Annotated in this window: 57 protein-coding genes and 1 riboswitch (1 of these 58 only partly in view); of the genes, 8 read left to right on the top strand and 49 right to left on the bottom strand. The window is 64.0% G+C overall.

Annotation, left to right across the window (positions count from 1 at the left end; genetic code table 11):
* The 3 genes from HMPREF3172_RS01685 to dxr all read right to left on the bottom strand — a co-directional run.
* Window positions 1–312 carry the start of a TAXI family TRAP transporter solute-binding subunit gene (locus HMPREF3172_RS01685; RefSeq protein WP_070514929.1) on the bottom strand. It extends 693 nt beyond the left edge of the window, so only the first 312 of its 1,005 coding nucleotides appear in the window; it begins with the start codon at window positions 310–312; the stop codon falls past the left edge of the window.
* A 195-nt stretch (window positions 313–507) separates the two neighbouring features.
* Complete coding sequence (locus tag HMPREF3172_RS01680) at window positions 508–1,941, bottom strand: M50 family metallopeptidase (RefSeq protein ID WP_070514927.1); 1,434 nt, start codon at window positions 1,939–1,941, stop codon at window positions 508–510.
* Entirely contained in the window at window positions 1,938–3,143 is a 1,206-nt protein-coding gene (gene dxr, locus HMPREF3172_RS01675; protein ID WP_070514925.1) for a 1-deoxy-D-xylulose-5-phosphate reductoisomerase, read from the bottom strand. The genes HMPREF3172_RS01680 and dxr overlap by 4 nt, the downstream gene beginning before the upstream one ends.
* Before the next feature lie 129 nt (window positions 3,144–3,272).
* Between dxr and HMPREF3172_RS01670 the strand changes: the two genes are divergently transcribed.
* Window positions 3,273–4,469 carry an acyl-CoA dehydrogenase family protein gene (locus tag HMPREF3172_RS01670; RefSeq protein WP_019174847.1) on the top strand — a complete coding sequence of 399 codons (1,197 nt, stop codon included), beginning with the start codon at window positions 3,273–3,275 and terminating at the stop codon, window positions 4,467–4,469.
* A gap of 141 nt (window positions 4,470–4,610) precedes the next feature.
* Here the strand turns inward: HMPREF3172_RS01670 and HMPREF3172_RS01665 are convergent, their stop codons facing one another.
* The 6 genes from HMPREF3172_RS01665 to pyrH all read right to left on the bottom strand — a co-directional run bounded on the left by HMPREF3172_RS01665 (window position 4,611) and on the right by pyrH (window position 9,518).
* The gene (locus HMPREF3172_RS01665) at window positions 4,611–5,261 is read right to left on the bottom strand and encodes a hypothetical protein (RefSeq protein WP_070514924.1); all 651 of its coding nucleotides are present in this window, start codon (window positions 5,259–5,261) and stop codon (window positions 4,611–4,613) included.
* A 10-nt stretch (window positions 5,262–5,271) separates the two neighbouring features.
* Window positions 5,272–5,829 carry a DivIVA domain-containing protein gene (locus HMPREF3172_RS01660; RefSeq protein WP_070514922.1) on the bottom strand — a complete coding sequence of 186 codons (558 nt, stop codon included), beginning with the start codon at window positions 5,827–5,829 and terminating at the stop codon, window positions 5,272–5,274.
* Between the two features lie 51 nt (window positions 5,830–5,880).
* Window positions 5,881–7,206: a 23S rRNA (adenine(2503)-C(2))-methyltransferase RlmN gene (gene rlmN, locus HMPREF3172_RS01655; RefSeq protein ID WP_070514920.1), complete on the bottom strand. Its 1,326-nt coding sequence runs from the start codon at window positions 7,204–7,206 to the stop codon at window positions 5,881–5,883.
* A 67-nt stretch (window positions 7,207–7,273) separates the two neighbouring features.
* Window positions 7,274–8,188 carry a phosphatidate cytidylyltransferase gene (locus HMPREF3172_RS01650; protein ID WP_070514918.1) on the bottom strand — a complete coding sequence of 305 codons (915 nt, stop codon included), beginning with the start codon at window positions 8,186–8,188 and terminating at the stop codon, window positions 7,274–7,276.
* 1 nt (window position 8,189) lies between these two features.
* Complete coding sequence (frr, locus tag HMPREF3172_RS01645; RefSeq protein WP_070514917.1) at window positions 8,190–8,747, bottom strand: ribosome recycling factor; 558 nt, start codon at window positions 8,745–8,747, stop codon at window positions 8,190–8,192.
* 27 nt (window positions 8,748–8,774) lie between these two features.
* Entirely contained in the window at window positions 8,775–9,518 is a 744-nt protein-coding gene (pyrH, locus tag HMPREF3172_RS01640) for a UMP kinase (protein ID WP_070514915.1), read from the bottom strand.
* A gap of 122 nt (window positions 9,519–9,640) precedes the next feature.
* Here pyrH and HMPREF3172_RS01635 point away from each other — a divergent pair, with 122 nt between their 5' ends.
* On the top strand, window positions 9,641–10,657 hold the full coding sequence (locus tag HMPREF3172_RS01635; RefSeq protein ID WP_070514913.1) for a YeiH family protein: 1,017 nt from the start codon (window positions 9,641–9,643) through the stop codon (window positions 10,655–10,657).
* Between the two features lie 162 nt (window positions 10,658–10,819).
* Here the strand turns inward: HMPREF3172_RS01635 and tsf are convergent, their stop codons facing one another.
* Window positions 10,820–11,647, bottom strand: a complete 828-nt coding sequence (tsf, locus tag HMPREF3172_RS01630; RefSeq protein WP_019174839.1) for a translation elongation factor Ts — start codon at window positions 11,645–11,647, stop codon at window positions 10,820–10,822.
* A gap of 41 nt (window positions 11,648–11,688) precedes the next feature.
* Window positions 11,689–12,546, bottom strand: a complete 858-nt coding sequence (gene rpsB / locus HMPREF3172_RS01625; protein ID WP_061943801.1) for a 30S ribosomal protein S2 — start codon at window positions 12,544–12,546, stop codon at window positions 11,689–11,691.
* Between the two features lie 395 nt (window positions 12,547–12,941).
* On the opposite strand from rpsB, the gene HMPREF3172_RS01620 reads away from it, so the two are divergent.
* Complete coding sequence (locus tag HMPREF3172_RS01620; protein ID WP_070514911.1) at window positions 12,942–13,958, top strand: peptidoglycan DD-metalloendopeptidase family protein; 1,017 nt, start codon at window positions 12,942–12,944, stop codon at window positions 13,956–13,958.
* Window positions 13,959–14,003: 45 nt separating this feature from the next.
* The gene (locus HMPREF3172_RS01615) at window positions 14,004–14,705 is read left to right on the top strand and encodes an NAD(P)H-binding protein (RefSeq protein WP_082784780.1); all 702 of its coding nucleotides are present in this window, start codon (window positions 14,004–14,006) and stop codon (window positions 14,703–14,705) included.
* Between the two features lie 46 nt (window positions 14,706–14,751).
* Here HMPREF3172_RS01615 and HMPREF3172_RS01610 read toward each other — a convergent pair whose 3' ends face one another.
* The 25 genes from HMPREF3172_RS01610 to HMPREF3172_RS01490 form a co-directional block, all read right to left on the bottom strand.
* Window positions 14,752–15,714, bottom strand: coding sequence for a tyrosine recombinase XerC (locus HMPREF3172_RS01610; protein WP_070423891.1), 963 nt, complete (start codon window positions 15,712–15,714; stop codon window positions 14,752–14,754).
* Between the two features lie 23 nt (window positions 15,715–15,737).
* On the bottom strand, window positions 15,738–16,946 hold the full coding sequence (gene dprA / locus HMPREF3172_RS01605) for a DNA-processing protein DprA (RefSeq protein WP_070514909.1): 1,209 nt from the start codon (window positions 16,944–16,946) through the stop codon (window positions 15,738–15,740).
* A complete protein-coding gene (locus HMPREF3172_RS01600) occupies window positions 16,943–18,532 on the bottom strand; it encodes a YifB family Mg chelatase-like AAA ATPase (protein WP_083281359.1) in 1,590 nt (529 codons plus the stop codon). The genes dprA and HMPREF3172_RS01600 overlap by 4 nt, the downstream gene beginning before the upstream one ends.
* A complete protein-coding gene (locus HMPREF3172_RS01595) occupies window positions 18,522–18,905 on the bottom strand; it encodes a YraN family protein (RefSeq protein WP_019174832.1) in 384 nt (127 codons plus the stop codon). The genes HMPREF3172_RS01600 and HMPREF3172_RS01595 overlap by 11 nt, the downstream gene beginning before the upstream one ends.
* Window positions 18,906–19,061: 156 nt before the next feature.
* Window positions 19,062–19,379 carry a DUF2469 domain-containing protein gene (locus tag HMPREF3172_RS01590; protein ID WP_061943787.1) on the bottom strand — a complete coding sequence of 106 codons (318 nt, stop codon included), beginning with the start codon at window positions 19,377–19,379 and terminating at the stop codon, window positions 19,062–19,064.
* 24 nt (window positions 19,380–19,403) lie between these two features.
* Entirely contained in the window at window positions 19,404–20,069 is a 666-nt protein-coding gene (locus HMPREF3172_RS01585; RefSeq protein ID WP_070514907.1) for a ribonuclease HII, read from the bottom strand.
* On the bottom strand, window positions 20,066–20,737 hold the full coding sequence (gene lepB / locus HMPREF3172_RS01580) for a signal peptidase I (protein ID WP_019174829.1): 672 nt from the start codon (window positions 20,735–20,737) through the stop codon (window positions 20,066–20,068). The genes HMPREF3172_RS01585 and lepB (HMPREF3172_RS01580) overlap by 4 nt, the downstream gene beginning before the upstream one ends.
* Before the next feature lie 9 nt (window positions 20,738–20,746).
* Window positions 20,747–21,346, bottom strand: coding sequence for a signal peptidase I (gene lepB, locus HMPREF3172_RS01575; RefSeq protein WP_070514905.1), 600 nt, complete (start codon window positions 21,344–21,346; stop codon window positions 20,747–20,749).
* Between the two features lie 57 nt (window positions 21,347–21,403).
* Window positions 21,404–21,745, bottom strand: a complete 342-nt coding sequence (gene rplS / locus HMPREF3172_RS01570; protein ID WP_019174827.1) for a 50S ribosomal protein L19 — start codon at window positions 21,743–21,745, stop codon at window positions 21,404–21,406.
* 293 nt (window positions 21,746–22,038) lie between these two features.
* On the bottom strand, window positions 22,039–22,803 hold the full coding sequence (gene trmD, locus HMPREF3172_RS01565) for a tRNA (guanosine(37)-N1)-methyltransferase TrmD (RefSeq protein ID WP_061943773.1): 765 nt from the start codon (window positions 22,801–22,803) through the stop codon (window positions 22,039–22,041).
* Window positions 22,800–23,306: a ribosome maturation factor RimM gene (gene rimM, locus HMPREF3172_RS01560; protein WP_062019485.1), complete on the bottom strand. Its 507-nt coding sequence runs from the start codon at window positions 23,304–23,306 to the stop codon at window positions 22,800–22,802. Before rimM ends, trmD begins: the two co-directional genes overlap by 4 nt.
* Before the next feature lie 338 nt (window positions 23,307–23,644).
* Window positions 23,645–23,872: an RNA-binding protein gene (locus tag HMPREF3172_RS01555; protein WP_019174823.1), complete on the bottom strand. Its 228-nt coding sequence runs from the start codon at window positions 23,870–23,872 to the stop codon at window positions 23,645–23,647.
* 2 nt (window positions 23,873–23,874) lie between these two features.
* On the bottom strand, window positions 23,875–24,306 hold the full coding sequence (rpsP, locus tag HMPREF3172_RS01550) for a 30S ribosomal protein S16 (protein ID WP_061943767.1): 432 nt from the start codon (window positions 24,304–24,306) through the stop codon (window positions 23,875–23,877).
* A 193-nt stretch (window positions 24,307–24,499) separates the two neighbouring features.
* On the bottom strand, window positions 24,500–26,089 hold the full coding sequence (gene ffh / locus HMPREF3172_RS01545; protein ID WP_070514903.1) for a signal recognition particle protein: 1,590 nt from the start codon (window positions 26,087–26,089) through the stop codon (window positions 24,500–24,502).
* A gap of 140 nt (window positions 26,090–26,229) precedes the next feature.
* Window positions 26,230–27,354, bottom strand: coding sequence for a signal recognition particle-docking protein FtsY (ftsY, locus tag HMPREF3172_RS01540; protein ID WP_061943761.1), 1,125 nt, complete (start codon window positions 27,352–27,354; stop codon window positions 26,230–26,232).
* Window positions 27,355–27,364: 10 nt separating this feature from the next.
* Window positions 27,365–27,754 carry a hypothetical protein gene (locus HMPREF3172_RS01535; RefSeq protein WP_040377204.1) on the bottom strand — a complete coding sequence of 130 codons (390 nt, stop codon included), beginning with the start codon at window positions 27,752–27,754 and terminating at the stop codon, window positions 27,365–27,367.
* A 119-nt stretch (window positions 27,755–27,873) separates the two neighbouring features.
* On the bottom strand, window positions 27,874–31,410 hold the full coding sequence (gene smc / locus HMPREF3172_RS01530) for a chromosome segregation protein SMC (protein WP_070514902.1): 3,537 nt from the start codon (window positions 31,408–31,410) through the stop codon (window positions 27,874–27,876).
* A 28-nt stretch (window positions 31,411–31,438) separates the two neighbouring features.
* Window positions 31,439–32,503, bottom strand: coding sequence for a ThiF family adenylyltransferase (locus HMPREF3172_RS01525; protein WP_070514900.1), 1,065 nt, complete (start codon window positions 32,501–32,503; stop codon window positions 31,439–31,441).
* A complete protein-coding gene (locus HMPREF3172_RS01520; protein ID WP_370919336.1) occupies window positions 32,500–33,366 on the bottom strand; it encodes a thiazole synthase in 867 nt (288 codons plus the stop codon). The genes HMPREF3172_RS01525 and HMPREF3172_RS01520 overlap by 4 nt, the downstream gene beginning before the upstream one ends.
* Entirely contained in the window at window positions 33,314–33,550 is a 237-nt protein-coding gene (gene thiS / locus HMPREF3172_RS01515; protein ID WP_019174815.1) for a sulfur carrier protein ThiS, read from the bottom strand. Before thiS ends, HMPREF3172_RS01520 begins: the two co-directional genes overlap by 53 nt.
* Window positions 33,547–34,632, bottom strand: a complete 1,086-nt coding sequence (gene thiO, locus HMPREF3172_RS01510; protein WP_070514898.1) for a glycine oxidase ThiO — start codon at window positions 34,630–34,632, stop codon at window positions 33,547–33,549. The genes thiS and thiO overlap by 4 nt, the downstream gene beginning before the upstream one ends.
* Window positions 34,618–34,724, bottom strand: a riboswitch (TPP riboswitch). (Overlaps the previous gene by 15 nt.)
* A 62-nt stretch (window positions 34,725–34,786) precedes the next feature.
* A complete protein-coding gene (gene mutM, locus HMPREF3172_RS01505) occupies window positions 34,787–35,719 on the bottom strand; it encodes a bifunctional DNA-formamidopyrimidine glycosylase/DNA-(apurinic or apyrimidinic site) lyase (RefSeq protein ID WP_070514897.1) in 933 nt (310 codons plus the stop codon).
* A complete protein-coding gene (gene rnc / locus HMPREF3172_RS01500; RefSeq protein WP_070514895.1) occupies window positions 35,719–36,429 on the bottom strand; it encodes a ribonuclease III in 711 nt (236 codons plus the stop codon). The genes mutM and rnc overlap by 1 nt, the downstream gene beginning before the upstream one ends.
* Before the next feature lie 4 nt (window positions 36,430–36,433).
* The gene (gene rpmF / locus HMPREF3172_RS01495) at window positions 36,434–36,637 is read right to left on the bottom strand and encodes a 50S ribosomal protein L32 (RefSeq protein WP_019174811.1); all 204 of its coding nucleotides are present in this window, start codon (window positions 36,635–36,637) and stop codon (window positions 36,434–36,436) included.
* A 2-nt stretch (window positions 36,638–36,639) separates the two neighbouring features.
* Entirely contained in the window at window positions 36,640–37,155 is a 516-nt protein-coding gene (locus tag HMPREF3172_RS01490; RefSeq protein ID WP_062019470.1) for a YceD family protein, read from the bottom strand.
* Window positions 37,156–37,333: 178 nt separating this feature from the next.
* Here HMPREF3172_RS01490 and HMPREF3172_RS01485 point away from each other — a divergent pair, with 178 nt between their 5' ends.
* Together HMPREF3172_RS01485 and HMPREF3172_RS01480 are read left to right on the top strand one after the other, a co-directional pair.
* The gene (locus HMPREF3172_RS01485; RefSeq protein WP_070514894.1) at window positions 37,334–38,323 is read left to right on the top strand and encodes a DUF808 domain-containing protein; all 990 of its coding nucleotides are present in this window, start codon (window positions 37,334–37,336) and stop codon (window positions 38,321–38,323) included.
* Complete coding sequence (locus HMPREF3172_RS01480; RefSeq protein WP_141741550.1) at window positions 38,320–39,135, top strand: aspartate dehydrogenase domain-containing protein; 816 nt, start codon at window positions 38,320–38,322, stop codon at window positions 39,133–39,135. Before HMPREF3172_RS01485 ends, HMPREF3172_RS01480 begins: the two co-directional genes overlap by 4 nt.
* Window positions 39,136–39,153: 18 nt before the next feature.
* Here HMPREF3172_RS01480 and HMPREF3172_RS01475 read toward each other — a convergent pair whose 3' ends face one another.
* From HMPREF3172_RS01475 to thiL, 6 genes are read right to left on the bottom strand one after another with little or no spacing between them, the layout of a single operon-like run.
* Complete coding sequence (locus tag HMPREF3172_RS01475; RefSeq protein WP_070514892.1) at window positions 39,154–40,347, bottom strand: MFS transporter; 1,194 nt, start codon at window positions 40,345–40,347, stop codon at window positions 39,154–39,156.
* Window positions 40,347–40,832: a pantetheine-phosphate adenylyltransferase gene (coaD, locus tag HMPREF3172_RS01470; RefSeq protein WP_070427764.1), complete on the bottom strand. Its 486-nt coding sequence runs from the start codon at window positions 40,830–40,832 to the stop codon at window positions 40,347–40,349. The genes HMPREF3172_RS01475 and coaD overlap by 1 nt, the downstream gene beginning before the upstream one ends.
* Entirely contained in the window at window positions 40,829–41,398 is a 570-nt protein-coding gene (gene rsmD / locus HMPREF3172_RS01465; RefSeq protein ID WP_070514889.1) for a 16S rRNA (guanine(966)-N(2))-methyltransferase RsmD, read from the bottom strand. Before rsmD ends, coaD begins: the two co-directional genes overlap by 4 nt.
* Window positions 41,395–43,488 carry an ATP-dependent DNA helicase RecG gene (locus HMPREF3172_RS01460; RefSeq protein WP_070514887.1) on the bottom strand — a complete coding sequence of 698 codons (2,094 nt, stop codon included), beginning with the start codon at window positions 43,486–43,488 and terminating at the stop codon, window positions 41,395–41,397. The genes rsmD and HMPREF3172_RS01460 overlap by 4 nt, the downstream gene beginning before the upstream one ends.
* Window positions 43,485–45,161, bottom strand: a complete 1,677-nt coding sequence (locus tag HMPREF3172_RS01455) for a DAK2 domain-containing protein (protein WP_070514885.1) — start codon at window positions 45,159–45,161, stop codon at window positions 43,485–43,487. The genes HMPREF3172_RS01460 and HMPREF3172_RS01455 overlap by 4 nt, the downstream gene beginning before the upstream one ends.
* Before the next feature lie 39 nt (window positions 45,162–45,200).
* Window positions 45,201–46,310: a thiamine-phosphate kinase gene (gene thiL / locus HMPREF3172_RS01450; RefSeq protein WP_256173098.1), complete on the bottom strand. Its 1,110-nt coding sequence runs from the start codon at window positions 46,308–46,310 to the stop codon at window positions 45,201–45,203.
* Window positions 46,311–46,354: 44 nt separating this feature from the next.
* Here thiL and HMPREF3172_RS01445 point away from each other — a divergent pair, with 44 nt between their 5' ends.
* Entirely contained in the window at window positions 46,355–46,846 is a 492-nt protein-coding gene (locus tag HMPREF3172_RS01445; protein ID WP_070514883.1) for a DUF3515 family protein, read from the top strand.
* A gap of 565 nt (window positions 46,847–47,411) precedes the next feature.
* On the opposite strand, the gene HMPREF3172_RS01440 is transcribed toward HMPREF3172_RS01445, so the two are convergent.
* From HMPREF3172_RS01440 to leuC, 7 genes are all read right to left on the bottom strand, one after another.
* The gene (locus HMPREF3172_RS01440) at window positions 47,412–48,518 is read right to left on the bottom strand and encodes a D-alanine--D-alanine ligase family protein (RefSeq protein WP_070514882.1); all 1,107 of its coding nucleotides are present in this window, start codon (window positions 48,516–48,518) and stop codon (window positions 47,412–47,414) included.
* Window positions 48,519–48,526: 8 nt separating this feature from the next.
* Window positions 48,527–49,054 carry a YbhB/YbcL family Raf kinase inhibitor-like protein gene (locus HMPREF3172_RS01435; protein ID WP_070514880.1) on the bottom strand — a complete coding sequence of 176 codons (528 nt, stop codon included), beginning with the start codon at window positions 49,052–49,054 and terminating at the stop codon, window positions 48,527–48,529.
* 104 nt (window positions 49,055–49,158) lie between these two features.
* A complete protein-coding gene (locus HMPREF3172_RS01430; protein WP_083281356.1) occupies window positions 49,159–50,163 on the bottom strand; it encodes an NAD(P)H-dependent glycerol-3-phosphate dehydrogenase in 1,005 nt (334 codons plus the stop codon).
* The gene (locus tag HMPREF3172_RS01425) at window positions 50,160–51,011 is read right to left on the bottom strand and encodes a lysophospholipid acyltransferase family protein (protein ID WP_083281354.1); all 852 of its coding nucleotides are present in this window, start codon (window positions 51,009–51,011) and stop codon (window positions 50,160–50,162) included. Before HMPREF3172_RS01425 ends, HMPREF3172_RS01430 begins: the two co-directional genes overlap by 4 nt.
* Window positions 51,008–52,327 (bottom strand): UDP-N-acetylglucosamine 1-carboxyvinyltransferase, encoded by a 1,320-nt coding sequence (gene murA, locus HMPREF3172_RS01420; RefSeq protein ID WP_070514876.1) that lies wholly within the window; start codon window positions 52,325–52,327, stop codon window positions 51,008–51,010. Before murA ends, HMPREF3172_RS01425 begins: the two co-directional genes overlap by 4 nt.
* 167 nt (window positions 52,328–52,494) lie before the next feature.
* Window positions 52,495–53,100 carry a 3-isopropylmalate dehydratase small subunit gene (gene leuD, locus HMPREF3172_RS01415; RefSeq protein WP_070514874.1) on the bottom strand — a complete coding sequence of 202 codons (606 nt, stop codon included), beginning with the start codon at window positions 53,098–53,100 and terminating at the stop codon, window positions 52,495–52,497.
* A gap of 12 nt (window positions 53,101–53,112) precedes the next feature.
* The gene (gene leuC / locus HMPREF3172_RS01410; protein WP_070514873.1) at window positions 53,113–54,516 is read right to left on the bottom strand and encodes a 3-isopropylmalate dehydratase large subunit; all 1,404 of its coding nucleotides are present in this window, start codon (window positions 54,514–54,516) and stop codon (window positions 53,113–53,115) included.
* Between the two features lie 107 nt (window positions 54,517–54,623).
* On the opposite strand from leuC, the gene HMPREF3172_RS01405 reads away from it, so the two are divergent.
* The gene (locus HMPREF3172_RS01405) at window positions 54,624–55,343 is read left to right on the top strand and encodes an IclR family transcriptional regulator (protein ID WP_019174793.1); all 720 of its coding nucleotides are present in this window, start codon (window positions 54,624–54,626) and stop codon (window positions 55,341–55,343) included.
* Window positions 55,344–55,632: the final 289 nt, after the last annotated feature.

The raw sequence follows: 55,632 nt of genomic DNA, 5'->3' as shown, positions 1-55,632 counted from the left end.
GGCGGTGTTCGACTGGGTGAAGCCCAGCTGAGCATCGCCCTTGGCGATGCGGCCGAGGTTGTCGACGGAGCCATCGGTTTCAACGGCGTTGACCTTCAGGTCAGCGTCGGTGTCCTGCAGGATGCGGGCGTACTCGTTGCCCAGCGGGTAGTAGACACCCGCGGTGCCACCGGTGGCGAAGGTCAGGTCCTTGGTGAAGTTCTCTTCGGGTGCTGCCGAACCGCCTTCGGCTCCGCCGCGCTCACATCCGGTGAGGACGAGGGCGGCTGCGCTTGCGGCGGCCGCGATCTTGAGAAGAACGCTCTTCTTCATGGGGCTCCTTGTCTGAGGCCTGCCGACGGAAAAACGTGCGGCAGGTCATATTTCCAAATTGCTGTGAGCAGGATAGCGCATCCTCTGTGCGCACTGCCAGACAGTGCACAGTCAGAGCTCAGAAATACATCGGGAACCGGGTACGGCGAGGAGGCCTCGCTCAGACTGAAGGAATCCCCGCCGAGGCAGTCTGCCTCAGCCGAAGAGCCGCACGGGTTTGACGATGTCGACGTAGACGAGCAGCACCGTCATACACAGGAGGACGCCGACGACCCCGTATGTCAGCGGCAGCAGCTTTGCGGTGTCGAAGGGGCCGATGAGCCCTCTTCTGCGGGAGAGGTTGATTCTGCGGCGTGCCCCTTCGTAAAGGGCGACCGCTATGTGGCCACCGTCCAGGGGAAGCAGCGGAACCATGTTGAACGCAAAGAGGAACAGGTTGAGCGAGGCTGCCAGGCTCAGGCCGAGCTGCACTTTGTCGACGACTTCGAAAGCTTCGGCAGAAACGATTTCGCCGGCAACGCGCCCCACACCGACCATGCCCATCGGGCCGTTGGGGTCGCGCTCTGCTCCCCCGACGGCAACCTTCCCGATGTCGACGAGTTTCACCGGCAGGGTCGCCAGTGCCTTAAAGGTCTGTCCGATGGCTTTTCCGGCCTCAGCGGGAAACTCCGATGGCGACAGCGGATAGTGCTTCTTCTGCGGGGAGACCCCAAGGAAGCCGACGGTGGTGGTTTCGGGCTTGCCGTCAGCAGTGAATTTCTGCTTGCCTTCATCGTCATAGACCGCTCGCGTGGTTTCGATGATGGGCACGCGCACCAAGTGTTCAGAGCCGTCCCGCTCATAGGCCACGGTGACGGTTCTGCCCGCACTGGCCGCAATGAGCTCCTGCACCTGTTCCCACGTGTCGACCGGTGTGTCGTCAACAGCAGTGATGGTGTCGCCCGGTTTGAGTCCCGCGGCCTTGGCCGGTGCGGGAGTATCACCCGGCTGGCATTCGGCGTTTGGTCCGCGCTTCTGCGCGGTTTCGGCGTCAACGGCACATTCGACAACACCGGACAGCTGCGTGGACAGGCCCGGAACGCCGATGCCCATCAGCACGAGCCCTAAGAAGACGATGCCGAGGACGAGGTTGACCGCCGGTCCGCCGAACATGACGGCCAGGCGCTTGGGAACCGACAGGGCGTAGAAGGTGCGCCCCTCTTCACCCGGCCCAATGCCCTGATTGGAGAATTCGCGGGCATCCTCCATGCTCTGTGCGAACAGGCGTTTGCGCCCGGCCTGTTCCCGCGGATCTTCGCCCTCGACGGCCCGCCGCTTGGCGTCGGCCTCAACGATGTCGTGGGCTGATTCGACTCCGTGAAGGTCGTCGGCGCGAGCGTGGACCGCTGACTTCGGCGGGTACATGCCCGGCATGGCGATGAAGCCGCCCAGCGGCAGCAGTTTGACGCCGTAGCGTGTTTCGCCGCGCTTAAAGGAGAACAGGGTCGGCCCGAACCCGATCATGTAGTGGGTGACCTTCACCCCGAAGCGCTTGGCGGGAATCAGGTGACCAAGTTCGTGCAGCCCGATGGAAAGCCCGACAACCGCGAGCATGAAGACGATTCCGAGGGTGTACAGCAGGGCCGTCATGCCCGGTCTCCCCCGCCTGATGCCTGTTCTGCCACCCAGCGCTTCGCAAACTCCCGGGCTTCGCGGTCAGCAGCCAAGACGAGTTCCGCCGTGAGCTTCCCATCCTGTGGAGCGTGGGCATCGAGTGCGGCGCTGATTCCCCGGCTGATGCCGGGAAAGGAGATCTGTCCGGCGTGAAAAGCATCCACCAGAACTTCGTTCGCCGCGTTGTAGACAGCGGGTGCTGTTCCTCCCAGGCGACCGGCCCGCACCGCCAAGCGCAAGGCGGGGAACGCCTCGTGGTCGACAGGTTCAAAAGTCCACTGGGTCGGCTCGTCCCAGCGGTTGGGTGTAGTAATGCCCGGCAGCCGCTCCTCATAGCCCAGGGCGTAGGCGATCGGCAGCTTCATATCCGGTGGACTGACCTGTGCAATTGTCGACCCGTCGACGTATTCGACCATCGAGTGGACCTGCGACTGCGGGTGCACCACGACGCTGATCTGGTCGTAGGGAATATCGAAGAGCAGGTGCGCCTCAATGACCTCGAGACCCTTGTTGACAAGGGTTGCCGAGTTCGTGGTGATGACCTTCCCCATATCCCACGTGGGGTGCTTGAGCGCCTGCGCGGGCGTAACGGCTTCAAGATCAGACTGCGTCATACCGCGGAAAGGACCGCCGCTTGCCGTGATCACCAGCCGGCTGACTTCCTCGCGGCGGCCGGAACGCAGAGCCTGCCACACGGCCGAATGCTCAGAGTCGACCGGAAGCAGGCGGGCTCCCGTACGAGCGGCAGCTTCCATCACGACATCGCCGCCGATGATGAGCGACTCTTTGTTTGCCAGAGCCACATCCGTGCCGCTTTCCAGGGCGGTAAGAGTGGCCGTCAGCCCCGCAGCCCCCGTAATGGCGTTGAGAACAGTGTCCGCCTCGAGCCGTGCAACCTCGTCAGCCGCACGCGGTCCGACGAAAACCTGTTCCACGGGGTTCTCGACCCCAGCGGCAGCGGCGGCAGAAGCAACAGCCCGCTCCACCTCGTCAGGTGATGATGCGCCGACGGCGCCCAGGGCGCGGGCGCGAAAGCGGACCGCCTGTTCGGCGGCATCCGCAATGTTCGTGTGGCAGACGAGACCGACAATCTGAAAGCGGTCCGGGTGGGAGCTGACCACGTCGAGGGTCTGGGTTCCAACGGAACCGGTCGAACCGAGAACTGAGATGTGAAGCACCCGGCCATCTTGGCAGATAAGGCTGAATCTGCGCTCAGAAGGCCTAAAGGGACATTGGTCACACAAAATACATATCTCGGCTATACTCTTTTTGGAAGTCCTCACTGAGCCCTCTGAAAAAGGAGTGAAATGGCCAAGACCTCGCACCCGGACGAAATCCTCGGACTCGATCACCTCTTCTCGAAGGAAGAGCGCGAATGGGCCGGCATCGTCCGCAGCTGGCTGGATGAAAACGTACGCGAAAAGATCGGCGACTGGTACCTCGAAGGCACCATCCCGGCACGCGAACTCGCTGAAGGCCTCGGCGAACTCGGCCTGCTCGGCATGCACCTGGACGGCTACACGCTGCCCGGTGCTTCCGCCCGCATGTACGGCATCGCCTGCCGTGAACTCGAAGCCGTCGACTCCGGCCTGCGGTCGCTCGTCTCGGTGCAGGGCTCGCTGGCCATGTTCGCCATCCACCACTGGGGTTCGGAAGAGCAGAAGGAAGAATGGCTGCCCCGCATGGGCGAAGGCAAGGCCATCGGCTGCTTCGGCCTGACGGAACCGGACGTCGGTTCGGACCCGTCGAACATGCGCACCACCGCCAAGCGCGACGGTGACGACTGGATCCTCAACGGCGCCAAGATGTGGATCACCAACTCCCCTGTTGCCGACGTCGCAGTCGTGTGGGCCAAGACGGAAGAGACCGACGCCAAGGGCCGCCCCATGATCCGCGGCTTCGTCGTTCCCACCGACACCCCCGGCGTGGAAACCCCCACCGTCCAGCGCAAGCTGTCGTTGCGGGCATCCATCACCGGCGAAATCGTCCTGGACAACGTCCGCCTGCCCGGTTCGGCCGTCATGCCGAAGGCAGAAGGCCTCAAGGGACCCCTGTCCTGCCTGTCGGAAGCCCGCTACGGAATCGTCTGGGGTGTCACCGGTGCTGCTCGCGACTCGCTGGAGCAGGCTCTCATGTACACCGGCAGCCGCATCCAGTTCGACAAGCCGCTGGCCGCTTTCCAGATTTCCCAGCAGAAGCTCGCGAAGGCCTTCGGCCAGTACTCGAACATCACTCTGCTGGCTTCGCACCTGGGCGACCTCAAGGACTCCAAGGACGGCGTGCGCCCCGAGCAGATTTCGCTGGGCAAGATGAACAACGTCGACACCGCTATGAACATCGCCCGCGACCTGCGCGCCCTGTTCGGCGGTTCCGGCATCACCAGCGAATACTCGCCGCTGCGCCACGCCATCAACCTCGAAACCGTGCTGACCTACGAAGGCACGCACGAAGTTCACCAGCTCACGCTGGGCCGTGCGCTCACCGGCATCAACGCTTTCGCCTGATGCTCACCTGACGCACTGAAGGCACAGAAAGGCCCCGCTTCCGAGGTGGAGCGGGGCTTTTCGTGTTTGTCAGGGTTTTTGCGGGCTGTGGTTGGGTGCAGCTGCGGGCTCGGGTGTGTGCTGGCTCAGTCGTGTGCTGGCTCAGCGCAGCAGAGTGTGGACCGCTTCGAGGCTCTCCAGTGCGGTGACCTCAATGCCGTCTAGGCGCATGAGCGTACGCCCCGGCCCCAGAGGTTCGGCTGCCGCGTGCTTGAACACGGCCTGCTTCATGAGCATGTCGACCGGTTTCGGTGAGCTGTCCGGTCCGTCTGCAAGAAGTTCGGCACCTTCAAAGTGGGTGTCGATGGTCCGTGTGGCCGTGTGCATTCCGGCGCGCGCTTTGGTTTCGCCCGCTGGCTGCGGCTGTTCAGAGGAAGCCTCAGCTGCAGCCGGCCGCAGGATCGGTGCGTTGGCCTTCTGCTGCGGGGTGAGTCCCTTGGCGCCGATGACAGCGCATGTGCCCACCCGCATCGCACCGAGGACGGCCAACAGCAGAGTGGCGGGTTTCAGCCCGTCTTCCAGAATGAGCATCTGCGGAGCCGGTTCAGCCACAGCGCGCAGAATCCCGGCGAACTTAGCCGCCCGATCAAGAGCGTCTTCAAAGCTCAGTTCGATCTGGCCGGAGGCGAACTCGTCTGCACCGCGGCCCATCACAATCGGGTGGTCGAGCAGTTCGAAGACCGGGTTGAACGTGCCCTTGTCCTTCGGCCCGTTGGTCTCAGGCTTGCGGAACCAGTGCAGATCGGTGTTCACGGGCGTCCCTTCAGTCGACGGAGGCCATGACTTCAACGACGCGGTCAATGAACGCATCGACTTCGTCTTCATCATAGGCACGCTCACCGCGACGAGTGCGGAACAGAACGCGGCGGACCTCATCAACGCTCATAGCACGGCCCTGTGTGAAGTAGCCGCTGATCTTGTCACACAGTTCATCGAGTTCGGCGATGTCATAGCCGATGGTGCGGCTGGCAGCGTGCGCGAAGCGCTCACCGTGGGGGCGCTCCAAACGGGCCTGCAGGGATCCGGCGGCAGACGACAGCCTGTCCATCCACGCCTTTTCGCCCTGTTCGGCGATCAGCCGTTCGCGGGAGGCCTTCGCGAAGGCGTCTTCCAGACGGTCAAGGGCCGCGTCGACCACTCCGACGTGATAGCCGCGGCGCACCAGGTCAAAGCCGACAGTGCGCACAGCGCGCGCGTCGAGGTCACCCGGGCGGGGGTGTTCGCGCTCATAGGATTCGCGGGCGCGCTTGAAGAAGCTGTCGACCTGTCCGGGGTCATAGCCGGACTTCCACCCCGACATTCTGGGGAAGTTCTCCTCCATGTGGCCTCCTCTTAGCTGATGCGTGCTGTTGCTTGTGGTGTTCGGTGCCGGTCAGTCCTCGCCGGTTGCGGCCAGCTGGCCGCAGGCTCCGTCGATGTCCTGTCCGCGGGTATCGCGAATGGTGGTGGGAACTCCCGCTGCAACCAGGCGGTCGACGAATTCCTGTGCCACCTGCGGTTCTGATGCGGTCCACACTGATCCCGGAGTGGGGTTGAGGGGAATCGGGTTGACGTGCACCCACCCCCTGCCTCGGGCATTGAGCTTTTTGGCCAGCAGGTCCGCGCGCCACGCGTGGTCGTTCATGTCCTTGATGAGCGCGTATTCGATTGACACTCGGCGGCCCGTGGTGCGGTAGTAGTCGTAGGCTGCGTCAATCGCCTCGTCGGCGTTCCAGCGGGTGTTGACTGGGATCATCTCATTGCGCAGCCCGTCATCCGGCGCGTGCAGGCTGAGGGCAAACGTGACTGGAATGTCTTCGTTCATGAGTTTGCGGATGCCCGGCACGAGGCCCACGGTTGACACTGTGATGCGGCGCGGGGACATTCCCAGTCCGTGCGGGGCTGCGTCGGTGAAGCGGCGGATGGCGTTCATGACCCGCTTGTAGTTGGCCAGGGGTTCGCCCATGCCCATGAACACGATGTTTGTGACGCGCTCTTCGCCGGCGGGTGTTTGGGTGCCGGAAGGCTTCGCCCCAGTCCTGTCGTTCCCAGTGTCAGCGCCCGCATCGGATTCACCGGATTCGTCGCCGACCGCGGCTGCCTGTTCGCCGAGCATGTTGATGTCCGGCTCCGCGGTCGGGGCGAGTTCTCCTGCCGCAATGACCTGGTTGGCTCGGACGACCTGTTCGACGATTTCGGCTGTCGACATGTTGCGGGTGAGCCCCTGCTGGCCTGTGGCGCAGAACGGGCAGTTCATACCGCAGCCGCACTGGGATGACACGCACAGTGTGATGCGGTTGCGGTAGCGCATGAGGACTGATTCGACGAGTGCTCCGTCGAAAAGTCGCCACAGGAATTTGATGGTGTCGCCGTTTTTGGTCTTCAGCCGGTGGACTTCTGTCAGCAGCGGTGGGAAGAAGGCTTCGGCAAGGGCATCGCGCTTGTCAGCGGGGATGTCCGTCATGAGCGCGGGGTCGGTGATGTTGCGCTGGAAGTAGTGGTTGGACAGCTGTTTGGCGCGGAAGGCGGGCAGTCCGAGTTCGCGGACGGCTTCCTGCCGTTCATCCATCGACATGTCTGCGAAGTGCCGTGGCGGCTGGGTGACGCGCGGGGCGCGAAAGTTCAGCAGCGGGCGGCCATCGCGGGTGGGCGTCTTGGATGTTGTGCCGTCTTCGTGTTCGACGACGGGGCGGACCTGTTTGCGACGCGTAGTGCTCATGACTCCCCTATTATTCCAAAGCTCCCCTGGGCTTCGGGCCACGGGGAGCGTGTAACAGCCGCATGTGTCAGGCGGTGGTGATGAATCCCGGCAGGATCGTGTAGAGCACGAGCACGACGGGTGCGCTGGGCAGAATCGAGTCGAGTCGGTCCATGACACCGCCGTGGCCGGGCAGCAGGTTGCCCATGTCTTTGAGGTCGAGGTCGCGTTTGATCATGGATTCCGAAAAGTCGCCGAGCGTGGCGAAGGCCGGAATCACCAGGCCGAGCACGGCGCCTTCCCACCACTGCACGTCGAAGGCGAAGACGGCCATGCAGATTCCGACGGTCACGGAGAAGACGGTTGAACCGGCGTAGCCCTCCCAGGATTTCTTCGGTGAGATCTTCGGGGCGATGGGGTGCTTGCCCCACAGGACTCCGAACCCGTACCCGCCGGTGTCAGAGGACACGGCAAGTGCCAAGAACGTGATGAGCAGAAGATCGCCCTGCGGCTGGTGCAGGATGTGTATGATGAACGCCGCCATAAGACCGACGTAGGTCAGGGCGAACAGCGACAGCGATACTTCTTTCACCGGGTTGGGCCGCCCGGTCATCAGCGACACGAGCATGATGATGCCCGCTGACAGGGTGAACGCCACCCACACGGCTTCGCGTCCGCCGAACCAGCTCGACAGCACGAGCCCTGCCGCAGCCATCATGGTCAGCGGTCGGTAGACGTCCGCTCCGGAGCGTGACAGCGCGGTGGACAGTTCCCAGGTGGCGGCGAGAACGCCGATGATTGCGACGACGAGGAAGGCCGGAGGGTAGATGAGAATGCTGGCCAGTACGGCCCCGCCGATTCCAACACCGACCCCGATTGCGGCCGGCAGGTTGCGCCCGGCCCGTCCGTAGTCCTTTTCCGCCGGAGGGGTGACTTCCTCAGGCGACGGCGCTTGCTCTGCTGCGCTGTCGCCCGAGGAAGTCGAAGGTGATTGAGCAGTCAATTCAGACTTCCATCAGGTCTTTTTCTTTTGCTGCGAGAAGCGTGTCGATTTCGTCGGTCTTCTTCTTCGTCAGCTCGTCGAGTTCCGCAAGACCCGCGCGGACTTCGTCTTCACCGAGGTCGCCGTCTTTCTGGAACTTCTCGAGGGTGTCCTTGGCGCGGCGGCGGACATTGCGGATGGAGACCTTGCCGTCTTCCGCGTAGCCGCGGACGATCTTGACGTAGTCACGGCGACGCTCTTCGGTCAGCTCCGGCAGAACCACGCGGATGACGTTGCCGTCGTTGGCGGGGTTGGCACCGATGTCGGAATTGCGCAGCGCGGTTTCGATGTTGCCGAGAGCCGACTGGTCGAACGGCGAAATCAGGAGGGTGCGCGCTTCGGGAACCTGGAAGGATGCCAGCTGCTGCAGCGGGGTGGGCACTCCGTAGTACTCGACCATGATGTTGGCGAAAAGCTGCGGGTTGGCGCGACCGGTGCGCACCGATCCGAAGTTCTCCTGGGTGGCCTCGACGGCACCGTCCATACGGCCGCGTGCGTCCTTAAGCTCAGAATCGATCATTGTGTCTCCTATGAATAGTGCTGGCTCTCAGGCAGAGAGCACGGTGCCGATGTTCTCGCCCATGATGGCCGAGCGCAGGTTTCCTTCGCCTTCCATACCGAAGACGCGCATTGCGACGTTGTTGTCCATACACAGGCTGAAAGCGGTCGCGTCGACCACTTTGAGCCCGCGCTGCAGAGCGTCCTGGTAGGAGATGCTGTCGAGCTTCTTTGCGGTCGGATCGGTTTTGGGGTCTGCCGTGTAGACGCCGTCGACGCCGTTCTTTGCCACGAGGACTTCGTCAGCGTGGATTTCGAGTGCGCGCTGGGCGGCGACGGTGTCGGTTGAGAAGAACGGCAGGCCTGCACCTGCGCCGAAGATGACCACGCGGTCTTTCTGCATGTGGCGCATGGCGCGGCGCGGAATGTAGCTTTCGGCCACCTGCGGCATGGGGATCGCGGTCTGCACGCGCGTGTCGACGTCGAGCTGTTCGAGGAAGTCCTGAAGTGCAAGGCAGTTCATGACGGTGCCGAGCATGCCCATGTAGTCAGCGCGGGTGCGGTCCATGCCGCGGTTCTGCAGTTCAGCCCCGCGGAAGAAGTTGCCGCCGCCGACGACGATCGACATTTCGAATTCGCCGACAGTGGGGGCGATTTCACGAGCGACAGATGCGACGACATCGGGGTTCACGCCGACCGAGCCGCCGCCGAACACTTCGCCGGAGAGTTTGAGGAGTACCCTGCGCCGGTGTGTGGCTTCGGGTTTCGGACTCTCGCTCACAGTGTGCGGCATCTGCTTCCTTCCTTCGGTTGGATCGTTCCCAGTCTACCCATCCGGGCCTGCTGTTTCTGTATTCCGCCGTGTGCGGCGGGGGCGGCTTCAGCACCCACATCGACCAGGAGCATAGTAGAGGGGTGAATACGTCCGCCCGTTCCCTCCCGTCCGCACTGCTGAACCTGTTGCCGGGCCTGCTGCTGTGCGGTGCTGCCGCTGCGGCGGCCTTTGGTCTTGCGGCCTTTGTTCCCCATACCGGCTCTGTTCTCATGGCCATTGTGCTGGGGATGCTTGTGCGCAATCTGCTGCCTGAGCTTCCTGCACGCTTTGATCCCGGTGTTGCCTTTGCGTCGAAACCGCTGCTGCGTGCTGCGATCATCGCCTTGGGTTTTCAGCTGTCTTTGACGGATATTGCTGCGATGGGTCCGCTCGTGATTGTGCTCGTCGTGGTTCTTGTGGCGGGAGGCTTCTTCCTCAGCGTGGGCCTTGGCCGCCTGCTGGGAGTGGGCCGTGATCTTTCGATGCTGATCGGCTGCGGTTTTTCCATCTGCGGCGCCGCTGCTGTTGCCGGGGCGCAGAGCACTCTGCGTTCCCGCAAAGAGGACACTGCTGCCGCGGTTGCTCTCGTGGTGCTGTTCGGCACCATCATGATCGGTGTGGTGCCCCCGCTTGCCGGTCTGTGGCACCTCGATCCGCGCACCGCGGGCATTTGGACGGGTGCGGGTGTGCACGAGGTCGCGCAGGTTGCCGCCATCGGCGGGATCCTGGGCTCCGCGGCTTTGGAGCCGGCTGTCATCGTCAAACTCGCCCGGGTGCTCATGCTCGCCCCGGTCGTGTTCTTCCTGGGCCGCTGGATGGCACGAGGCGGAGCATCAGAGGGCACAGAATCTTCGGCTCGTGTGCCCCTTGTGCCGCTGTGGGTTGCGCTGTTCATCGCGGCAGCCGTCGCAACCACCTTCCTGCCCCTTCCCGGTTGGTTCCTCACGGGAGCAGACTGGGTGCAGAAGATCTTCTTGACCGCCGCGATGTTCGGGCTGGGTCTCGGCGTGCACTTCCGATCGCTCATCGGCATGGGTGTGCGACCGCTCATTCTTGCTGCCCTCGTAACCGTCGGCGTTGCTGCAACAGCACTGGGCGGGGCGTTGCTCGTCGCCTGAGCCGAACTCCCCGGCAGGAACAGGGGCAGCCGAGCGGCGCCTCGTGAGTCTTGCGTGCTGACCCTGCCGACCAGCCCGCCCAAACAGCTCGGCGGAGGAAACCCAGACACAGAAATGCCCCCTCGGCAGTGAGCCGAGGAGGCATTTCAGCAGTTCAGACGATCAGACGCCCACGCGGAAGCGCAGGAAGCCCTTCGCGTCGATGCCGGCTTCCTTCAGAACAGCCGAAACCGGGGTCTTGGGCTCCTTGGCGAAGCCCTGGTCCAGCAGGCAGTTGTCCTTGAAGAATGCGTTGACGCGGCCCTCCACGATGTTCGGGATGGCGCGCTCCGGCTTGCCTTCGTTCTTAGCGGTCTCAAGGGCGACCTCGCGCTCCTTTTCGACGACCTCAGCGGGAACGTCTTCGCGCGAGAAGAACTTGGGCGACATGGCTGCGATGTGCACTGCGACATCGTGTGCAACCTGGTCGTCGCCGCCTTCGTAGGCGAAGAGAACGCCGACCTGCGGGGGCAGGTCCTTGTTGGTGCGGTGCATGTACTGCGCGATCGAAGGAGCTTCGATGCGGCCCACGCGGCGCAGGTCAACCTTTTCGCCGAGCGATGCTCCGCCTTCGGTGATGATCTGCGAAACCGGCTTGCCGTCGATTTCGGTGTTCAGCAGGGTTTCAGCGTTGTCGGCGTTGTTCGCAACGGCCAGGTCGAGGACCTCTTCAGCGAGCTTGCTGAAGGTGTCGGACTTGGCAACGAAGTCGGTTTCCGAGTTGAACTCGATCATGGTGCCGACACCGTTTTCGACGCGTGCCAGAACAACGCCGTCCGAGGTGGAACGGCCTTCGCGCTTGGCAGCGCCCTGCAGGCCCTTGACGCGGAGGATCTCAACGGCCTTGGTCTTGTCGCCAGCGGCTTCGTCGAGTGCCTTCTTGACGTCCATCATGCCTGCGCCGGTCTTTTCGCGCAGCTCCTTGATGTCAGCTGTGGTGTAGTTCGCCATGGAATCTCCTTTGGAAGATACGGGGTCGAAGGGACGTGTGGTCAGGCTTCGGGCTTGTCAGCGGCCTTGTCTTCGGCCTTTTCGGCGTCAGCCTTGTCAGCTTCGGCCTTGTCTTCGGCGCCTTCGGACTTGCCTTCGAGGAGTTCGCGCTCCCATTCGGGCATCGGTTCGACGGCGGAAACGTTCTTTTCGCCCTCTTCGCTGCCGCCGTGGCGCTTGATGAGGCCTTCGGCGACTGCGTCTGCAACCACGCGGGTCAGCAGCTTGACGGAGCGGATCGAGTCGTCGTTGCCCGGGATCGGGTAGTCGACAACGTCGGGGTCGCAGTTGGTGTCGAGGATAGCGATGACCGGGATGCCGAGCTTGCGGGCTTCGTCAACGGCCAGCTGTTCCTTCTTGGTGTCGACAACCCACACGGCCGACGGGGTGCGCTGCATGTCGCGGATACCGCCGAGGGTGCGCTCGAGCTTGTCCTTTTCGCGGGACAGGATGAGCAGTTCCTTCTTGGTGCGGCCTTCGCCAGCTGCGTCCTCGAAGTCGATTTCTTCGAGTTCCTTCAGGCGGCGCAGACGACCGGCGATCGTCTGGAAGTTGGTGAGCATACCGCCGAGCCAGCGCTGGTTGACGTAGGGCTGGCCCACGCGGGTGGCCTGTTCTGCGATTGCTTCCTGAGCCTGCTTCTTCGTGCCGACGAAGAGGATCGAACCGCCGTGTGCGACGGTTTCCTTCACGAAGTCGTAGGCGGTGTCGATGTAACCCAGCGACTTCTGCAGGTCGATGATGTAGATGCCGTTGCGCTCGGTGAAGATGAAGCGCTTCATCTTCGGGTTCCAACGGCGGGTCTGGTGACCAAAGTGAACGCCGGATTCGAGCAGCTGGCGAACGGTGACGACGGCCATGCCGAGGTCTCCTTTCTCTGCGCTTGCGCGCCTAGGGTTCCTGCGGTGAGCCCGTGGGCATAGACCGCGGAACGGTTTTCGGTTGATCCTGGCACCCGTGGATCTGTCGACGCGCTTTCCACCGGACTTGGGATCCGTTGGCTGTGGACAGCGCGCACCTTCGGCAGATCGGTTGAATCGGATGCGCGAAGTCAGAAGCGGACACGCTTCTGCTGGTTTCATTCTACGCTGTCGGGCAACCCAGACAAAACGGGGCTGCCGCAGGCCAGGGCCGCCGAGGTGGAACTCCCGGGTGGAAGTGACTTCAGTTCTCGCGGCTGGGGATTTCGCCGGACTTTCCCACAGGTGTTTTCCGGGCCTCGCGGCAAGGTGAGGGGACGGGCTGAACTGAGTGCATGAAAGTCATCACCTCTGCTCTATCTTCTGCTGTTGCTGTTATCGCAGCTTCTGTTTTTGCCGCGCTGACCATGGTGGGCGGGCCGCCCTCTGCCTACGCACAGAACGCCGACGGCGCCGGTGCTGAAGCTGCGCCCCGTTGGCTGACTCCCGTTCCGGGCCTGCAGATTGTGCGCGCTTTCGACAAGCCCGAACAGAACTGGAAGGCGGGCCACCGTGGGATCGATGTCGCCGCCGCCGTCGGCGAACCGATCCGCTCCCCTGCCACAGGCACCGTGCGCTTTGCCGGGAAGGTCGCCGGAAAACCGGTTGTCAGTCTCGAAGTGGGCGGCTACGCGGTGTCGTTCGAACCCGTTGCGAGCACTGTGCGCAAGGGCGATCAGGTTGCTGCCGGGCAGGTGATCGGCACCGTTGCGGACGCTTCGCACTGTTCTGAGGGCTGTGTCCACGTCGGCGTGTGGAGGCTGGACCGGGCTAAGGACTATCTGAATCCGGCTGATTTCTTTGTTTCCGACGCCTCGATCCTGCTGCCCGAAGGGCAGGCACCGGACCGCTTGCCGGCCGCGGCACAGGGAGGCTCTGTTGCAAAGTCAGGCGCTGGCGCATGGGGCGGCTACAGCAACGGACAGATCCCGGCGGTTGCCCTGTGCCCGCTGCGGTCGGCTCCAGGCCACAGGCTGCGATGCGATGCTGCGAAATCATTTGATGCGCTGTCAGCTGCTTTTGCCCAGAGGTTTGGCCATCCGATCTCAGTGACCGACTCCTACCGCGACTACCAAACGCAGGTGGCACTCAAACGCCGCAAAGGCAAATGGGCAGCAACTCCTGGACGCTCAAACCACGGGTGGGCGCTGGCCGTGGACCTGGGCTCTGGCATCAACAGGTTCGGCACACCGCAGCATCAGTGGATGAAGTCGAACGCCGCCCGCTTCGGCTGGGTGCACCCGCCATGGGCAGAGCCATCGGGCTCTCTGCCTGAGCCGTGGCACTGGGAATACCGAGATACGGGACAGTAATGTGCCCGGTTTGGCCCCCGCGCGGTCTTCAGGCATTCTGAAGCTGTGAATCCCCAGAACCCCCGTTTGGCAATCATCGGCGGCGCTGGCCGCCTCGGCAAAGCTATTACCGACAGGTACCCGGACGAGGTCGTTTCAATTGTGCGCCGCCCGGAACAGATGTACGAGCAGATGGAGCTTTCTGACCTCGGCGTATCCCCCGTCCTGGCCGATGTTTCCCGCTCAGCAATCGAGGAACTCGCCGAAACCCTCAGCGGGGTCCACTCCGTCGTATACGCGGCGGGATCGCGGTTGGACAACAGCTTCGACGTGTTCTCCAACAACCTTGTGGGGTCACTGCGCGCGCAGCAGGCGTCCAAGCTTGCCGGTGTTGAGCGCTTTGTGCAGGTTACGCCGTGCGCAGAACTCGCTGCGGCCGTGGGCTGTGCCCACCCGGAATCAGTGACCATGGCGGACGAAGCACTGCGGATTTCCGGTTTGAACTACACAATCATCAGGCCTTCGGCAATGATGATCGATGCGGCGCCCGGTCTGCAGCTTGCTTCATCGGACATCGACTTCCAGCCTGTGCGCCTGGACGATATCGCCGACCTCGTCTGCGAAGTCCTCGATGCAGACCTCGCGCCAGGCAGTGAAATCAACGTTACGGCTGGTTCGCAGACACCCAGTTCAACCCTCAGGGACTTCCTTCGCCAGCCGAACTCTGTAAGCGCAGGCCAGCAGCCGGTCAATCTTTCTCGCAGCTGACAGCAGACGGCCTGTTCATCGGCAGGCCAAACTCGTATATCCCGTTTTATGCGCGAGGGTGGGCTTGCCGGTAGGTGTCTTTGAGCCGCTGCAGGGAAACGTGCGTATAGATCTGCGTCGAACTCAGACTGGCGTGCCCGAGCATTTCCTGCACTTGGCGAATGTCAGCCCCGTTTTCCACCATGTGAGTTGCCGCTGAATGCCGCAGACCGTGCGGTGCCAGCTTTGGGGAATCGCTGTAGCCGGCAGTTGCCCGCCCTACGACCTCGCGCACTTGACGCGGGTCAATGCGCTTTCCGCGCACGCCGACGAACAGGGCTTCAGGCTCTGCGGCCAGCGCATCCCGCCCCTTGTCCAACCAGGCGTTCAGCGCAGCTTCTGACGGCCCGCCGAAGGGCACTCGGCGTTCTTTGCGCCCCTTGCCGATGACCGTGATGAGTTTGTTGGTGAAGTCGATCGAGTCCAGGTTGAGGCTTGTGAGTTCTGATACGCGCATGCCCGTGGCGTAGAGCAGTTCGACCATGGCTCGGTCCCGCAGCTGCACCGGGGTGGGCTCTGCTGTCTGCTCCGTGTCTGCACTGGGGGTCTGCGCGGTGTTGGCCAGCACAGTTTCAGCGGCACTCTGTTTGAGGACAGCCGGCAGCCGGCCGGGTTTTTTGGGTGCCTGCAGACGCTCGGCGGGTGAAGCCTCGATGCGGCCGCTGCGCCGCAGGAATGTGAAGAACGACCTGACACCCGCGATGCGCCGTGCCGCTGTGCTGGGCGATGCCCCGTTTTCGTGGATCTCCATGAGCCAGTGGCGCAGGTTGGCCAGTTCGACGTCCCGCAGGGCAATGGGTTCCCCGCCGGCGGCGCGCACAAGGAATTCGAGCACGGACTGTGCATCGGCACAGTATGCCCGCCGGGTGTGTTCGGACACTGTCTGATGGACCGTGAGATCAGCCTCGTAGTCCTCAAGGGCCGAAGCGTATTCGGCAGGCAGTGCCTCGCGGGGAAGGTTCGAGGTCATGAATCCAGGATAGCGGGGACAGTTCACCGGCCCTTCTGCCACTCGTCACCGCTGCGCTGTGCCAGCCCGGCAAGTTCGAGTGCGGCGAGCGCGGCCGTCGTGGTCTGCGGGTCCAATCCCGCCCTCACTGCGAGAGTGGAACAGTCAACGCCGCGCTGCACCGGGAGTGCGGAGAACACTTTGAGCTCGGCATCGCTAAGACCGTCCGCCTGTTTGCCGTGTGCCTGTGCACTTTCCCGGCTGAACAGTTCGGCGATGTCCGCCGTGCCCAGCAGTTCGCGCACGTGGTCAGCTTCGGCAACGAGCACAGCGCCGGCATCCCGTATGAGACGGTGGCATCCGGCGGATTCAACATCCGAGGCGCGCCCAGGAAATGCACCCAGTGGGCGACCGAGTTCAGCTGCGTGATGCGCGGTGTTGATAGCCCCGGAGCGCCAGCCCGCCTCGACAACCACAACGGCTGATGACAGTGCGGCTATCAGCCTGTTGCGCGCCAGGAACCTGTGCCGCATGGGTGTGGCACCCGGTGGGCACTCGGAGACCACCAGGTGATTGCGGCACAGCTCTTCCAGCAGGTCCGCGTTGCCGCGCGGATACATGCGGTCCACTCCCCCGGCCATGAGCGCGATTGTTGAGGCTCGCCCGCTTGATGCAGCAAGAGCCCCGGCGTGCGCTGCCGCGTCAATGCCGAATGCTCCGCCGGAAATGACGGTCACGCAGTCGCGAGCCAGTTCAAACGCCGTGTTCTTGGCAAGCGCGGTCCCGTAACCGGTTGCGGCACGAGCACCGACAAGAGCACAGGAAACATCTGCGAGCTCGGCCAGATTGCCCGGTCCGCGCACCCACAGGGCTGTTGGCGCATCCAGACCGAGGTCATCCAGCTGCTCTGGCCATTCGCTGCTGTCCGGCGTGACGAGGCGAGCGCCAAGCCGTTCCATAATCCTCAGGTCACGGTCGGCATCGCCGTCGTGCCCTGCGATTCTGGCGCGCCATCGTTCAGCGGCTTTGCTCACCGCTTCCGTGCTGGCCGTGATGCCGAATGTGGCCGCACAGCGCGCGATGAAGCTCTTCGCCCCGGCGTTGTCTGTCCCGTCGTGGCGTGCCGCTTCGCTGAGCGCGCGCCATGTTTCTTCCACGCCTTCGGCGCGTATGCACACCGCGAGCATCCGGTCGGTGGGCTCTGCTGTGCGCAGGAGGTTCGCGGCTGCTCGCAGTTCGGCAATATCGGTCATAGCTGCTCCTGGGTTCTCAGTGCGGCCGCCGCCATGAGCTCGTCACGGCCAGGGCGTTCAATGCCGCGCAGATCGGCGATTGTTGCGGCTATGCGCAGCACACGGTCGTAACCGCGCATGGACAGCGTTCCGCGTTCTAACGCGGTATCCAGGTGCGCTGTTTCCTGCGGTGTGAAGTGGAAGATCTCCCGCAGTCGACTGCCCGGAGCTCGCGCATTGAGGGAAAAGCCGTCTGTGCTGTACCGCTCTGCTTGCACCTGCCGAGCCTGGGCAACCCGCTGTGCGACTTCTGCTGAGCCTTCGCGCTTTTCTTTTCTGTGCAGGTCGGCCGGACTGATGGGCTGCACTGTCAGCTGAATGTCCACGCGGTCCATGAGTGGACCGGACAGTTTGGCTCTATAGCGCCTTTTCTCCGTGGGACTGCACATGCACTGCCTGCCGGTCGAACCACCGCACGGGCACGGGTTTGCTGCCAGCACAAGCTGAAACTGGGCGGGCAGGTCAACCGAGCCCCACGCCCGATGAATACTGCACACTCCGCTTTCCAGGGGCTGTCGCATGGCTTCGAGAACATCGCGACTGAATTCGGGGGCCTCATCGAGGAACAGCACTCCCCTGTGGGCTTTTGACAGCACACCGATCATCCCCGGTTTGGAACCGCCCACCATTGCCGCGGCAGTCGTGCGGTGGTGCGGAGATTCAAAGGGAGGAACAGCGGCAAGCCCCCGCTCGGGATCAAGTGTGCCGTCCAGGGACTGCAGCGAGCAGGCTTCCACCGCCTCGTCAGGTGACAGGGGCGGCAGCAGACCAGGCAGGCAGCCGGCGAGCATTGTCTTGCCCGCCCCGGGCGGGCCGCTCATCAGCAGGTGGTGCCCACCGGCAGCCGCAACCTCGAGGGCCCACCGGGCGTCGTCCTGCCCCTGCACGTCCGCGAGGTCACCCGGACGCTGCGGCTCAACTGCCCGCCGACCGCTCAGCTCAACCGGCACGAGGTCAACGGGGCGCACGTCCCCGCCGAGCACCCGCACGGCATCGGCCAGACTGATGCACCCGCGCACGTCGACATCGCCAGCCAGGAGAGCTTCGCTCTCATTCGCCTTGGGCACAATCACACGCCGCAGGCCTTCCTTCCGCAGCGCGGACACCATGGGCAGCACACCGTTGACCGGATGGAGTCTGCCGTCTAGGCCCAATTCGCCAATGCAGACACACGATGCCGCGGAGTCGCGGTTGACAGCCCCTTCTGCCGCGAGCAGCGCCACCGCAATGCTGAGGTCGAACGCGGTTCCGGCTTTCTTCACACTGCCCGGTGACAGGTTCACGGTGATGCGCTGAGCCGAAAGACTCAGCCCCACATTCGACACCGCCGCACGGACTCGTTTGCGCGCTTCCGAAACCGAGGCGTCGGGAAGTCCCACGATGTCAATGCCCGGCAGCCCGTTGTTGATGCTCGCCTCCACGGCAATGACCGTGCCGGAAAGCCCCCACAGGGCGACTGCGCTCGTGGCTCCAATGGCCCGGGCCTTCGGTTTGATCACGGTGTAGGCGGGTGCGTCGGCCAGCGTGGTTGGTGCTTCACCAGTCATGGAACACCTGCTCAATGTGGGTAAGCGTCGGCGCTTCACCGCCGAAGCAGATTCCGATGACGTCAATCCGGTAGCTGGGGATGTAGCCCTTCTGCTCGGTCACCCAGCGTGTGGCCAGGCCCTGCAGGGTGCGCAGCTTGTGGAAGTCAACAGCTTCCAGCGGGTCGCCGGAAAAGGCACTCGAACGGGTTTTGACTTCAACGAACACGACGTCTTCGTCGTCATAGGCGATGATGTCGATTTCACCGTCACGGCAGCGCCAATTGCGGTCGAGGATGATCCAATCGCAGTCGCGCTCAAGGTAGTTGGCGGCGATTTCTTCGCCCCTGGCGCCCAGCGTTGTGTTGTGTGGTTTTCTCTGCGGCTCATTCATGCCGCCAACGGTGCCCGGCAGACCAGGTGGAGCGGCACCTCGTCAAAGGTCTTGGGGATAACCTGCCCTCAGTCCACAGGCGCAGGCACGGAAGTGAGCACTGGCTGAACAGCGCACCCAGCCGCCCGGTGGCCGACCCTCACAACAGCGGCAGACTCAGCCGTCGAGGTCCTCGGGGTCGGGGAAATCGCTCTTGGCGAGCTCTTCGATGTTGACGTCCTTATAGGTGAGTATCCGCACGTTCGTCACAAAGCGAGCGGTGCGCCAGGTGTCCCACACCCAGGCGTCGGTGAGCGTGACCTCGAAGAAGACATCGCGGCCGTCGGAGTGCTGCTGCACGTCAACGGAGTTGGCCAGGTAGAACCGCCGTTCGGTTTCCACGGCGTAGGAGAAAAGGCTGATGACGTCGCGGTATTCGCGGTACAGCTGCAGTTCGAGATCAGCTTCAAAAGCCTCAAGGTCTTCGACGCTCATAGCTCCTACCCTAGTGTTCGACCCTCAGAGGGCAAATGACCTGCGGTGCCACTCGGTGGGCCCGAATTCCGTCACGGCGCGCTTGTGCGCGGGGCTGGGGTACCCCTTGTTGCCCGCCCAGCCGTATTCGGGGAACTGCGCGTCGAGTTCGACCATGAGCGCATCACGGTCGACCTTCGCGATGACGGAGGCCGCGGCGATCGTGACAATCCGCCCGTCGCCCTTGATGAAGGTGCGGACTTCGGGGACCGCCGCGTCAGCGTCGGCAAACAGGTGTGCGTCCACAAGGGACGGTTCATAAGACAGCCAGTTGTGTTTGCCGTCCAACAGAACGACGTCGGCTTCGGGAAGCTCTGCCAGGGCCCTGCGGCCAGCCAATGCTAGTGCTGCTGTCAAGCCGATTTCGTCGATCTCGGCAGCCGAGGCGTAACTCACTTGCGCGTGCTCCTGCCAGTCGCGGACCGACTGGGCGACACCGGGTCGGCGCGCCGGTGTGATCTGTTTCGAGTCGTTGAGCCCCGCCGGGATGCCAGCGGGTTCGGCCAGGAGTTCATCGAGTGAGAACCAGACGGCACCCACCCCGACGGGGCCTGCGGTGCAGCCGCGCCCCACCTCGTCCATTCCGATGACCCGTCGGATGCCGTCGTCGTACAGCTGCCGTTCAAGGCTGAGGTCAGTCAGTCCGTTCACGGGTTGGGAACGTCGGCGAAGACTTCGGTGGCGGCTTTGACGCGTGAGAAGCGGTCCAGTGGCCAGTTGATGACGAACACCGTGCCGACCACGTTGTCCTTCGATACGAACGGTCCGCCGGCAGATTCGGTGTTGTAGCGCGAATCGAGTGAGTTTGCGCGGTTGTCGCCCATCACCCAGTAGCTGCCCTCGGGGACTTCCACTTTGAATTTGATGGCCGAAGGGTCGGTTCCGCGCTTGATGTAGGTTTCGTCAATCGGCTGGCCGTTGACCTTGAGGCGGCCCTTTTCGTCGCAGCATTCGACTGTGTCGCCGCCGACGCCGATGACGCGTTTGATCAGCTGCTGGCCGGCGTTGGCCGGTACGAGACCCAGGAACTCAAGCACCGGGTTCGGCTTGTAGCTGCCCGATGTGTCTGGGGGCAGCCAACCGCCCGGGTCATCGAAGACGATGATCTGTCCGCGCTGCGGTTCGTTCCACGGCAGCTGGTTGACCATGATGCGGTCGTCGATCTGCAGTGTGTTCTCCATCGATGACGACGGGATGTAGAACGAGCGGACGACGAAGGTTTTGATAGCGAAGGAAACGACGAGAGCGATCACCACGATGATCGCGATTTCACGCAGCCCCCGCAGGGCCTTGCTGCCGTCCTTCTTCCGTTCAGTCACCGGGCCATCCTATCGCGGCGCCTGCTGGTCAGATTCTCGGACTGTTCCAATGATCCGCTTGAGCGGGACCATTCCCCCGCCGGGTCGGCCCAGAAGGTTCCGCGAGTCAGTCGAATTGTGCCTGTTGTCGCCCATGAGCCACACGCGCCCTTCGGGCACGCGCACGTGGAACTCCATTTCCGAGGCGGAGCCCTCCTGGTCTTTCAGGTACGGCTCTTGCAATGGCTCACCGTTGACGGTCAGCTGGTTGTCCTCGCAGCAGACGATTTCGTCGCCGCCGATGCCGATGACGCGTTTGACGTAGAAGACGTTCTTCGGTCCGATCCCGAACCACGATGCGATGTTCTGCACCCCGCCGGGACCTGTGCCGGGGATCATGCTGCCGCGGCCGTCGAAGACGACGACGTCGCCGCGTTCAATGTCTCCCTTCAGCGCCGGGACGCGCCACACGGTGATCTTCTGCCCCGGCTGCAGAGTGGGCTCCATGGATTCAGACGGGATGGAGAATCTCTGCACGACGAAGCCGCGCAGGATGCCGGCCAGCAGGAGGCCCACGATGACCAGCCATGCGATGACCGGCAGGATGCGGCGAGTGCGTGATGTGTGCATGTTCCGGATATGACGAAGGGCGCGAACCGATCGGTTCGCGCCCTCAGTTCGTCATGCTCAGCGCTTCTCGCGGATGCGAGCGGCCTTGCCGTGACGGTCGCGCAGGTAGTACAGCTTGGCGCGGCGAACGTCACCGCGGGTCAGCACGTCGATCTTGTCGATCGTGGGTGCGTGAACCGGGAAAGTACGCTCGACGCCGATGCCGAAGCTGATCTTGCGGACGGTGAAGGTTTCGCCAACACCCTGGCCCTGACGGCGCAGAACAACACCGCGGAACACCTGGACACGCGAACGCGAGCCTTCGATGACGCGCACGTGCACGTCAACGGTGTCACCGGCCTTGAAGTTGGGAATGTCGGTCTTCAGCGAAGCCTTGTCGAGAAAATCAAGTTTCTGCATTGGTTTCTCCTGCATGCGCGCCCCGGATCGTACATGCGCGTGTCAGTATCCGCAGAAAGCGGATGGGCGGATGGTCTGCCGGATGGCCTTGCGGCTTCCCTTGTGGACTTGCGAGCCCTCCGAGGCAGGCTGAAGTCAGCAAACGCAGAGACCCAGTTTAGTGCACAGGCGCACGCCTCGCCAAGTCGAGATCAGAACCGCAGATCCGCACCGTGCCGGGCCGGCACCTCGTACGCCCGAGAGCGCCGGCTCAGTGCCGCCAAAGTGCCCGCGCAGTGCGGCACGGCACCTGGTCAGTGCCGGCCGCGAAGCGAGTCGAGGTAGTCGCGGTCCTTCTTGCTGAGGCTGTCCCACAGCTTTTCGAGCATGTCGGGACGCACCTCGCTTGTCCTGCGCAGCCGCTGTTCGTAGCGCCAACGGGCGATTGCCGCGTGGTTGCCCGACAGCAGAACCTCGGGGATGCCGCGACCGCGCCATTCGGCGGGCTTTGTGTAGGCGGGATATTCGAGCAGCCCGTCTTCGTGGCTTTCCTCGTCCAGTGATTCCGGGTTGCCGATGATGCCCGGGATCAGCCGGGCAATCGCCTCGATCATGACGAGTGCCGCGACTTCGCCGCCGTTGAGCACGTAGTCGCCGATGCTGATGAGCTCAACATCGAAGCGGCCATCGTCTGCGGCCCATTCGACGACCCTCTGGTCGATGCCCTCGTAGCGTCCGCAGGCAAACACGAGGTGTTCACGCTGAGCGAGGTCGCGCGCAATCTGTTGAGTGAAGGGGACACCCGCTGGGCTGGGCACGATCAGCACGGGCCGCTCCCCCGTTCCCGAGGCGCCCTCGAGTGTGCTTTCCAGGGCCTGTGCCCACGGCTCGGCTTTCATCACCATGCCAGCACCGCCCCCGTAGGGGGTGTCATCAACGGTGTGGTGGCGGTCAGTGGTGTAGTCGCGCGGGTTGCTCACCCGCAAGTCCAGGTGGCCGTCCCTGCGGGCTTTGCCGATGAGGGAAAGGTCGAGCGGGCTTAAGTAGTCCGGGAAGATTGTGAGAACGTCGAGTCTCACGATTCGCCGTCCTGCGGCAGCAGTCCCGCCGGCGGGGTGATCGTCACGGTGCCGGCGTCGATGTCGACGTGTGGAACGATTTCCTCAACGAACGGGATAAGAGCCTCAGCCCCGCTGTGCAGGGTGATTTCGAGGAGATCCTGCGCGGGGTTGTTGATGACGTCGGCGACTTTGCCGATCACGGTGTCGTTTTCGATCACGTCGAGGCCGATGAGGTCGGCAACGTACCAGGCGCTGTCGTCGTCACTGTCGTCCGCTTCGACGCTGATGAGGGTGTTGCGGACCTCTTCCGCCCGCGTGCGGTCGCTGATTTCGGCGAAGGTCAGCAGCAGGCGGTCGCGATGCCACCTGGCCCGGGTCAAAGTGAGAGTGCCGATGTCCGGCTGAGTGGAGAATTCACTGCCGACGAGGAAGCGCTCATCGGGATCATCGGTGCGGACTTCGACGGTGAACTCACCGCGGATTCCGTGTGGTTTGCCCAGCCGGGCGACAACTTGACTCACAGGGGCCTTTCACAGCTTGACGGACCCCTCCAGTGTAACGGCGGGCGGTCTGCCGTGGGGCGCGCCCGAGCTGCTGCGGCCCAGCCGCGCCCTGCACCCCGGCGGCCGACGAAAACCGGACCTCCACCTCGGCCCCTTCCTGCACCCGCACACCGTTTAGCAACAAAAACACCCGAAAACAGTGGCGGCTAACGGGAGTTTTTCTTGCTAACGGGTGGGCCCTTGCGGCTAAAGCACAGATCCGTCGCTAACGGGTGTGCCAAAGCTGCGATATCAAACACAACAGCGCCCCGGGAGGAAATCCTCCACGGGGCGCTGTTTGAAGACTGCCAGTGTGATCAGGCTTCGACAAGATCGACGCGCACGCGTTCGCCGGAAATGGCGTTCACGACTTTGCGCAGCGACTTGGCGGTGCGTCCGGCACGTCCGATGACACGACCGAGGTCGTCAGGGTGGACGCGCACTTCGAGGGTCGTACCGCGACCGCTGCTGCGCTCCCTCACGGAAACGTCGTCAGGATTGTCGACGATTCCCTGTACGAGGTGTTCAAGCGCCTGCGCAAGCATGATCAGGCCTCTTCTGCTTCTTCAGCAGCGGGTGCTTCTTCAGCAGGAGCTTCGGCGGCTTCTTCAGCCGGAGCTTCCTCAGCCTTTTCTTCCTTCGGCTTGATGACCGACTTGGCTTCGGGAGCTTCGAATTCCTGCTTTTCAGCCTGGCCCTCGACGCGGTTGGTGGTGTCACCTTCGCCGGTGAACTTAGCCCAGTCACCCGTGAGCTTGAGCAGAGCCTTGACCTGGTCGGTGGGCTGAGCACCCACGGAGAGCCAGTACTGTGCGCGCTCCGAGTCGATCTTGATGACCGACGGGTTGTAGGTGGGCTGGTACAGACCGATCTCTTCGATCGGACGGCCGTTCTGGCGGGTCTTCGAGTCAGCCACGACAACGCGGTAGTGCGGTACGTGGACCTTGCCGATGCGGTTCAGACGAATTTTGACTGCCACTTCTGTGGTGTCTCCTTTTGCAATCAGGGTGAAGATCCGAGCGCATGACGTGGGGATGTCAGCGGTTCGTGTCTTCGTGTTCCAGCCTGTCCGCTGGTTGAGAGGGATCAGCGGGCAGACAAGTACAGCAGATTATTGTGCCAGAAAAGTGGCTGGCTTGCCACCGGGAGCTGGCCGGGCTTTCCAGCGCCGGTTACTTCGAGAAGCCGCCGAAGCCCTTCGGCAGCTTCGACAGGTCGAACTCTTCGTCATCCCCCAGGTCGATGCCGCCGAAGGATGCGCCCTGCTGGCTGGGTGCCTTGCCTTCGCGGCGCAGCTGCGCTTCGCGTTCCTGCTGTGCGCGCTTTGCCGGGTTGCCGGATTTGCCGGCACCACTGCGCTTCTTGCCGCCGGACTTGCGGCGCTGCTTGCGGCCTCCCCCGGCACCCATGCCCGGCATTCCCGGCATGGCGGGCATACCCGGCATCTGCGGCATGCCGCGGCCGCCGCCCATCTGCTTCATCATCTTCTGCATGGCGGCGAACTGCTCCATGAGCTGATTGACGCGGCTGACCTCAACACCGGCACCGCGGGCAATACGGGCCCTGCGGGATCCGTTGAGAATCTTGGGGTTGGCGCGCTCAGCCGGTGTCATCGAGCGGATGATCGCCTCGATGCGGTCGAATTCACGTTCGTCGAACTGTTCGATCAACTGGCGGTGCTGGGCCATGCCCGGGATCATGCCGAGCATCTTCTTCATCGAGCCCATCTTGCGGATGGCGCCGATCTGCTTGAGGAAGTCCTCGAGGTCAAAGCCGTCACCGGATTCGACCTTCTTGGCGAGCTTTTCGGCTTCCTTCTTGTCGAAGGTGCGCTCGGCCTGCTCGATGAGCGTCATGATGTCGCCCATGTCGAGGATCCGGTCGGCCATGCGGTCCGGGTGGAACTGTTCGAAGTCCTTCAGCCCTTCGCCGGTCGAGGCGAACATGATGGGCTTTCCGGTGACTTCGGCGACCGACAGGGCGGCACCGCCTCGTGAATCACCGTCGAGCTTCGACAGGACGACACCCGTGAAGTCGACGCCCTCAAGGAAGGCCTCGGCGGTCTGCACAGCGTCCTGACCGATCATGGCGTCGATGACGAACAGGACTTCGTCGGGGTTGACGGCCGCGCGGATGTCGGCGGCCTGCTGCATGAGCTCCTGGTCGATGCCCAGGCGGCCCGCGGTGTCGACGATGACCACGTCGTGCAGCTTCTGGCGGGCTTCTTCGATCGAGTCCTTGGCAACAGCCACGGGGTCGCCCACACCGTTGCCCGGCTCCGGAGCGTAGACGGGAACGCTGGCGCGTTCACCCATCACCTGGAGCTGGTTGACTGCGTTCGGCCTCTGAAGGTCACAGGCCACGAGCATGGGGCGGTGGCCCTCGCCGCGCAGCCAGTGAGCGAGTTTTCCGGCCAGGGTGGTCTTACCGGCACCCTGCAGACCGGCGAGCATGATGACCGTCGGCGGCTTCTTGGCGAATTCGAGGCGGCGGGTCTGCCCGCCGAGGATTCCCTTGAGTTCGTCACCGACGATCTTGACGACCTGCTGGCCGGGGTTGAGCGCCTGCGAAACCTCTTCCGACAGCGCGCGTTCGCGCACGCGCCCCGTGAAGGAGCGCACCACCGGAAGCGCGACGTCAGCGTCGAGAAGCGCACGGCGGATTTCGCGGATTGTCGCATCGACATCTGCTTCCGACAGGCGGCCTTTGCCGCGCAGATTGCGGAAGGTTGCTGTCAGGCGATCGGAAAGAGAGTTGAACACGGGTTCTGACTGCCTTCTTATGTGGACTGAAACTCAACAGACAAGGATAGACGATGCGCCGGGCCCGGTTTCTCAGCTGTTGCCGTCCGGATCCGCTGTCCCACGGCACCGGTGGGGTCAAGCGGCTGTGCCGGTCCCGGTCAGGATTCGAGCAGCGCGTCGACGAAGCCCTCGGCGGTGAACGGCGCGAGGTCGTCAGCGCCTTCGCCCAGGCCGATGAGTTTGACGGGCACTCCCAGGGCACGCTGAACGGCGACGACGATGCCGCCCTTTGCGGTGCCGTCGAGCTTCGTGAGCACAATGCCGGTGATGTCGACGGATTCGGCGAACACCTTCGCCTGCTGCATGCCGTTCTGACCGGTGGTGGCATCCAGGACGAGCAGAACTTCGTCAACCTCGTGCCCCTCGCCCAGCGGGCGGGTTGCCACGCGCTTGACCTTGCCGAGTTCGTCCATGAGGTCACGCTTGTTCTGCAGGCGGCCGGCGGTGTCGATGACGACAACGTCAACGCCGTCGCGCTTGCCCTGTTCGACGGCTGCGTAGGCAACCGATGCGGGGTCGACGCCCTCTTCTCCGCGGACGGTCTCGACACCCACGCGGTCGCCCCACGTGGTGAGCTGCTCTGCGGCTGCCGCACGGAAGGTGTCCGCCGCTCCGAGTACGACCTTGCGGTCTTCGGCTACAAGGACGCGGGCGATTTTGCCCACGGTGGTGGTTTTGCCGGCACCGTTGACGCCCACCACGAGCATGACGGCGGGGTCGCCGGCTGCCTGAGCGGCCTCCGTGCGATCGACGTTGAGCGTGCGGTCCATGGTCGGGTCGACGACTTTGATGAGCTCTTCGCGCAGCAGGGGCTTGAGGTGTTCGGGGTCGCGGGTGCCGAGCACTCGCACCCTTTCGCGCAGCGAGTCGACCAGTTCGGCGGTCGTGTCAACGCCGAGGTCGGCCATGATGAGCGAATCTTCGATGTCTTCCCACGTCTGTTCGTCCAGAGTGTCCTGGGACAGCAGGGTCAGCAGACCGCGGCCGAAGACGTTGTTGGACTTGGCCAGTCGAGCGCGCAGCCGGGCCAGGCGGGTGGTCGGTTCGGTGGGGGTTTCGTACCGCCGCTCCTCTTCGACCTCAGTGGTTTCGGTGTCCTCGACGAGGTCCGGCACGTGTGCCGGCGGAGTGCGGCGCTTAGTACGCGCAGGGCCGAAGAGCACAAAGCCCACGGCGATGAGAACAATGGCCAGGATGATGCCGACTGTGACAAGAGTGTCCATGGCACCCAATCTAGCGGAACAGAATATTCAGGGTGGTCCTCAGCCCCGCACCGGTTTCCGGGACCTTCCAGTGTCGGGTGCGCGGCCGCAGCGTTGAGAGGCTCGGTGCCGCGTGACGGCGCGGCTGCGGTATGAGCACGTAGTGGTGGTCGGCCATCGCGGTGACGGCGGCTTGTTCGCGCGTGGGAAGGTGCGCGGTTTCTTCGTCTGCACCGAAGAAGCCGTAGTCGTCATAGCCGGTCCACGAGTGAGGCAGGCGGAAGCGCTGCGAGGAGCTGGCCCTGATGCGGCCTTCTTCGCGCAGGCGCGGCACAGCCACGGCGAGCACGATGATGATGCCGATCGTCAGAATGATCGCCAGGCCGATGAGGAGAATGACAAAGCTGCCCAGACCAGCCATCAGCACCCCGTGATTGGGCGGTTGCAGAACATGGGCAGAAGCTCCTCGGCGCGTGATTTCGGCAGATCTCAGAAGACCAGCTTAATGCGACCAAGCTGATAGTTCTATTCGAGAACCACCTATTCGCCTCGCCGGCTGTCGGCCAGCCGCTGTGAGACGACCTTTGAGATTCCATCGCCGCCCATTGTGACGCCGTAGAGGGCATCGGCGATCTCCATTGTGCGCTTCTGGTGGGTGATGACGATCAGCTGCGAGCTTTCCTGCAGCTCTTTGAAAACCCCCAGCAGGCGGGTGAGGTTCGCGTCGTCGAGTGCCGCTTCGACTTCGTCCATGACGTAGAAAGGGCTGGGCCGGGCTTTGAAGATCGCCACGAGGATGGCAACAGCGACGAGCGAGCGTTCCCCACCCGACAGCAATGACAGCCTGCGGACTCGCTTTCCGGCTGGCCGGGCGAACACCTCGACCCCGGTCGTGAGCATGTCGTCCGGGTCTGTCAGCGACAGCGACCCTTCACCCCCGGGGAACAGTCGGCTGAAGATGTCGGTGAATTCACGTGCCGTGTCGGCAAAGGCCTCGGCGAAGACCTCTTTGACGAGTTCGTCGATTTGGCTGACCATGCCGCGCAGATCCTCGCGGGTCTCTTCGATGTCGTTGATCTGCTTTTCCAGGTAGTCGTGGCGTTCCTGCAGCGCGGTGAACTCTTCGAGCGCCAGCGGGTTGACCTTGCCGATGCGCTTCATTTCGCGCTCGGCTTTTTTCTGTGCGGCTTCGACTTCAGCGCGCACAAACGGCCGGGTCGGCAGTTCGTCAGCGTCGCTGTCAACGTCAGCTGAGAAGTCGGGGACGTCGAGGTGGGGGCCGAACTGTTCGACGAGGTTCTGGGCCGCCAGGCCGATTTCCTGTTCCGCTCGCCGGCTGAGCTCTTCGAGCTTGAGTACGAAGCGTTCGCGTTTCAGCGCTGCCGCGTGTTCGGCTTCTGCAAGCTTCGCCGATTCTCCGCGGAGCTCTTCCAGGCTTTCCCGCAGCTTTTCGGCACGTTGGTTGGCTTCCGCGCGGCTTGACTGCAGCCGGGCGTGTTCTGCTTCGGCGCTCTTTTCGCGTTCGGCCAGATGTTCGGCGAGTTCCACGGCGATGGCACCGGCGGCTTCGGTTCTGTCTGCCAGCAGCCTGCGCGCCTGTTCTTCGCGCTGCAGGCGTTCGCGTTCGGCCTGTTGGGCGCGCGCTTTGCGGCGCAGGCTGTCGATGCGGTCGGCTAGGAAGCGCACGCGGTCATCGGCTGAGCGGGCCGCGATCCGGGCTTCCATGACCTCTTCGCCCAGCTGCGAGTGTTCTTGTGCCAGACGGTCGCGGTCTTCTGTGTCGGGTTCGGCATCGACGCTGTCGAGTCCCGCAAGGGCTGCCTGGGCTTTGTCACGCTGCTCTTCCGCCTGGGCTCGGCGTTCTTCCAGCTGTGCGCTGCGGGCATCGAGGCGCTCGATTTCTGCCTCCAGCAGCTGCACGCGCTCCTTGGCGGCCGTAACGCTGCCTTGGGCGCGGATACCCTGAGCTTCCGCGTCGCGCCGGGCTTCTTGCGCCTGCTGTTCGTCACTGCGGGCGGTCCGGAGGGCTTCGCGCAGCTTCTCAACTTCCGACGAGGCGTCTGCGGCTGCCCGTGTGAGGTCGCCGATGCCGGCCTGGGCTTCTGCGAGCGCGTTGCGCGCTTCGGCACGGGCGGCTTCCGCCCTGCCGGAGCGGCGCACGCGGTGGGCTTCGATGACGGTTCCCGCCCGCGTCACGCAGGTCAGGTCAGGGTGGTCTTCCAAAAGCGCAAGCGCAGCATCGGAATCATCGACGATGACGGTGCGGCTGAGCACCGACCGCAAGGCGGCGTGCAGTGCGGGATCCGTCGAGGCCACGACGTCAACAGCTCGCCTGCCGCCGCTGACCTCGCGAGCTTCAGGACCGCTGGTCTGGGCCGTGGAGCCGATGACGGTGTCGACGTCGGCACCGTCGTCCGTGCTGTCCAGCAGTGCGAGCCCTGCTGCATGGCTGCTGGCAAACAGTGCCTGCGCAAACGGGCCGAGTGCTGCCGCAGCTGCTGTTTCGAAGCCCGCTTCGATCTCCAGGAGGTCTTCTACTCGTCCGGTCACCCCGTCGATTTCAAGGGCGAGGAGGTCCTCGGCTGATGCCGAATGCGAGGCGCTCAGCTGCAGGGCCTCAATGCGGGCCTCTGTCTTGCGCAGCTGACCGGTCAGTTCGGCACTGCGCGCACTGGCTTCGTCAAATGCCTTCTGAGCTTGCGCGGTGGCGTCCGCGGCAGCCTTCACAGTGTCGTCGATGCCGGTCTGGTCGCCTTCGAGTTCAGCTGCGGCGGCTTCTGCACGCTGGGCTTCGGCGCGTGCGGCTTCGATGTCGGCCAGGAGCTTGTCGCGTGCCGGCGCGGCGTCAGCTTTTTCGCGGGCAATCCCCTCGAGAGCCCGGTTGGCTGTTTCGACATCGGATTCGAGGCCGGCCCGGATGCGGACCTTTTCGGCGATTTCCGCCCGTGCGGCTTTCAGCGCGGCTTCTGCCTGCTCGAGCTTTCCTGAAATCTCCGAGCGGGTCTGCGCCAGCTCTTCGAGGCTCTGTGCCCTCTTGCTCTGCTGGTCTTCGGCATCGCTGAGCTCACCGCGGAAGTGCTCGGCCCGCTCCAGCAGCGCTTCGGGTTCGTCGCCGCTGAGCTTCTGGGCGGGTGTGCGGAGGAATTCCACACGGTCGCGAGCGCGGCCAGCTGCCGCCTTGGCTCGAGTGGCAGCCTGCCCCACCCTGCGCAGCAGCTGCGAGAGGCGGTCGTGTTCTTCTTCCGCCTTCACCGCGGCGGTGCGCGCCTCAGAGATTTCCTCTTCCAGCTGTGCAATGCGTGCCTCTAGGTGCTGACGCTGCTGGGATTCCGCGTGGGCATCGCCCGTGTTCTGCAGCGCGGCTTCTGTTTGGACGATGTCATCGGCCAGCAGACGGGCGTTGGCATCGCGTAGCTCCGCCTGGACGGTTGCGGCGCGCTGTGCGGCACGCGCCTGCCTGCCCAGGGGCCCCAGCTGTCGGGCGAGTTCTGCCCGCAGGTCCTGCAGGCGGTCGAGGTTGGTCTGCAGGCCGTTGAGTTTGCGGACGGCTTTTTCTTTGCGCCTGCGGTGTTTGAGGACACCGGCGGCCTCTTCGATGATTCCGCGGCGCTCAAAGGGGTCGGCGTGAAGGACCTGGTCCAGCTGTCCCTGGCCGACGATGACGTGCATCTCTTTGCCCAGACCGGAGTCTGAGAGCAGCTCCTGGATGTCCAGAAGCCTGGCGGGTGCGCCGTTGACGGCGTATTCGCTGCCGCCTGAGCGGAACAGCGTGCGGCTGATGGTGACTTCCGTGTAGTCAATCGGGATGGCCCCGTCGGTGTTGTCAATCGTCAGACTGACTTCGGCCCGGCCCAGGGCCTGCCGTTTCGAGGTGCCGGCGAAGATGACGTCCTCCATTTTTCCGCCTCGGAGGTTCTTCGCTCCCTGCTCCCCCATGACCCATGCGAGCGCGTCGACGACGTTCGACTTGCCTGAACCATTCGGTCCGACCACACACGTAATGCCCGGTTCGAGTTCAAGCCGGGTGGCAGACGCGAACGACTTGAAGCCGCGCATCGACAGGGTTTTGAGGAACATTCAGATCAGCATAGCCGCACGTACGGCCTCAGACGGCGTTGATTCCGCCCACAAGGCTGGCGGCACCCTCGTGCATTCCTCGGGCTTTGAGAATGTCGAGTGCCTGCAGCGAGCGCACACCGGCCTGACAGAACAGCACAGTCAGCGGCGCCTCGGACTCCGGCAGCTGCGCTCCCTCCAGCAGTGCGCTGAGCGGAACACTGTGCGCCCCGACAATGGTCCCGGCGGCGTACTCGTCGGCTTCGCGCACGTCAACCAGCAGGGTCGGCTGGTCCGCCTGTAGGCGGGCTTCGAGTGCTGCCGGGGTGATGACGGCCGCGGAGTCGAGGTGGTCGACCGGTGCGCGGTCGGGATCTGCGGCAACCGTGAGGCTCCGCATGGTGCTGGCCAGTCCGTCGTAGATGAGAACCGAGCCGAGTGCGGATTCACCCACGCCGGCGAGCAGCTTGATGGCCTCCATCGTCATAAGCGTGCCGATGATTCCCGGCAGCACGCCGATGACTCCGGCTTCCGCACACGTGGGTGTGGAGCCCGCGTCAGGGGCTTCCGGGTAGAGGTCGCGGTAGGTGCCGGTCTTTCCCGCCCAGAAGACGCCCACCTGACCGGAGAAGCGCAGGACCGAACCCTGGATGACGGGTTTGCGCAGCATTTCGCACGCATCGGAAATGAGGTAGCGGGAATCGAAACTGTCGGTGCCGTCGATGACGAGGTCCGCATCCCGCAGCACGTGCAGGGCATTATCGGCGGTCAGTCGGTCGGTGTGCAGGGTCAGTTCGATGCCGGGGAACAGACCGCGGCACACATCGGCGGCTGATTCTGCTTTCAGCCTGCCGATGTCAGACTCAGAGTGGATGACCTGGCGGTGCAGATTGCTGCGTTCGACAACGTCGTCATCGATGATCTCGATGTGGCCGACACCGGCTGCCGCCAGGTACTGCAGGACGGGAGCTCCGAGCCCGCCCGCGCCGACAACAGCGACGCGCGACTTCAGAAGCCTGGCCTGGCCTTCTTCGCCGAAACCGGCCAAACCCATCTGCCGGCGGAAGCGATCCGCGTCCTCCGGTGTCAGATTGAGGTGCGTCTGATCAGTCACTGTGTGACCCCCATTCCGCGGAATCCTTCGGCCGGGTCGTGGCCTGTGACGATTCCATCAAAGCTGCTGGAAGCAACAGCACCGTGCCGGCGTGTGGGAATCCGGCCGGCGCGTGCCGCCCAGTAGCCGGATTCAACGGCCATGCGCATGGCGCGCGCCATGGCAACGGGGTCTTCGGCGCGCGTGACGGCACTGGCCAGAAGAACAGCGGAACATCCCAGCTCCATGGCGAATGATGCCTCGGAAGCAGTGCCGATCCCGGCATCCAGCACCACCGGAACAGAGGCGCGCGAGCAGATGAGCTCGATGTTGTGCGGGTTGAGGATGCCCAGGCCGGAGCCGATCGGCGCACCCAGCGGCATGACGGCCGCAGCACCAGCGGATTCCAGTCGCTTGGCCACGGCCGGGTCATCCGATGTGTAGACGTAGGGCACGAAGCCGCGCTCGGCGAGCATCTCCGTGGCTTCGAGGGTTGCGATGACATCCGGCAGGAGGGTCTTTTCGTCCGCGATGACTTCGACCTTCACGAGCGAGGTTTCACACGCTTCGCGAGCCAGTTCAGCGGTGAGCACAGCGTCGGCGGCGGTGTAGCAGCCGGCTGTGTTCGGCAGCACCTTGATGTCCAGTTCGGACAGCATGGCGAACAGCGAACCGGCTTCCGTCGGGCTGTAGCGGCGCATGGCGACGGTTGTCAGTTCGGTGCCGGATTCCTGCAGGGCGGCCCGCAGGTTGGTGTGGTCGACGGCCCCGCCGGTTCCCATGATGAGCCGGGAGGTCAGGGTGGTCGGGCCGATTGTCAGCGGCTGCACATCAGCCTCCCTGCACAGCTGTGACGATGTCGATGACCGCCCCGTCTGCGACATCCGTTTCTGCCCAGCGGGCCCTTGGGATGACAGCTCCGTTGAGTGCTGCTGCGATGCCGGGTCGGCTGCCGTCTGCGGGTGTTCCGTCCGGGTTGAACTCCTTGTCGGTCGTGCGCGCCACGACGTCAAGCACCGTGAGCTTGCCGTCAAGCTCCTGCTCGGTGCCGTTGACCTTGATGCTCATGGGATCCTTCCTTCCGGGTGGGTGTCGGCGGCCTGGGCCGCCAGGCGGGATACGTACGGGGTCAGGAGGATGCCGTGCCGGGACAGTCCTCCTGCAACAACAACTGCCGAGGTGCCGCTCACCTGAGTCCGTGTCACCACTGGCATGTCGTCTTCTGTTGTGGGGCGAGCGCGGGTGGTCACGTCGATGAGGTCGCAGTCGCGCAACCCGGGAACAACCGTGATGGCATCAGCCAGGAGGTCGGCAACGCTGCCGAGGTCTGTGTCGGGGCGGTCTTCGCGGACGGATGCGCCGATGACGATTTCGCCGCTTGCCCGCGGCACGACGTACACGCTGCGGCCGGTGACGACGGCGCGGACAGTGCGGGATAGCAACGGGCCGAAGCGCAGACGGTTTTCGGGTACTCGCACGCGGATGACATCGCCGTAGACCGGCCGCAGGCTCAGTGCCGCGTCTTCAGGCAGCCCCGCGATGTCGGCGATGCCCATGCCGGCGGCCACGACTGTCGTGTCGAAGCTGTGAAGAACGCCGTCAGCGGTTTCGACGGCCGCACCGTCCAGGCGGGTGACGCACTGCCGGACAAGTGCCTCCGGTCCCAGTGCTTCCAGCAGGGCGTTCGTGAAACGGCGTGGGTCGATGCGCAAGTCACTGGGGATTTCAGCCCCGGCTGACAGGCCCGGAGCAAGGGCGGGTTCGAGACGCGTGAGCCTGCTCCCGGGCAGGTGGTTGAACGCCAGTCCGCGCGCTTCGTAGGCCCTCTCCATTCGTTCGAGGTGTTCGCGGTCGCCGGGGTCTGCTGCCACCAGGAGGGTTCCGGCGGTTTCGTAGCCGACCGCCTCGTGCGGTACCCCGAGCAAGTCCAAAAACTCCGGGTACTCATCGAGGGCTTTCTGCATGATGGGCAGCAGACTGTCTTGGCCGAACTGGACTTCAGCAACGGGGGCGAGCATGCCGGCGGCCGCGTAGGAGGCTCCGCTGACCGGCGCGGGATCGAAAACGGTGACATCGTGGCCTGCGCGCTGCAGCCGCAGGGCTGTGGCGAGTCCGAGGATTCCCGCCCCGATGACCGCTGTCTTCACCATTCTCCTCACGTCGGCATGATCCGCTTCGAGTGCTGATGGTCGGCCGCTTCGCCCTCTCAGCCGGGCGTGTCCCGGCTCCCATGAACCGCCCTCAGAGTAAGCCTCCGACGGTGCTGGAGCAAATAGCCTGCGCTCTTGGAACAAGCGGGCGGTGTCAGTACCGCCTCTGGGGTTTCTGGCAGGTGGGGCACCAGTGGGATGTGCGTCCGGCAATCGTGCTGCTGCGCACGGTTTCACCGCACCGGGTACACGGACTGCCGGCTTTGCCGTAGACGCCCAGGCTGCGGTCGAAGTATCCGGATTCGCCGTTGACGTTGACGTACAGTTCGTCAAAGCTCGTTCCGCCGGCCTCAATGGCACGGGCCATGACGTCCCGGGCGGCGTGCAGGGTGTTTTCAATCCGGCTGATGCGCAGGCGGTCGGTCCGGGCGGCAGGGTGGACTCCCGCGGCGAAAAGCGCCTCGTCAGCGTAGATATTGCCGATTCCGGACACCACGCCCTGATCCAGCAGAGCGGCCTTGATTGCTGTGCGGCGGCCCTTGAGAGTCCGCGCTAAGCCTTCCGCATCGAATCCGTCCTCGAAGGGGTCCGGTGCAATCCGGGCGGCGGATGCCGCAACCAGACGCGGCGAGCCAAGCCCCGTCACGAGAGGCTCCAGGCCGATGTGGCCGAAGATCCGCTGATCGACAAACCGCATCTGCCACGGGGTCCCGTCGGCTGAGCACATGTCGAACACGGCCCTGGTGTGCCGATGCACGGCATCGGCGGCGGTGTGGATCCTCACCTGCCCTGACATGCCGAGGTGGAGGGCCACTGCCCAGCCAGCCGGCACCTCGGAAGCGGAGTCGGGAAAGACGGAGCCTGTGGCCAGGGGCAGCCACATGAACTTGCCGCGGCGGCACGCCCCTTCGACGAGACCGCCGGGAACTGAGGCGGTCAGACGGTCAACAGCGGTCGGATCGACCGTCCGCTGCGAGGTGGTGCCCAGAATGCGCGGGTCGAGCACCCGCAGGGATTCGATTCGCGAGCCGACCGCCCACGGTTCAAGCCCGCGGCGAACGTGCTCAACTTCCGGAAGTTCCGGCATCAGGCGCGCGACCAGTCGGGGTGTTTCTCCCGGATGGCCTTGACGGCTGCTTCGGCGGCGACGAGTTCGGCGTTCTTCTTCGACGTTCCCTCACCGCTGCCCCACGTGGTGTCGCCCAGCTGGGCCTGTGCCGTGAAGACGCGCGCGTGGTCGGGTCCTTCCGAGGTGATCTCGTAAGTCACGACTCCCAGGCCGAGGTCCGCGGCGGCTTCCTGCAAGGTGGTTTTGTAGTCCATGCCGGCACCGAGGTTGACGGCGTCATCGAGCATGGGGTCAACGAACCTGTGCACGAGGTCTTCCGCCACCTGCCGGCCCTGGCTGATGTAGCAGGCGCCGATGATCGCTTCGACCGTGTCAGCCAGGATCGAGTCTTTGTTGCGCCCGCCGGTGAGCTCTTCGCCCTTGCCCAGCAGAAGGTAGTCGCCGATGCCGTACTGACGGGCAACAGCGGCCAGGGCACGGGTGTTGACGACGGCGGAGCGCATTTTCGCCAAACGCCCTTCGGCCATTGCCGGGTTGTTGTGGAACAGCCATTCGGTGGCAACCAGCTGCAGCACGGAGTCGCCTAAGAACTCCAGGCGCTCATTTGTGGGGATGCCGCCGTTTTCAAAGGCGTAGGAACGGTGTGTGAGTGAAAGACGAAGCGTCTCGGGATCAATGTCGATCCCGAGACGCTCGTTGAGTTCACGCAGATTCTGCGCTTCAGTCATAGTGTCAGGCGTCAGCGACCTTACGTCCCTTGTATTCAAGGAACAGGGGGTTGCCGTTGGAGTCTTCCACCAGCTTTGCGTGGTGGGGGCGCGAGTACACAACGCGACCGTTCTCCACAGTCTTGACCAGGCCGGGGACCTGAGCCTTCCACTGCGAACGACGGTGGCGGGTGTTGCTGCGCGACATCTTACGCTTCGGAACAGCCACGTCTAGCTCTCTTTCTTCTCTAACTGATGTTTCAGTGCCGCGAGGCGATCGTTGATCGATCCCGCTTCTTCGTCTTCGGGGAATTCGCCGACGGTGTACGAAAATTCGCCATCGTCATCCGATTCCACCGGGTTGAGCGGAAGCGCCATCACGACTGCATCGCGGATGAGCGGTTCGAGGTTGATCTTATCGCGTTCAACGGCATAGGAGTCTTCGTCTTCTCCGCGTTCGTAGACGAAGAGCTCCTGGACGTCGACTGACAGGGGCAGTTCGAGGTCCTCGAGCGTCCGCGCGTCCTGACCTTTGGCCAGGGCTTGGAAGGTTCCCGAGGCGTAGATGCCGTCGACAACGCTTTCCAGCCGCAGACGAACCGTGAGCGGATCCCCTTCCGGGACGCCGATCATTTCGTTCCGCAAGTCCTCAGGGGCGGCAACGGTCACGTCGACATCGGTCCACGCGCCGGGCTTGTCGGCTACGCCGAGCTTGCGCAGGTCGAGCTGCAGATCTTTGCGTTCCACGGCTCTCCCCTTTCGCGTTTCCCAGTGTTTGATGGCCGTCGAAATATGTGCGCCCCTGATGACACACAGCGTTCCATTCTAGTCCAGGCCGCCGTGGCCGGGCAAATTGCTGTGCTCCCGGTGCAGATAGTGCCCGTAGAATCTGGCTGACCTGCATTCACACAGTGAGGATCCTCCTATGGCCGGTGGTCTTGCCGCTCTTCTTGACGATGTTGTCGCACTGTCGCGCGCAGCTGCCGCATCCGTCGACGATATCAGCGCGGCCGCAGGACGGGCCTCGGCCAAAGCCGCCGGTGTTGTTGTTGACGATGCCGCAGTCACCCCGCGCTATGTCGACGGCTTTTCGCCGGCTCGCGAACTCCCCGTTGTGTGGAAAATCGCCCGCGGGTCGATCATCAACAAACTGGTGTTCATCCTGCCGGCGATCATGCTGCTCAGCCAATTCCTCCCGTGGGCACTTACTCCCCTGCTTATGATCGGCGGGCTGTATTTGAGCTACGAAGGTGCCGAAAAGCTGTGGGAACTGGCTCTCGGCCGTTCCCATGCGAAAGAGGCTCCGGCGGTCGAACGCGGTCCCGAACAGGAAAAGCAGATCGTCCGCGGGGCTGTGCGCACCGACTTCATCCTGTCGGCCGAAATCATGGTCATCGCACTGTCCACGGTCGACCACATGGGTTTTTGGACCAGGCTCATTTCACTCATCGTGGTTGCCCTGTTCATCACGGCCCTGGTCTACGGGGTCGTCGCAATCATTGTGAAGATGGACGATGTCGGACTGCACCTGGCGAAGAAGCCCTCAACCGAAAAGCTGGGGCTCGGCATTGTGAAGGCCATGCCGATTGTCATGAAGACACTCTCAATTGTCGGCGTCATCGCGATGCTGTGGGTCGGCGGTCACATTCTGCTGGTCGGCATGCACGATCTGGGCTTCAGCCCGATCTACGACTTCGTCCACGCCTGTGAAACCGCGGTTGCCGCAGCCACGGGAGCGTTCGGTGCGGCTTTGGGATGGCTGGTCAACACGTTCTTTTCGGCAGTTTTGGGACTCGTGGCCGGAACGATCGCGTTCTGGGTGCTCTACCCCTTGCTGCACAGGAAGAGCGCTGAGAACCTTGACGAAAGCACCGCTTCGGCGGCCGCAAACGGTTCGTCAGGGAGGACACAGTGAAAGCACTGCTTATCGGCATGGGCACGATCGCCAACGACATTCGGAGTCTGCTGGAGAGCCGCCCCGTCGAAGTGTGCGGGGCTGTTGTCCACCGCGACACTGATCGAAAGTCCGACATCCCGATCTTCGGGCAGGACCGTCTGGAAGAGGCGGCTGAGGGCGCCGACGTCATTGTTGAGTGCGCCGGCGGTGCCGCAGTGCGCGCCTACGCCCCGCGAATTGCCGCGATCGGCAAGCCGTTCGTGCTGACCAGTGTGGGAGCGCTGGCTGATCAGCAGACGGCCGAGGTGCTGCTGGGCATGCCGAACCTGGTGGTCACGAATGGTGCGATCGGCGGTTTCGACGTGCTGCGCTCAGCCGCTCTGCTCGGCTTTGATCACGTGTCCATCACCACGACGAAGAAGGCGTCCACCCTCGTCCAGGACTGGATGAGCGATGACGAGCGCACGCGCCTGAAACAGCTGCCGGCTGGGCAGACCGCGCAGGTTTTTGGCGGTGACCCGGAAGAGGCAATTGAGAAGTTCCCCTCGAACCTCAACGTGGCAACAGCTCTGGCCTGGGCAACCGCCGAGCGGGACCTTCCCGACGGCCGCGCGTCGCCCGAGTCCCTGCGGGCCTCACTGGCCCGAGTGCGCGTCGAGCTGATCGGGAACGGATCAGACGACCCCACGTTCCACGACATCGAAGCCTCCGGTGCGGCGGGCGACTTCACGTTCCGCATCTCCAGTGCTCCCTCACCGCACAATCCGTCGACGAGTGCTCTCACGGCAATTTCAATCGTGGGCGACCTGCTGGAACTGGCCGGCAGCTGAACCCAGCTGCCCTGCACCTCACCGGTCCGGCACCTCGGCGGTTTTCGGGCGAGGTGCCCGCAGAGTCAGGCCTGCTGCCAACATCAGCACCCCGCCTGACAAGAAGAAGATCGAGCCGACCCCGGCGACGGAGGCTACGGCCGAAGCCGCAATCGGCATGACCACCTGTGACAGGCGGTTGCCGGCCAGGCGGATCGACATGACGGCGGCCCGGTTGCCCGGTGTTGCCAGCATCGACACCCACGTCATCGTCAACGGCTGTGTGAGCCCGAAAGCGAAGCCGGAGACCACCATGATGATCGCGAGGAACGGCACCCACACCCACAGGGGAATTGCGAAGACCGTAACGCCGGCGGCAAGTGAGGACAGCCACAGCAGAAGCATCGGATCAAACCGGGCTGTCAGCGCACCCATGAACGCACGCGACACGATCGTCGCAACTGTCCGCACCGTGATGAGCGCAGTGACGACGACAACCGACAGGCCGTGCTTTTCGCCGATGACCGGCAGATAGGCGCTCATCAGATCAATTGCCGCCAAGGTGGCCATCGAGGCGAAGATCGCCGGCTTCATCCCCGGCGTGCCCAGCAGCGCCCGCGGCGAAACCGCGGCGGCCTTCGCCTGCGCCCTCCCGACCCGTTTGACGGCGGGACGACGCATGACGACAAAGACACAGGGGAAAGCGAGAGCCGCGAGCGCGCACATGGCCCACAGCCCCGCCTCGGCATTCGGACCGGTTCCGTCACTCGCCCAGGCGGCAACAGCACCCGCCAGGGGCATGCCGAGGGTCTGTCCGATCGACACGCCCAGGGTCAGAGTGCCGAAGCGAGAGTTGAGTTCCTGCGGAGCGAATGAGGCGGGGATGAACGCCTGCGATGACACCGTCATGAGCAGCTGGCCGAGCCCCAAAAGCATGGAGAACAGCACGAGCGCGGGAATCCCCGAACTGAGCGCGGCACCTGCCAGCGCGGCGGTGCAGGCGGCAGTTCCCACCCAAAGAATGGGTACGTAGAGACCGCGGTCCACGAGCCTGCCCACGGTGAGTGCCGCAAAGAGCGGAACGAGCGAATAGGCCGTCACCATCATGCCGACGGCAAAAGCGTCACCGCCCTCAGCCAGCGTCTTATACGACACCATGACCTTCGCGGCATTGAACGTGCCGTGCAGAAGGACGGTATGGAGGACAAGCCCGAAGAACCAACCGGGGCGCACTATGTGTTCTTCAGAGAGTCAAGCGCTGTGAGAACGGGGCCGGGAACCATGGACGAAACATCGCCGCCCAGAGCATGCACTTCGCGGATGAGCGATGACGACACGTGCTCCAAGTGAGGCGAACCGGGCAGGAAAATGGTTTCGACGTCCCCGATTTCGCTGTTCATCCGCGCCATCGGAAGTTCATAGGCGTAGTCGGTTCCGCCTCGGATGCCCTTGACGACACCAACCGCACCCACGTCCTGGCAGTAGTCGACCAGCAGACCACCGGGCACATCGTCGATTGTGAGATTGTCAGGGGCACCGGATTCGGCGAGTGATTCGCGGATCAGCCGAACCCGTTCGGCAACCGGGAAATTGCCGGTTTTGTTGGGATTGTGCACAACGGCGAGCACAACTTCATCGAAAAGCTTGGCCGCACGCAGCGCCACATCGATGTGGCCCAGGGTGATCGGGTCGTAGGAGCCCGGGCAGACGACCTTCATTCTCCGCTCCTCTCAACAAGCCACAGCGCGGTTTCGCCGTGAAGAGACTTCGCGTACACGCTAAGACTATGCGGCAGCTGCGGCTGGGGCGAGCGTGCGCTTCGCTCTATGACAAGAAGCGACGCGTCGTCTTTCAGCAATCCCGCGGCTGTTTCGAGCAGCTGGGCAAGTTCCGATTCCCCCAGCGGGTAGGGCGGGTCGGCGAAGATGAGGTCAAAGCGTTCGCCTGAACCAGCGAGGGATTCGACGGCCGGTTGGGCGGCGCGCGCGTGGACGGAGCAGCTGTCGTTCAGTCCGAGAGCTCGAATGTTCTTCTTCACGACCTGAGCCGCTTTGCCGGCGCGCTCAACGAACACTGCCCGGGTGGCGCCTCGGGAGATCGCTTCGAGGCCCAGGGCTCCAGAACCGGCGAACAGGTCGAGGACGGTGGAGTCGGCGAGCATCCCCAGGGAGCCCAGGCGGGCGAAAAGTGATTCGCGCACCCTGTCCGAGGTGGGGCGAGTGTCAGAGCCGGACGGGGTTTCGATCCTGCGCCCGCCCAGGCTGCCGGCGATGATGCGGGTCATGAAACCTCCATGAGGTCATCGCCTGCGAGGTCATCAACATAGGCCCGCAATTCGGGTGTGCCGTCCGGGTGGGCGTCCATATAGGCGTGTGCGGCAGTGCGGGCGGCGGCGACGATTCCTTCGTCGCGCAGCACCCGCAGGTAGCGCAGCGAACTGCGCGAACCCCACTGGCCTCGGCCCAGAACATCGCCTTCGCGGCGGTTGTCGACATCGTGTTCTGCAATCCGGAATCCGTCCAAAGTCCCGGCGACCGTACTCAGCCGTCCCACCGCCTCGTCGTCTGTGGTGCGGGAGGTCACGAGGAAGCAGATCGCCTGCTCGCCGTCACGGCCGATCCGTCCGCGCAGCTGGTGGAGGGTAGCTAAGCCGAAGCAGTCGGCGTCGAGGATGACCATGGCGCGGGCCCGGTGGACATCCACGCCGACTTCGATGACGGTTGTGGACACGAGCACGTCGATGTCGCCTGCCGTGAACTCCGCCATGACGGCGTCTTTGTCTTCCTGCGACATCTGTCCGTGCAGTGCGTCAACCCGGCGGCCGGCCAGCCGGGGAACAGCGTCGATCGCAGCGAGCGCGGAGTCGATGCCGAACAGCTCCGGGTCGTCTTCAATCCGGCTGACGACGACATAGGCCTGCAGCCCCGCCTCGACGTGTTCGGCCACGACTTCCCACACGCGATCCATCCAGTGCGGGTGGGTGCCGAGAGCGACAACGTGGGTGGCGATCTTCTTCGGCCCGCCCGGCATATCGGTCAGGGTGGACACGTCGAGGTCACCGAAGACGGTCATGGCGACTGTCCGCGGGATGGGGGTTGCCGTCATGACGAGGGCGTGTGGGATGACTCCCCCGGCTTTTGTGCGCAGGGCTTCACGCTGGTTGACGCCGAAGCGGTGCTGTTCGTCGATGACGACCAGGCCGAGGGCAGCGAAGATCGTGGTGTCCGACAGCAGCGCGTGGGTGCCGACGATGATGCCGATCTGCCCGCTGGCCAGGTCCAACAGGATTTTGCGCCTTTGGGCCTGTGGGGTTGATCCGGTCAGCAGCGCGATCCGCACACCTTCTGCTTGGGAGAACAGAGTGTCGTCGGTGCGCAGCTCGCCGAGCATGCGTGAGAAGCTCTCATAGTGCTGTGCGGCGAGGACTTCCGTGGGCGCCATGATGGCCGCCTGGCGGCCAGAGTCGACAGCCTGGAGCATGGCACGCATGGCCACGAGCGTTTTACCCGAGCCGACGTCACCGTGCAGCAGCCGGTTCATGGGCGAATCCGAATCGAGATCCTGCGATATTTCGGTGCCGGCCCGCCGCTGCGATTTGGTCAGCGGCCACGGCAGGGATTCGTCAAAGGATGCGAGCAGGCCGTCGACTTTGCCGGGCAGGCGGACGGACTGTTCTGCTTTGGCCCGCTGCCGGCGGCCGTAGAGTTCGGCCTGCAGGGCGAAGGCCTCTTCGAAGCGGAAGCGCTCCATGGCCTCTTTGACATCGGCCTCGTTTTTTGGCCGGTGGATCATGGTGAGGGCTTTGCGCAGGTCAGGCAGGCCGTGGTCGGCGAGCACCTCTGCGGGAATGGGGTCGGTGAAGTCTTCTGGGCCGAGGGCATCGAGGACGGTGCGGATGGTTTTGGCCAGCCGGTCAGAAGCGAACTGTTTGTTGGACCGGTAGATGGGGATGGGGTTTTCGATGTCCCCGCGGTCGATGTAGTCCTCGTGGCCCAGCCATCGGGGGTTCTGGATCTGCAGGGAGTTGCGGTAGACCTTGATGTCGCCGGTCAACACCATGCGGGTGCCGGGCTTGAGCTGTTCGGCGAGGTACTTCTGGTTGAAGAACGTCGCAGTGATTTCGGCGTGTTCGTCTGCCAGTGTCACTTCGGTGATGGTGCCGCGCCGGTTGCGCATGGGCCTGGTGTTCACCGATTCGATGGTGGCGTAGACGATTGCGGTCTGCCCGGCCTCCAAGCGGCTGATTTCGGTGACGGTGCCCGGGTGGATGTAGGTGCGCGGGAAGTACCGCAGCAGTTCGCCGACCGAGCTGACGCCCAGCTTGGCGAGTGCTTTTTCATCGCGGCTGCTGACGAAGTCTGTCAGCGGTTTCATTCGACACCCACATCGGCGCAGACCCCGCTGAGGTCTGCATCGAAGATTTCGGCTTCGGCTTCCGGATAAGCGCGGCGCACGGCGTTCTCCATGGCCTCGCGCATCGGAGGCGTTGCCTGTTGGCCGTAGCTGATGGTGATGAGTTCGGGGTCACCGTCGACGGCCAGACGCGAGATGGCCTCGACGATGGCAGCTTCTGGCGCGTGTTCGATGAAGAGGATGCGGCCCTCAGATAGGACCAGCACGTCGGTTTTCGTGTACACCAGCGGGCCGGCCGCGGACTGTCCGGCGAAGCACAGCCGGCGGATGTCGAGAGAAGCGGCATCGGCCATGTCCTCTGTGACGTCGTCGGCGTCTGCGTGGGGGTCGAAGACCGCCAGTGCGCTGACCATTGAAATGGGGCTGCCGGTGGGGATCGCGTAACCACCGTCGGCGGCTGCGGCGTTGATGGAGGCTTGCCCTTCGGGGCTGTCGGCAACGAGCACCGTTGTGGTGCCGTCAGACAGGACGTCGTGCAGGCTTCCCGCTTGTTCGCCGCGGTCCAGTCGGATGGCTATCGCTCCTGTCAGCGCGGCCCGCAGCATGAGCGGCGCTGTGGAAGCCGCGGCCGCTGCGCGCAGCGGCCCGTGGTTTGCGCCGTTGACAAGGTCTTCTGTCCGCAGCTGCGCCAGCCCGTACTGTTCGACGTCGCGCAGCACGCGCAGCGCGTGGGCTTCGCTCGTGACGTGCACGTGCACCATGGGCCACGAAATGACGACCGACCGGGCGTCGGCTTTCGCGAGGATGCGCTTAAGCGGGCGGGTTCGGTCTTTGCTGTCGCTGAGCGTGAACACCAGCTCCAGCGTGTCGGCACCGTCTGCGGCACCAGCACCCGCCGCACCAGCACCCGCCGCACCGGCACCCGCACCAGCACCCGCCACCCCGGCACCAGCCGCCCCGGCACCTCCTGCGCCACACGTGATCCCATCACCCGTGAGCTTCGGCACGACGGAGGTCAGCCCGGCAATGGGGCTGGGGGTTTCGCCAACCGCTCCCCCGGTGACGGTGAGGTACAGCAGGTCGAAGATTTCGACGATGCCGCTGGCGCCGGCGTCGACCACCTGCGCCTGGCCGAGCACGTCCAGCTGGCCGGTGGTGTCGCGCAGCGCTTCAATCGAGCAGGCGCGCACGGCTTCAATCTGCTGCAGGAGTCCCGCGCCTTCGTCGGCCTGGGTGCGCGCGGTTTCGGCCATCGCGTGCAGCACCGTGAGCATGGTGCCGTGGGTGGGTTCGGCAATTGCGGTCTGTGCCCGGTGGGCAGCCAGTTCAATAGCCGAGGCGAAGCGGTCGGGCGTGAGGTCACCTTCGGCGAGAGCCGCCTCGCCGAGTTCGTCAGCGACTCCCCGCAGGGCAACGGCCAAGATGAGACCCGAATTGCCGCGGGCGCCCCGCAGAGCACCGGCGGCCATCGCCTCGACGACCCGCGGCAGAGTTGCCGGCCCGTCAATGGCCTCAACAGCTCGGTAGGCGGATTTCACGGTGGCGTACATGTTCGATCCCGTGTCGCCGTCGGCTACGGGGAACACGTTGATGGAGTCGATGCTGCCGCGCTGGCGGCGCAGTCGCTCCACTGCCTGCTGCGCCCAGCGGGCAGCCAGCCGCCCGCCCCAGCGCATGCTGTTGTCGTTCACCATGTCCGTTTCCGCTAAGCCGTCCGTTTCCGCAAAGCTGTGTCAGAAGTGTTTATAGGCGCTGTCAGCTGCCGAGTGGTCGCCCACCAGAACATCCGGCTGGCCCTCTTCGCACGCGCCTATCCGCGTCCACCCTACCGGAGCACTGCCCGCGGGAGCGCACGCGAGGAAGCCGTGGTCTTCCCCACCGCCGAGCACCCATTCGCGGGCAGTTTCCGGTGTTCCCAGGTGTTCGGCCGCTGGCAGCAGCGGTTCTGCCAGGCGGTCGATTGCGGTTTCGTCCAGGCGGATGCGCACACCGGAAGCCCGTGCCACGCGCCCGAGGTCGCCGGCCAAACCATCCGAGGCGTCAATCCCAGCTGCCGCCCAGGTCGCCAGGTTCTGTACTGACTCATAATCAGGACGAGGTGCCAGCTGCACCTCGATAAAAGGGTCCAGGAGGGGGTCGTCTCCCAAGCGCACGCCGGCAAACAGCAGGGCCAGTCCCGCTGCCGCCCAGCCGACAGTTCCTGCGAGGAAAACATCGTGGCCCGGCTTGGCCGCGGACCGGGTGACCGGGGTCAGGCCCCGGTCGATGAAGCCCAGTGCCGTCACGGTCGAGGTGAGGCACTGAGAAGACGACAGGTCTCCCCCGATGACTGTGGCTCCACCTCGTGCGGCTTCGTCAGAAAGTCCCTGTGCCAGGAGTCGGACCGTGTTGACCGGGGTGTCATCCGGGGCGGCCAGCGCAAACAGCAGGCCGTGCGGGCTGGCGCCCATCGAGCAGATGTCGGCGAGGTTCTGCGCGGCGGCCTTCACGCCCAGGCGGTAGGGGTCGAACCATTCGGGCAGGAAGTCAGCGCCCTCTGTGAGGATGTCGACGCTGGAGACCAGATTGCCCGGTGCGTGTGAGACGGCGGCGTCATCACCGGGGCCGACGATCAGGTCACCCGGGCCGGCAACCGGGTTCGAGGCGGAGGTTGCGTGTGTTTCTGGGTCTTCGGGTGGCTGTGCTGGCGGGTGCGCTGATTGTGCCTGCAGGACCGAGCAGATCTGTTCGAGCACGCCGTCTTCGCCGACGTCTTTGAGTGTCAACTCTGTGGCGTCGCTGGGCGCAACGTCGTTGTTGGGCTGCGGCGCGGTGGGTTCCGGCTGGTTCGGCATGCTGGGCATGGGCATCAGCCTAGTGCGAATGGCCGGGCGATACCCTTAGGGACATGGTCTTGAGGAAGCTCTCCGCTGCAGCTGTCGGCTTTTCTGCGCTTGTAGGGCTGTCGGCGTGTGCGCCGGTTGTTGTCGTCGAACCGCAGCCTCACGCAACCGATCCCGCTTGTGCGGATGTCATGTTGCGCCTGCCGGAGGTTATCGGCAATCACGAGAAGCGCAAAGCATCTTCCCAGGCCACAGCCGCGTGGGGTGATCCGAGCGCTGTTGTTCTGCGCTGTGGCGGCGAAATGCCCGGACCGTCGACCGACCATTGTGTGCGTGCCGACGATGTCGACTGGGTTTCCCGCGAAGGTGAAGGCGACACGTGGATTTTTGAAACCTACGGGCGCAGCCCCTCCGTGGAGCTGACACTCGACACCACGAAGATCGCCGGCGCTGAGGCGCTGTCGGCTCTGTCTGCTGCTGTTCAGCAGATCGAAGCCGAGCGCGAATGCGTCGGCGCCGAAGACGTAAACGGCGAAGCACCTGAAGGTGAAGGCTGAGCCGCACACCGGGCAGCAGCAAAAACTCCCGTTAGCCGCAAAAGCACCCCTAAGCCGGAATCCACCCTTTAGGCACACAAAAACTCCCGTTAGCCGCAAAAGCACCCCTAAGCCGCACAAAAACTCCCGTTAGCCGGATTTTGTTGGCTTAGCAGTTGTTGCTAAGCCGCAGAATCCGTCTAACGGGTGTGGGCAGGTTTAAGAATGACTTGCCCAAAGAGAAAACCAGGCTGCTTCCCGGAACTTATCGTGCCCTAGTCCCGTCGCGGGGCACGTGCGATGACACGACGCACGAGGTGGAACTCCACTCCCAGCCCAGGTGCGGTTCCGGTGCCGGCGAAAGCGGCACCTCGTACCTTGCCTGCAGAACCAGTACAGCCCCACACCGGGCAGCAGCAAAAACTCCCGTTAGCCGGAATCCACCCTTTAGCCGCACAAAAACTCCCGTTAGCCGGATTTTGTTGGCTTAGCAGTTGTTGCTAAGCCGCAGAATCCGTCTAACGGGTGTGGGCAGGTTTCGGACCGGGTGCCCCGGCAAGCGCGGGCTCCTTCCCCCGCCGCAGCTTCACCTGCGGTTGACGTCGACCAGTGCGATGTCGATGAGGCGTGAAATGAGTTCGGGGTAGTCGATACCGGACTTCCCCATCATGTGCGGGTATCCCGATGTTGGGGTGAATCCCGGCGAGGTGTTGATTTCGTTGACAAGTACCGTGCCATCAGCCTGAACGAAGGTGTCGACTCTAGTCAGCCCGGAGCACTCAAAAGCACGGAAAGTGTCAGCGGCGATGGCCTGTACTGTGCGGGCAACGTCGTCTGGAATGTCCGCTGGCGCCTGCAGGCGGACGTCGTCTGCGGAAAGGTATTTGGCTTCGAAGTCGTAGAATTCGTGGTCGCCGGAGATGACGATCTCACCCGGCACTGATGCAGTGAGTTCGTCGTCCCAGTGGGAGCCCAGGACCGCGCATTCGATTTCGCGGCCGTCAATGCCGGGTTCGACTATGACCTTGTGGTCATGTTCGAAGCCCTCGCGCAGTGCGGCGTCGAGGTCTTCAGCCGCCGCAACCTTGCTGATGCCTACGGAGGACCCAGCCCGGGCGGGTTTGACGAAGACCGGCAGGCCCAGCGCGGCTAGGCGCTCACGAACGCCGGCCGGATCATCGGCCCACTGCTTTGCGGTGACGGTCTGCCAGTCAGCGGTGGGAATCCCGGCTGAGCGCAGAACCGTCTTCATGAAGTGCTTGTCCATGCCGACGGCAGAGGTCAGCACACCGGGCCCGACGAACGGAACACCCTTGAGCTCCAACAGGCCCTGCAGCGTGCCGTCTTCCCCGAACTGACCGTGCAGAACGGGGAAGAACACGTCGATGTCGCCGAGGTCGCGCACCGAACCGTCAGCGTCACGTTCAAGCAGCGAAACACCCCGCGTGGAGGGCGACACGAAAACCGCCGAACCGTTCTCTTCGACTTCCGGCATTGCACCGTCAGCAAAGCTGAACGAGGTTGGGTCTTCGACCGTGACCCACGTGCCGTTCTTCGTAATCCCGATCGGCACGGGACGGTACCGCTCCTGGTCGAGAGCGCCGATGACGCCGGCTGCGCTGACGCAGCTGACCGAGTGTTCACTGGAACGGCCGCCGAAGAGAACGGCGACGGTGGTGCGCTGACTGCTCATAGGGTTTCTCAGAGTTCGTAGTTCGTTTCGATCCAGGCACGCCCGATCGACTTGAAGAAGATGTTGAAGCCGACGAATGCCGGCGTTGCGCTTTCGTCAACGCCCAGCGGCTCCGACAGAGCGTGCACGATGAAGAAGTAGCGGTGCGGTCCGTGGCCTTCGGGTGGTGCGGCACCGACGAAGCGGCGATCGCCGGCGTCGTTGCGAACCGTGACAGCACCTTCGGGCAGGAGCCCCGCCTCGGGATTACCAGCATCGGCCGGCAGCGAGGTGACGGTGCCGGGAATGTCGGTCACAGTCCAGTGCCAGAAGCCGGAGCCGGTCGGCGCGTCCGGGTCGTAGCAGGTGACGGCAAAAGCCTTGGTTTCTTCAGGGAAACCGCTCCAGGAAAGCTGCGGCGAAATGTCTTCGCCGCCGTCAACACCCATGAGCCCGGAGGCCTGAGCCTGCGGAAGGCGCTGACCCTCAGCCACATCGGTGCTGGTCAGTTCGAAGCGCGGTACGTCATTGAGCCTGGCAAAAGGTGAGTTCGACACTGTTCCTCCTCTGTTGGGCTTGCGTGATCCAGCCTACCCGCCTGGATGCTCACTCGCCTGACAACCCGCCAGCCGCCCGGCACCTCGCCAACCAGCAACAGCCCTCAGCTGCTCTGCGATTCGTCCTTGCGTTTGCGGGCCAGCAGCAGACCGGCGACGTCGTCGACGTGCAGGCGTCCGTCGATGACGGCAGATACGGCCTGGGTGATGGGCAGGTCGACATCGTGTGCCGTGCCCAGCCCCAGAACGGCCGGTGCGGATTTCACACCCTCGGCGGTCTGCTTCGTCTTTGCAGCGGCTTCGTCAACGCTTAAGCCTTCGCCCATCAGGCGGCCGAAGGAGCGGTTGCGCGACAGGGGCGAGGCACACGTGGCCACGAGGTCGCCCATGCCGGCCAAGCCGGCCATCGTGTGCGCCTGGGCGCCCATGACCAGTGCCAGGCGAGTGATCTCCGCCAGACCGCGGGTGATGATCGAGGCTTTCGAATTGTCACCGAGTCCCTGACCGTCGGCGATGCCGACGGCAAGCGCGATGACGTTCTTCACAGCACCGCCGAGTTCAACGCCCACAACATCGGAGTTTGTGTACGGGCGGAAGTAGGAATTGGCGCTGCGGCGGGCGATCTCTTCGGCGTTTTCAGGGCACGTGCACGCAACAACCGTTGCGGTCGGCTGGTGTTCGGCGATTTCACGTGCCAGGTTGGGGCCGGACACAACGGCGATCTGCTTGTCGTCAAAGCCGGTGACTTCGGCGATGACTTCGCTCATGCGCAGGCCCGTGTCCAGTTCGATGCCCTTCATGAGGCTGACGATGATCGCGTCGGAACGAATATGGCCCTTCCACTGCTGGAGGTTGTCCCGCAGCGACTGCGCGGGCACCGCGAGCACAACAACCTCTGCATCGCGCAGAGCTTCAACGGGGTCGCTGGTTGCGGTGATCCTGTCGTTGAAGCGGATGCCGGGCAGGTACTTGGAGTTCGTGTGCTCTTCCCGCAGTTCGCGGGCGGCTTCTTCCGAACGTGCCCAGACGGTCACGGGGAATCCTGCATCGGCGATCACACCGGCATAGGTTGTTCCCCACGATCCAGCGCCCATGACGGCTGTCGTCACGCTTTCCTCCATTCAAGTGCTGTGCGGAACCGATCGGGCAGCGGTACACCGCGCAGGTCGGCAAGCTGGGATGCGATGCGAGCGGTGATGTGCTCGGTCAGCGATGCGACGTTCTCCTTGGTTGCAGACACGCCTTCGGTGACGATCGGCTCGGAGAAGTCTACGGTCATCACTCGGCGGGGTCCAAGGCGCGGGCGCAGCGATTTGCCCGGCAGCGCGTTCTGCACGCCCCAGTGGGCGACAGTGATGATCGGTGTTCCCGTCTGCAGCGCAAGCCTGGCGGTGCCGGATTTTGCGGGCCCCGGCCACATGTCGGGGTCTTTCGTGTGGGTGCCTTCGGGGTAGATCGTGACTGTCTGTCCTGCGGCGAGGGCAGCTTTTGCGTACGCCAGGGAGTCCCCCGCCTCGCGCGAACCGCGCACCACCGGAATCTGACCGAGCGGGCGGGTCACGAGCCCAACCGGGAACGTGAACAGGGTGTGCTTGGCCATGAACCGCGGCAGCCGCCCCTGGTTGTAAATCGAGATGCCCACAACCAGCGGGTCGAGGTTCGACTGGTGGTAGGAGGCCACGATCAGCGGGCCGTCCTGCGGGATGTTCTCGGCGCCTCGGACTGCGATCCTGCCCAGCGGCCGCAGGCCGCCGCGCACAAACGGGGCGAGGAAAGACGCACGTCGGAGCTGCTGGCGGGTCAACTTCGGGTCGTAGGCAACCTCGAAGCCGAGGTGCCTGTTCTTTTCGTCTGTGCCGTTCGCCTTGGTCTCGCGGCTCGCCTGGCTGCCGCTCATTTCACGGCGCTCCTCGCCGTTCACCTCGCTGCCTGCTCCCCTGTTCTTGTCTGTGCTCATGTCAGGCTCACCTGTGCGCCGAGGCCGTCGAGTTTGGCGATGAAGTCTTCATAGCCGCGGTTGATGATTTCGATGCCGGACACCTCGGAGCGTCCTTCGGCGGCCAGGGCTGCGATGACGTGCGAGAACCCGCCGCGCAGATCGGGCACGTCGATGTTGGCGCTCTTCAGCGGTGTCGGCCCGGAGATCACGGCGGAGTGGCGGAAGTTGCGCTGCCCAAAACGGCAGGGGGTGCCGCCCAGACATTCACGATACAGCTGGATCTGGGCACCCATTTTGACGAGTGCGTTCGTAAAGCCCAAGCGGTTTTCGTACACGGTTTCGTGCAGGATCGACAGTCCGGTTGCCTGCGTCAGCGCCACGACAAACGGCTGCTGCCAGTCGGTCATGAAACCGGGGTGGACGGCAGTTTCCAGAGCCAAGGACTGCAGGCGGCCACCGGGGTGGGTGAACCGGATGCCGTTTTCCTTCACCGTGAACTGCCCGCCGGCTTTGCGGAACGTGTTGAGGAACGTCAGCATGCTTGGCTGGTCGGCCCCTTCAACAAAGATGTCGCCGCCGGTTGCCAGTGCTGCGGATGCCCACGATGCCGCTTCGATCCTGTCCGGAAGTGCCCGATGGGTGTAGCCGTTCAGCGAGTCAACACCCTCAATCCGGATGGCCCGGTCGGTGTCAACCGAGATGATGGCGCCCATTTTCTGCAGGATTGCCACCAAGTCGAGGATTTCAGGTTCGACAGCGGCGTTCTTGAGCTCGGTCAGACCCTGAGCGCGCACGGCGGTGAGCAGCACCTGTTCGGTCGCACCGACCGACGGGAAGGGCAGTTCTACTTTGGTTCCCGTCAGCCGCGTGGGGGCGGTGAGGCTGATGCCGCCGGCCGTTTTTTCGATCTGCGCACCGAAGGAGCGCAGGACGTCGAGGTGGAAGTCAATGGGGCGGTCGCCGATGCGGCACCCGCCGAGGTCGGGGATGAATGCTCGTCCCAGACGGTGCAGCAGTGGTCCGCAGAAGAGGATCGGAATGCGCGATGAGCCGGCGTGAGCGTCAATGTCCGCGATCGCTCCCTGCTCAACGCGGGTGGGGTCCATGCGCAGTTCGCCGTCGGGCCGGTCACCGTCGGGGTGTTGGGTGACGCTGACCCCGTGCAGCTCGAGAAGTCCGGTGACAATGTCGACGTCGCTGATGCAGGGAACACCGCGCAGCGTCGAAGGTGTTTCTGCCAGCAGGCTGGCAACCATCGCCTTGGGCACCAGGTTCTTTGCACCTCTGACGCGAACGGTGCCTGTGAGCGGATTGCCTCCGTTGACCTCGAGCATGTTCCTCCTGTGCCTGAAGCGTATAAGCCGGCTTCTATGCTAGCTCGAACGGCTGAGGCCCAAGACCTGCATGTGTGCTGGTCCTGGGCCTCGCACTCTGTTGCGGCCACCCTCCTGCCGAGTGCCACCGGGCTGCCGCTCAGTCTTCTTTCCAGCCTCCGCCTCGTTCAGTCCTCCGTGCGGGCCGGCAGGGTGTGCGGCTTGTAGCTGGGCCGCTTCGCTTCAAAGGCGTCGATCGCGTCGGAGTCGCGCAGGGTGAGGCTGATGTCGTCGAGGCCTTCCATCAGCCGCCAGCGAGTGAAGTCGTCAATCTGGAACGGCACCGTGACGGTATCGGCGGACACGGTCCGCGTTTCGAGGTCGACGGTGACTTCCGTGTTGGGGTTGTTGTCGATGACCTTCCACAGCAGTTCGATGTCAGACTGTTCGAGCTGTGCTGCAACGAGGCCGTTCTTACCCGCGTTGGACCGGAAGATGTCGGCAAAGCGGCTGGAGAGAACGGCTTTGAAGCCGTAGTCCTTGAGCGCCCACGCTGCGTGTTCGCGGCTCGACCCCGTACCGAAGTCCGGGCCTGCGATGAGCACGGAGCCTGCCGAGAAAGGCTCGCGGTTGAGGATGAAGTCGGGGTCTTTGCGCCAGTGGGCAAAAAGCGCGTCGTCGAAGCCGGTCTTGGTCACCCGCTTGAGGTAGACCGCCGGAATGATCTGGTCGGTGTCGACGTTCGAGCGGCGCAGCGGTACTCCGATCCCGGTGTGCTTGGTGATCTTCTCCACAGCTTTCCTCCCTCAGTCCAGATCCGCCGGGCTTGACAGTGTTCCGCGCACGGCCGTTGCGGCAGCCACGAGCGGGCTCACCAGGTGGGTGCGTCCGCCCTTGCCCTGACGTCCTTCGAAGTTGCGGTTCGAGGTCGATGCGCAGCGTTCACCCTCGGCCAGCTGGTCGGGGTTCATGCCCAGGCACATCGAGCAGCCGGCAAAACGCCATTCAGCACCGAAGTCGGTGAACACCTTGTCCAGCCCCTCCTGTTCCGCCTGCAGGCGGACCCGAGCGGAACCGGGCACCACGAGCATCCTGACGTTCGGATCTTTGGTGCGGCCCCGGATGATATCGGCGGCACCTCGTAGGTCTTCGATCCGGGAGTTCGTGCACGAACCGAGGAACACCGTGTCCACCCGGATGTCCCGCAGCGGCGTGCCGGGAGTCAGGCCCATGTATTCGATGGCGCTTTCAGCGGCGAAGCGTTCGGTTTCGTCGGCGATATCGGCCGGGTTCGGGACGTTTGCCGACAGCGGCAGGCCCTGGCCGGGGTTGGTGCCCCACGTGACGAACGGTTCGATGTCTTCGGCTTCAAGGACGACTTCGGCGTCGAAGACGGCGTCGTCGTCGGTGCGCAGGGTCTTCCAGTATTCGACGGCGTCGTCCCAGTCTTTGCCCTGCGGGGCATGCGGGCGGCCCTTGATGTAGTCGAAAGTCGTCTGGTCTGGCGCGACCATACCGGCGCGCGCACCGGCTTCAATCGACATGTTGCAGATGGTCATACGGGCTTCCATCGACAGCTTTTCGATAGCTTCGCCGCGATATTCGAGGATGTAGCCCTGTCCCCCGCCGGTGCCGATCTTGGCGATGATCGCCAGGATGATGTCCTTCGCGGTGGACCCTTCCGGCAGTTCGCCGTTGACGGTGATCGACATGGTCTTGAACGGCTTGAGCGGGAGCGTCTGGGTGGCCAGGACGTGCTCGACTTCCGAGGTGCCGATGCCCATTGCGATCGACCCGAAGGCTCCGTGGGTCGAGGTGTGCGAGTCACCGCAGACCACCGTCATGCCCGGCTGGGTCAGCCCCAGCTGCGGGCCGACAACGTGGACGATACCCTGCTCTGCATCACCCAGGGAGTGCAGGCGGATGCCGAACTCCTCAGCGTTCTTGCGCAGCGTTTCGATCTGCGTGCGGCTGGTGGGGTCGGCGATCGGCTTGAAGATGTCGAGCGTTGGAGTGTTGTGGTCCTCCGTCGCGATTGTGAGGTCAGGACGGCGCACGGGGCGGCCAGCAAGACGAAGACCCTCAAAAGCCTGCGGCGACGTCACCTCGTGAACAAGGTGGAGGTCGATATAGATGAGATCGGGGTCCCCACCTTCTCCGGCCTTGACCGTATGGTCATCCCATACCTTTTCTGCAAGCGTCCTGCCCACAGTGCACGTCCTTTCGCATCGGCTTCACCTGATGTGAGTTTCACTGTACGAACTATTGTCCAAAGGTCGGACTTGCATCTTGAATCTTGAGACGGTTCAATAGTGGCATGAGCAGTCAAACCGGAAGCGGCGTCGGTGTCATCGACAAGGCATCGGCTGTTCTTGCCGCACTCGAAGCCGGGCCCGCCTCACTTGCAGAACTTGTTGCACTGACAGGCCTGGCCCGCCCCACCGCGCACCGTCTGGCGGTCGCCCTCGAATACCACCGTTTTGTGGGCCGCGACCTGCAGGGACGTTTTATTTTGGGCCCTCGCCTGTCTGAGCTTTCTTCCGCTGCCGGCGAAGACCGCCTGCTGGCCGCGGCCGGGCCGATCCTCGCCCAGCTGCGCGACCGCACGGGTGAATCGGCTCAGCTTTTCCGCCGCCAGGGTGATCTGCGACTGTGCGTCGCAGCTGTTGAACGCCCTGTTGGTCTGCGCGACTCGGTTCCGGTTGGCGCAACCCTGTCGATGCGTGCCGGCTCTGCCGCTCAGGTGCTGCTTGCGTGGGAAGAGCCGGACCGCCTGCACACGGGTCTGCGCGGGGCGCGCTTTTCAGCCACGATGCTTTCCGGTGTTCGCCGCCGTGGTTGGGCACAGTCGATTGCCGAACGCGAACGAGGTGTCGCCTCCGTTTCCGCGCCCGTCCGCGGGCCGTCGAACCGGGTTGTTGCCGCGGTGTCGATTTCCGGTCCCGTTGACCGTCTGACCCGCCAGCCCGGCCGCCTGCACGCGCAGTCGGTTGTTGAGGCTGGACGCGCTCTGACAGAAGCCCTCACCCGGGCGTGAGCTTCGCGGGCGCGAGGTGGCGCTGCCGCCCATCCCTGCCCCCTCACCTCGACAGGGTGCTGGCTTCCACCTCGGCTGGGTGCTGGCTTCCACCTCGCCCGCGCCAGCAGCAGAACCACCCCACAACCTGCGCACTCCCTTTAGCCGGGATCTGCGCCTTAGCAACAACTGCTAAGCCAACAAAACCCGGCCAACGGGAGTTTTTGTGCGGCTAAGGGGTGGATTCGCGGCTAAGAGGTGGAACCCGGCAAACGGGGGTTAATACTCATTTTGTGTGTACAGGATAGGG

Origin of the sequence: Brevibacterium sp. HMSC08F02, assembly GCF_001807555.1 — a bacterium.
Taxonomy (GTDB): Bacteria; Actinomycetota; Actinomycetes; order Actinomycetales; family Brevibacteriaceae; genus Brevibacterium; species Brevibacterium ravenspurgense.
This window is presented reverse-complemented; position numbering and strand designations above follow the sequence as displayed.

What these genes read in the sequence shown, in the direction of transcription:
- thiL (WP_256173098.1), bottom strand. Translation starts at nt 46,310, where the DNA reads ATGCCCAGCATGCCGAACCAGCCGGAACCCACCGCGCCGCAGCCCAAC.
- ftsY (WP_061943761.1), bottom strand. Translation starts at nt 27,354, where the DNA reads ATGGACACTCTTGTCACAGTCGGCATCATCCTGGCCATTGTTCTCATC.
- HMPREF3172_RS01610 (WP_070423891.1), bottom strand. Translation starts at nt 15,714, where the DNA reads ATGACCTCGAACCTTCCCCGCGAGGCACTGCCTGCCGAATACGCTTCG.
- HMPREF3172_RS01620 (WP_070514911.1), top strand. Translation starts at nt 12,942, where the DNA reads ATGAAAGTCATCACCTCTGCTCTATCTTCTGCTGTTGCTGTTATCGCA.
- HMPREF3172_RS01520 (WP_370919336.1), bottom strand. Translation starts at nt 33,366, where the DNA reads ATGTCGCAGACGGGGCGGTCATCGACATCGTCACAGCTGTGCAGGGAG.
- frr (WP_070514917.1), bottom strand. Translation starts at nt 8,747, where the DNA reads ATGATCGATTCTGAGCTTAAGGACGCACGCGGCCGTATGGACGGTGCC.
- murA (WP_070514876.1), bottom strand. Translation starts at nt 52,327, where the DNA reads ATGCTCGAGGTCAACGGAGGCAATCCGCTCACAGGCACCGTTCGCGTC.
- rsmD (WP_070514889.1), bottom strand. Translation starts at nt 41,398, where the DNA reads ATGACCCGCATCATCGCCGGCAGCCTGGGCGGGCGCAGGATCGAAACC.
- HMPREF3172_RS01440 (WP_070514882.1), bottom strand. Translation starts at nt 48,518, where the DNA reads ATGAGCAGTCAGCGCACCACCGTCGCCGTTCTCTTCGGCGGCCGTTCC.
- HMPREF3172_RS01405 (WP_019174793.1), top strand. Translation starts at nt 54,624, where the DNA reads ATGAGCAGTCAAACCGGAAGCGGCGTCGGTGTCATCGACAAGGCATCG.
- HMPREF3172_RS01680 (WP_070514927.1), bottom strand. Translation starts at nt 1,941, where the DNA reads ATGACGGCCCTGCTGTACACCCTCGGAATCGTCTTCATGCTCGCGGTT.
- HMPREF3172_RS01455 (WP_070514885.1), bottom strand. Translation starts at nt 45,161, where the DNA reads ATGGTGAACGACAACAGCATGCGCTGGGGCGGGCGGCTGGCTGCCCGC.
- rpsB (WP_061943801.1), bottom strand. Translation starts at nt 12,546, where the DNA reads ATGGCCGTCGTCACCGTTCGCCAGCTGCTCGAATCCGGCGTTCACTTT.
- thiO (WP_070514898.1), bottom strand. Translation starts at nt 34,632, where the DNA reads ATGGTGAAGACAGCGGTCATCGGGGCGGGAATCCTCGGACTCGCCACA.
- coaD (WP_070427764.1), bottom strand. Translation starts at nt 40,832, where the DNA reads ATGAAGGTCGTCTGCCCGGGCTCCTACGACCCGATCACCCTGGGCCAC.
- HMPREF3172_RS01600 (WP_083281359.1), bottom strand. Translation starts at nt 18,532, where the DNA reads ATGACTGGTGAAGCACCAACCACGCTGGCCGACGCACCCGCCTACACC.
- smc (WP_070514902.1), bottom strand. Translation starts at nt 31,410, where the DNA reads ATGTTCCTCAAAACCCTGTCGATGCGCGGCTTCAAGTCGTTCGCGTCT.
- HMPREF3172_RS01670 (WP_019174847.1), top strand. Translation starts at nt 3,273, where the DNA reads ATGGCCAAGACCTCGCACCCGGACGAAATCCTCGGACTCGATCACCTC.
- dprA (WP_070514909.1), bottom strand. Translation starts at nt 16,946, where the DNA reads ATGACCGATATTGCCGAACTGCGAGCAGCCGCGAACCTCCTGCGCACA.
- mutM (WP_070514897.1), bottom strand. Translation starts at nt 35,719, where the DNA reads ATGCCGGAACTTCCGGAAGTTGAGCACGTTCGCCGCGGGCTTGAACCG.
- HMPREF3172_RS01590 (WP_061943787.1), bottom strand. Translation starts at nt 19,379, where the DNA reads ATGAGCGTCGAAGACCTTGAGGCTTTTGAAGCTGATCTCGAACTGCAG.
- rlmN (WP_070514920.1), bottom strand. Translation starts at nt 7,206, where the DNA reads ATGAGCACTACGCGTCGCAAACAGGTCCGCCCCGTCGTCGAACACGAA.
- HMPREF3172_RS01460 (WP_070514887.1), bottom strand. Translation starts at nt 43,488, where the DNA reads ATGAAACCGCTGACAGACTTCGTCAGCAGCCGCGATGAAAAAGCACTC.
- thiS (WP_019174815.1), bottom strand. Translation starts at nt 33,550, where the DNA reads ATGAGCATCAAGGTCAACGGCACCGAGCAGGAGCTTGACGGCAAGCTC.
- rplS (WP_019174827.1), bottom strand. Translation starts at nt 21,745, where the DNA reads ATGCAGAAACTTGATTTTCTCGACAAGGCTTCGCTGAAGACCGACATT.
- HMPREF3172_RS01445 (WP_070514883.1), top strand. Translation starts at nt 46,355, where the DNA reads ATGGTCTTGAGGAAGCTCTCCGCTGCAGCTGTCGGCTTTTCTGCGCTT.
- HMPREF3172_RS01555 (WP_019174823.1), bottom strand. Translation starts at nt 23,872, where the DNA reads ATGCTTGCGCAGGCGCTTGAACACCTCGTACAGGGAATCGTCGACAAT.
- pyrH (WP_070514915.1), bottom strand. Translation starts at nt 9,518, where the DNA reads ATGCCGCACACTGTGAGCGAGAGTCCGAAACCCGAAGCCACACACCGG.
- HMPREF3172_RS01660 (WP_070514922.1), bottom strand. Translation starts at nt 5,829, where the DNA reads ATGGAGGAGAACTTCCCCAGAATGTCGGGGTGGAAGTCCGGCTATGAC.
- HMPREF3172_RS01595 (WP_019174832.1), bottom strand. Translation starts at nt 18,905, where the DNA reads ATGAATGAGCCGCAGAGAAAACCACACAACACAACGCTGGGCGCCAGG.
- rnc (WP_070514895.1), bottom strand. Translation starts at nt 36,429, where the DNA reads ATGACTGAAGCGCAGAATCTGCGTGAACTCAACGAGCGTCTCGGGATC.
- HMPREF3172_RS01535 (WP_040377204.1), bottom strand. Translation starts at nt 27,754, where the DNA reads ATGGCTGGTCTGGGCAGCTTTGTCATTCTCCTCATCGGCCTGGCGATC.
- HMPREF3172_RS01485 (WP_070514894.1), top strand. Translation starts at nt 37,334, where the DNA reads ATGGCCGGTGGTCTTGCCGCTCTTCTTGACGATGTTGTCGCACTGTCG.
- tsf (WP_019174839.1), bottom strand. Translation starts at nt 11,647, where the DNA reads ATGGCGAACTACACCACAGCTGACATCAAGGAGCTGCGCGAAAAGACC.
- lepB (WP_070514905.1), bottom strand. Translation starts at nt 21,346, where the DNA reads ATGCACACATCACGCACTCGCCGCATCCTGCCGGTCATCGCATGGCTG.
- HMPREF3172_RS01425 (WP_083281354.1), bottom strand. Translation starts at nt 51,011, where the DNA reads ATGAGCACAGACAAGAACAGGGGAGCAGGCAGCGAGGTGAACGGCGAG.